This is a genomic window from Lacticaseibacillus suibinensis (assembly GCF_003946175.1).
Classification (GTDB): domain Bacteria; phylum Bacillota; class Bacilli; order Lactobacillales; family Lactobacillaceae; genus Lacticaseibacillus; species Lacticaseibacillus suibinensis.
Genome location: NZ_RHOK01000004.1, coordinates 1 through 55,589 on the forward strand (window position 1 = coordinate 1; position 55,589 = coordinate 55,589).

General features: G+C 54.0%; 62 protein-coding genes, 1 tRNA gene and 1 other annotated feature (1 of these 64 running past the window's edge). Of the genes, 53 read left to right on the forward strand and 10 right to left on the reverse strand.

Annotation, left to right across the window (positions count from 1 at the left end; all coding sequences use genetic code 11):
- Positions 1 to 195 precede the first annotated feature (195 nt).
- From EKM90_RS02700 to EKM90_RS02710, 3 genes are read right to left on the reverse strand one after another with little or no spacing between them, the layout of a single operon-like run.
- Positions 196 to 1,113, reverse strand: coding sequence for an NADP-dependent oxidoreductase (locus EKM90_RS02700; RefSeq protein ID WP_125579524.1), 918 nt, complete (start codon positions 1,111 to 1,113; stop codon positions 196 to 198).
- Positions 1,110 to 1,709 carry an alpha/beta hydrolase gene (locus tag EKM90_RS02705; RefSeq protein WP_125579525.1) on the reverse strand — a complete coding sequence of 200 codons (600 nt, stop codon included), beginning with the start codon at positions 1,707 to 1,709 and terminating at the stop codon, positions 1,110 to 1,112. Before EKM90_RS02705 ends, EKM90_RS02700 begins: the two co-directional genes overlap by 4 nt.
- Complete coding sequence (locus EKM90_RS02710) at positions 1,706 to 2,569, reverse strand: VOC family protein (protein ID WP_125579526.1); 864 nt, start codon at positions 2,567 to 2,569, stop codon at positions 1,706 to 1,708. Before EKM90_RS02710 ends, EKM90_RS02705 begins: the two co-directional genes overlap by 4 nt.
- A 775-nt stretch (positions 2,570 to 3,344) precedes the next feature.
- Between EKM90_RS02710 and EKM90_RS02715 the strand changes: the two genes are divergently transcribed.
- From EKM90_RS02715 to EKM90_RS02780, 14 genes are all read left to right on the forward strand, one after another.
- Positions 3,345 to 3,878, forward strand: coding sequence for a YqeG family HAD IIIA-type phosphatase (locus tag EKM90_RS02715; RefSeq protein WP_404819936.1), 534 nt, complete (start codon positions 3,345 to 3,347; stop codon positions 3,876 to 3,878).
- Positions 3,865 to 4,983: a ribosome biogenesis GTPase YqeH gene (yqeH, locus tag EKM90_RS02720; RefSeq protein WP_125579528.1), complete on the forward strand. Its 1,119-nt coding sequence runs from the start codon at positions 3,865 to 3,867 to the stop codon at positions 4,981 to 4,983. The genes EKM90_RS02715 and yqeH overlap by 14 nt, the downstream gene beginning before the upstream one ends.
- Before the next feature lie 9 nt (positions 4,984 to 4,992).
- The gene (gene yhbY / locus EKM90_RS02725) at positions 4,993 to 5,307 is read left to right on the forward strand and encodes a ribosome assembly RNA-binding protein YhbY (protein WP_125579529.1); all 315 of its coding nucleotides are present in this window, start codon (positions 4,993 to 4,995) and stop codon (positions 5,305 to 5,307) included.
- Positions 5,308 to 5,311: 4 nt separating this feature from the next.
- Entirely contained in the window at positions 5,312 to 5,965 is a 654-nt protein-coding gene (locus tag EKM90_RS02730) for a nicotinate-nucleotide adenylyltransferase (RefSeq protein ID WP_125579530.1), read from the forward strand.
- Positions 5,952 to 6,566, forward strand: coding sequence for a bis(5'-nucleosyl)-tetraphosphatase (symmetrical) YqeK (gene yqeK / locus EKM90_RS02735; protein WP_125579531.1), 615 nt, complete (start codon positions 5,952 to 5,954; stop codon positions 6,564 to 6,566). Before EKM90_RS02730 ends, yqeK begins: the two co-directional genes overlap by 14 nt.
- Positions 6,567 to 6,595: 29 nt before the next feature.
- Complete coding sequence (gene rsfS, locus EKM90_RS02740; protein WP_404819937.1) at positions 6,596 to 6,952, forward strand: ribosome silencing factor; 357 nt, start codon at positions 6,596 to 6,598, stop codon at positions 6,950 to 6,952.
- Positions 6,949 to 7,680 carry a class I SAM-dependent DNA methyltransferase gene (locus EKM90_RS02745; RefSeq protein WP_125579533.1) on the forward strand — a complete coding sequence of 244 codons (732 nt, stop codon included), beginning with the start codon at positions 6,949 to 6,951 and terminating at the stop codon, positions 7,678 to 7,680. Before rsfS ends, EKM90_RS02745 begins: the two co-directional genes overlap by 4 nt.
- A gap of 1 nt (position 7,681) precedes the next feature.
- Positions 7,682 to 8,818, forward strand: a complete 1,137-nt coding sequence (locus tag EKM90_RS02750; protein ID WP_125579534.1) for a nucleotidyltransferase — start codon at positions 7,682 to 7,684, stop codon at positions 8,816 to 8,818.
- Positions 8,819 to 8,827: 9 nt separating this feature from the next.
- Complete coding sequence (locus EKM90_RS02755) at positions 8,828 to 9,379, forward strand: YceD family protein (protein ID WP_125579535.1); 552 nt, start codon at positions 8,828 to 8,830, stop codon at positions 9,377 to 9,379.
- 112 nt (positions 9,380 to 9,491) lie between these two features.
- Entirely contained in the window at positions 9,492 to 10,916 is a 1,425-nt protein-coding gene (gene gndA / locus EKM90_RS02760; protein ID WP_125579536.1) for an NADP-dependent phosphogluconate dehydrogenase, read from the forward strand.
- A gap of 317 nt (positions 10,917 to 11,233) precedes the next feature.
- Positions 11,234 to 11,920, forward strand: coding sequence for a response regulator transcription factor (locus tag EKM90_RS02765; RefSeq protein ID WP_125579537.1), 687 nt, complete (start codon positions 11,234 to 11,236; stop codon positions 11,918 to 11,920).
- Entirely contained in the window at positions 11,920 to 13,494 is a 1,575-nt protein-coding gene (locus tag EKM90_RS02770; RefSeq protein ID WP_125579538.1) for a sensor histidine kinase, read from the forward strand. The genes EKM90_RS02765 and EKM90_RS02770 overlap by 1 nt, the downstream gene beginning before the upstream one ends.
- 179 nt (positions 13,495 to 13,673) lie before the next feature.
- Positions 13,674 to 16,013 (forward strand): YhgE/Pip domain-containing protein, encoded by a 2,340-nt coding sequence (locus tag EKM90_RS02775; protein ID WP_125579539.1) that lies wholly within the window; start codon positions 13,674 to 13,676, stop codon positions 16,011 to 16,013.
- 34 nt (positions 16,014 to 16,047) lie between these two features.
- The gene (locus EKM90_RS02780; RefSeq protein WP_125579540.1) at positions 16,048 to 16,506 is read left to right on the forward strand and encodes a MarR family winged helix-turn-helix transcriptional regulator; all 459 of its coding nucleotides are present in this window, start codon (positions 16,048 to 16,050) and stop codon (positions 16,504 to 16,506) included.
- A gap of 91 nt (positions 16,507 to 16,597) precedes the next feature.
- On the opposite strand, the gene yidC is transcribed toward EKM90_RS02780, so the two are convergent.
- Positions 16,598 to 17,575, reverse strand: coding sequence for a membrane protein insertase YidC (gene yidC / locus EKM90_RS02785; RefSeq protein ID WP_125579541.1), 978 nt, complete (start codon positions 17,573 to 17,575; stop codon positions 16,598 to 16,600).
- A gap of 67 nt (positions 17,576 to 17,642) precedes the next feature.
- A complete protein-coding gene (locus tag EKM90_RS02790; protein ID WP_125579542.1) occupies positions 17,643 to 17,924 on the reverse strand; it encodes an acylphosphatase in 282 nt (93 codons plus the stop codon).
- A gap of 114 nt (positions 17,925 to 18,038) precedes the next feature.
- Between EKM90_RS02790 and EKM90_RS02795 the strand changes: the two genes are divergently transcribed.
- The 15 genes from EKM90_RS02795 to EKM90_RS02865 all read left to right on the forward strand — a co-directional run bounded on the left by EKM90_RS02795 (position 18,039) and on the right by EKM90_RS02865 (position 31,216).
- The gene (locus EKM90_RS02795) at positions 18,039 to 18,797 is read left to right on the forward strand and encodes a TrmH family RNA methyltransferase (RefSeq protein WP_125579543.1); all 759 of its coding nucleotides are present in this window, start codon (positions 18,039 to 18,041) and stop codon (positions 18,795 to 18,797) included.
- Positions 18,798 to 18,912: 115 nt separating this feature from the next.
- Positions 18,913 to 19,419 carry an HD domain-containing protein gene (locus EKM90_RS02800; protein ID WP_125579544.1) on the forward strand — a complete coding sequence of 169 codons (507 nt, stop codon included), beginning with the start codon at positions 18,913 to 18,915 and terminating at the stop codon, positions 19,417 to 19,419.
- Positions 19,420 to 19,805: 386 nt separating this feature from the next.
- Positions 19,806 to 20,165 (forward strand): winged helix-turn-helix transcriptional regulator, encoded by a 360-nt coding sequence (locus tag EKM90_RS02805; protein WP_125579545.1) that lies wholly within the window; start codon positions 19,806 to 19,808, stop codon positions 20,163 to 20,165.
- A 317-nt stretch (positions 20,166 to 20,482) separates the two neighbouring features.
- Positions 20,483 to 21,529, forward strand: a complete 1,047-nt coding sequence (gene pheS / locus EKM90_RS02810; protein ID WP_125579670.1) for a phenylalanine--tRNA ligase subunit alpha — start codon at positions 20,483 to 20,485, stop codon at positions 21,527 to 21,529.
- Position 21,530: 1 nt separating this feature from the next.
- A complete protein-coding gene (pheT, locus tag EKM90_RS02815) occupies positions 21,531 to 23,939 on the forward strand; it encodes a phenylalanine--tRNA ligase subunit beta (protein ID WP_125579546.1) in 2,409 nt (802 codons plus the stop codon).
- 172 nt (positions 23,940 to 24,111) lie between these two features.
- Positions 24,112 to 25,203, forward strand: coding sequence for an endolytic transglycosylase MltG (gene mltG / locus EKM90_RS02820; RefSeq protein ID WP_125579672.1), 1,092 nt, complete (start codon positions 24,112 to 24,114; stop codon positions 25,201 to 25,203).
- 14 nt (positions 25,204 to 25,217) lie between these two features.
- The gene (udk, locus tag EKM90_RS02825; protein ID WP_125579547.1) at positions 25,218 to 25,856 is read left to right on the forward strand and encodes a uridine kinase; all 639 of its coding nucleotides are present in this window, start codon (positions 25,218 to 25,220) and stop codon (positions 25,854 to 25,856) included.
- 62 nt (positions 25,857 to 25,918) lie between these two features.
- Complete coding sequence (greA, locus tag EKM90_RS02830; protein WP_125579548.1) at positions 25,919 to 26,395, forward strand: transcription elongation factor GreA; 477 nt, start codon at positions 25,919 to 25,921, stop codon at positions 26,393 to 26,395.
- Positions 26,396 to 26,502: 107 nt separating this feature from the next.
- A complete protein-coding gene (liaF, locus tag EKM90_RS02835) occupies positions 26,503 to 27,213 on the forward strand; it encodes a cell wall-active antibiotics response protein LiaF (RefSeq protein ID WP_225422695.1) in 711 nt (236 codons plus the stop codon).
- Positions 27,210 to 28,274 carry a sensor histidine kinase gene (locus EKM90_RS02840; RefSeq protein ID WP_125579550.1) on the forward strand — a complete coding sequence of 355 codons (1,065 nt, stop codon included), beginning with the start codon at positions 27,210 to 27,212 and terminating at the stop codon, positions 28,272 to 28,274. The genes liaF and EKM90_RS02840 overlap by 4 nt, the downstream gene beginning before the upstream one ends.
- The gene (locus EKM90_RS02845) at positions 28,267 to 28,914 is read left to right on the forward strand and encodes a response regulator (RefSeq protein WP_125579551.1); all 648 of its coding nucleotides are present in this window, start codon (positions 28,267 to 28,269) and stop codon (positions 28,912 to 28,914) included. The genes EKM90_RS02840 and EKM90_RS02845 overlap by 8 nt, the downstream gene beginning before the upstream one ends.
- Positions 28,911 to 29,210, forward strand: a complete 300-nt coding sequence (locus EKM90_RS02850; RefSeq protein WP_125579552.1) for a HesB/YadR/YfhF family protein — start codon at positions 28,911 to 28,913, stop codon at positions 29,208 to 29,210. Before EKM90_RS02845 ends, EKM90_RS02850 begins: the two co-directional genes overlap by 4 nt.
- Before the next feature lie 126 nt (positions 29,211 to 29,336).
- The gene (locus EKM90_RS02855; protein ID WP_125579553.1) at positions 29,337 to 29,717 is read left to right on the forward strand and encodes a GntR family transcriptional regulator; all 381 of its coding nucleotides are present in this window, start codon (positions 29,337 to 29,339) and stop codon (positions 29,715 to 29,717) included.
- Positions 29,710 to 30,420 carry an ATP-binding cassette domain-containing protein gene (locus tag EKM90_RS02860; RefSeq protein ID WP_125579554.1) on the forward strand — a complete coding sequence of 237 codons (711 nt, stop codon included), beginning with the start codon at positions 29,710 to 29,712 and terminating at the stop codon, positions 30,418 to 30,420. The genes EKM90_RS02855 and EKM90_RS02860 overlap by 8 nt, the downstream gene beginning before the upstream one ends.
- Positions 30,413 to 31,216: a hypothetical protein gene (locus EKM90_RS02865; protein ID WP_125579555.1), complete on the forward strand. Its 804-nt coding sequence runs from the start codon at positions 30,413 to 30,415 to the stop codon at positions 31,214 to 31,216. The genes EKM90_RS02860 and EKM90_RS02865 overlap by 8 nt, the downstream gene beginning before the upstream one ends.
- A 43-nt stretch (positions 31,217 to 31,259) precedes the next feature.
- Here the strand turns inward: EKM90_RS02865 and EKM90_RS02870 are convergent, their stop codons facing one another.
- The gene (locus EKM90_RS02870) at positions 31,260 to 33,866 is read right to left on the reverse strand and encodes a YfhO family protein (protein ID WP_125579556.1); all 2,607 of its coding nucleotides are present in this window, start codon (positions 33,864 to 33,866) and stop codon (positions 31,260 to 31,262) included.
- Between the two features lie 173 nt (positions 33,867 to 34,039).
- On the opposite strand from EKM90_RS02870, the gene EKM90_RS02875 reads away from it, so the two are divergent.
- The 5 genes from EKM90_RS02875 (at position 34,040) to EKM90_RS02895 (ending at position 38,633) form a co-directional block, all read left to right on the forward strand.
- Positions 34,040 to 36,160: a peptidoglycan D,D-transpeptidase FtsI family protein gene (locus tag EKM90_RS02875; RefSeq protein WP_125579557.1), complete on the forward strand. Its 2,121-nt coding sequence runs from the start codon at positions 34,040 to 34,042 to the stop codon at positions 36,158 to 36,160.
- Positions 36,161 to 36,313: 153 nt separating this feature from the next.
- A complete protein-coding gene (locus EKM90_RS02880) occupies positions 36,314 to 36,991 on the forward strand; it encodes a rhomboid family intramembrane serine protease (protein ID WP_125579558.1) in 678 nt (225 codons plus the stop codon).
- On the forward strand, positions 36,991 to 37,245 hold the full coding sequence (locus EKM90_RS02885; RefSeq protein ID WP_125579559.1) for a YqgQ family protein: 255 nt from the start codon (positions 36,991 to 36,993) through the stop codon (positions 37,243 to 37,245). Before EKM90_RS02880 ends, EKM90_RS02885 begins: the two co-directional genes overlap by 1 nt.
- Positions 37,217 to 38,176 (forward strand): ROK family glucokinase, encoded by a 960-nt coding sequence (locus EKM90_RS02890; protein WP_125579560.1) that lies wholly within the window; start codon positions 37,217 to 37,219, stop codon positions 38,174 to 38,176. The genes EKM90_RS02885 and EKM90_RS02890 overlap by 29 nt, the downstream gene beginning before the upstream one ends.
- 124 nt (positions 38,177 to 38,300) lie before the next feature.
- A complete protein-coding gene (locus EKM90_RS02895; protein WP_373301005.1) occupies positions 38,301 to 38,633 on the forward strand; it encodes a rhodanese-like domain-containing protein in 333 nt (110 codons plus the stop codon).
- 90 nt (positions 38,634 to 38,723) lie between these two features.
- Here EKM90_RS02895 and EKM90_RS02900 read toward each other — a convergent pair whose 3' ends face one another.
- Positions 38,724 to 38,903: a DUF3042 family protein gene (locus EKM90_RS02900; RefSeq protein ID WP_125579562.1), complete on the reverse strand. Its 180-nt coding sequence runs from the start codon at positions 38,901 to 38,903 to the stop codon at positions 38,724 to 38,726.
- A 53-nt stretch (positions 38,904 to 38,956) separates the two neighbouring features.
- Between EKM90_RS02900 and miaA the strand changes: the two genes are divergently transcribed.
- The 4 genes from miaA (at position 38,957) to glnA (ending at position 43,028) form a co-directional block, all read left to right on the forward strand.
- Positions 38,957 to 39,925 carry a tRNA (adenosine(37)-N6)-dimethylallyltransferase MiaA gene (miaA, locus tag EKM90_RS02905; RefSeq protein WP_125579563.1) on the forward strand — a complete coding sequence of 323 codons (969 nt, stop codon included), beginning with the start codon at positions 38,957 to 38,959 and terminating at the stop codon, positions 39,923 to 39,925.
- On the forward strand, positions 39,909 to 41,174 hold the full coding sequence (locus tag EKM90_RS02910; protein WP_125579564.1) for a methionine gamma-lyase family protein: 1,266 nt from the start codon (positions 39,909 to 39,911) through the stop codon (positions 41,172 to 41,174). Before miaA ends, EKM90_RS02910 begins: the two co-directional genes overlap by 17 nt.
- A 123-nt stretch (positions 41,175 to 41,297) precedes the next feature.
- Entirely contained in the window at positions 41,298 to 41,663 is a 366-nt protein-coding gene (locus EKM90_RS02915) for a MerR family transcriptional regulator (protein ID WP_125579565.1), read from the forward strand.
- A gap of 24 nt (positions 41,664 to 41,687) precedes the next feature.
- Positions 41,688 to 43,028 carry a type I glutamate--ammonia ligase gene (gene glnA / locus EKM90_RS02920; protein ID WP_125579566.1) on the forward strand — a complete coding sequence of 447 codons (1,341 nt, stop codon included), beginning with the start codon at positions 41,688 to 41,690 and terminating at the stop codon, positions 43,026 to 43,028.
- Positions 43,029 to 43,085: 57 nt separating this feature from the next.
- Here the strand turns inward: glnA and EKM90_RS13110 are convergent, their stop codons facing one another.
- A complete protein-coding gene (locus tag EKM90_RS13110; protein WP_263852864.1) occupies positions 43,086 to 43,208 on the reverse strand; it encodes a hypothetical protein in 123 nt (40 codons plus the stop codon).
- 308 nt (positions 43,209 to 43,516) lie between these two features.
- Here EKM90_RS13110 and EKM90_RS02925 point away from each other — a divergent pair, with 308 nt between their 5' ends.
- Positions 43,517 to 44,092 (forward strand): hypothetical protein, encoded by a 576-nt coding sequence (locus tag EKM90_RS02925; protein ID WP_125579567.1) that lies wholly within the window; start codon positions 43,517 to 43,519, stop codon positions 44,090 to 44,092.
- Positions 44,093 to 44,947, forward strand: coding sequence for a patatin-like phospholipase family protein (locus tag EKM90_RS02930; RefSeq protein ID WP_125579568.1), 855 nt, complete (start codon positions 44,093 to 44,095; stop codon positions 44,945 to 44,947).
- A 51-nt stretch (positions 44,948 to 44,998) separates the two neighbouring features.
- Here the strand turns inward: EKM90_RS02930 and EKM90_RS02935 are convergent.
- Positions 44,999 to 45,072 (reverse strand) — tRNA-Arg (locus tag EKM90_RS02935).
- A gap of 114 nt (positions 45,073 to 45,186) precedes the next feature.
- On the opposite strand from EKM90_RS02935, the gene EKM90_RS02940 reads away from it, so the two are divergent.
- A complete protein-coding gene (locus EKM90_RS02940; protein WP_125579569.1) occupies positions 45,187 to 47,583 on the forward strand; it encodes a Xaa-Pro dipeptidyl-peptidase in 2,397 nt (798 codons plus the stop codon).
- 153 nt (positions 47,584 to 47,736) lie between these two features.
- Here the strand turns inward: EKM90_RS02940 and EKM90_RS02945 are convergent, their stop codons facing one another.
- Complete coding sequence (locus tag EKM90_RS02945) at positions 47,737 to 47,976, reverse strand: hypothetical protein (RefSeq protein WP_125579570.1); 240 nt, start codon at positions 47,974 to 47,976, stop codon at positions 47,737 to 47,739.
- 116 nt (positions 47,977 to 48,092) lie between these two features.
- Positions 48,093 to 48,162: a sequence feature (ribosomal protein L21 leader region), on the forward strand.
- 28 nt (positions 48,163 to 48,190) lie between these two features.
- Between EKM90_RS02945 and rplU the strand changes: the two genes are divergently transcribed.
- The 12 genes from rplU to EKM90_RS03005 form a co-directional block, all read left to right on the forward strand.
- Positions 48,191 to 48,502 carry a 50S ribosomal protein L21 gene (rplU, locus tag EKM90_RS02950; protein ID WP_054663477.1) on the forward strand — a complete coding sequence of 104 codons (312 nt, stop codon included), beginning with the start codon at positions 48,191 to 48,193 and terminating at the stop codon, positions 48,500 to 48,502.
- 12 nt (positions 48,503 to 48,514) lie between these two features.
- Positions 48,515 to 48,859 carry a ribosomal-processing cysteine protease Prp gene (locus EKM90_RS02955; RefSeq protein ID WP_125579571.1) on the forward strand — a complete coding sequence of 115 codons (345 nt, stop codon included), beginning with the start codon at positions 48,515 to 48,517 and terminating at the stop codon, positions 48,857 to 48,859.
- A 32-nt stretch (positions 48,860 to 48,891) separates the two neighbouring features.
- Positions 48,892 to 49,182, forward strand: coding sequence for a 50S ribosomal protein L27 (gene rpmA / locus EKM90_RS02960; protein WP_125579572.1), 291 nt, complete (start codon positions 48,892 to 48,894; stop codon positions 49,180 to 49,182).
- Between the two features lie 60 nt (positions 49,183 to 49,242).
- The gene (locus tag EKM90_RS02965; protein WP_125579573.1) at positions 49,243 to 50,322 is read left to right on the forward strand and encodes a M24 family metallopeptidase; all 1,080 of its coding nucleotides are present in this window, start codon (positions 49,243 to 49,245) and stop codon (positions 50,320 to 50,322) included.
- 298 nt (positions 50,323 to 50,620) lie between these two features.
- Entirely contained in the window at positions 50,621 to 51,178 is a 558-nt protein-coding gene (gene efp / locus EKM90_RS02970) for an elongation factor P (RefSeq protein ID WP_125579574.1), read from the forward strand.
- 85 nt (positions 51,179 to 51,263) lie between these two features.
- A complete protein-coding gene (locus tag EKM90_RS02975) occupies positions 51,264 to 51,701 on the forward strand; it encodes an Asp23/Gls24 family envelope stress response protein (protein ID WP_125579575.1) in 438 nt (145 codons plus the stop codon).
- Entirely contained in the window at positions 51,702 to 52,097 is a 396-nt protein-coding gene (nusB, locus tag EKM90_RS02980; RefSeq protein ID WP_125579576.1) for a transcription antitermination factor NusB, read from the forward strand.
- A gap of 117 nt (positions 52,098 to 52,214) precedes the next feature.
- A complete protein-coding gene (folD, locus tag EKM90_RS02985) occupies positions 52,215 to 53,066 on the forward strand; it encodes a bifunctional methylenetetrahydrofolate dehydrogenase/methenyltetrahydrofolate cyclohydrolase FolD (protein WP_125579577.1) in 852 nt (283 codons plus the stop codon).
- Positions 53,059 to 54,405, forward strand: a complete 1,347-nt coding sequence (gene xseA / locus EKM90_RS02990) for an exodeoxyribonuclease VII large subunit (protein ID WP_125579578.1) — start codon at positions 53,059 to 53,061, stop codon at positions 54,403 to 54,405. The genes folD and xseA overlap by 8 nt, the downstream gene beginning before the upstream one ends.
- Entirely contained in the window at positions 54,398 to 54,628 is a 231-nt protein-coding gene (locus tag EKM90_RS02995) for an exodeoxyribonuclease VII small subunit (RefSeq protein WP_125579579.1), read from the forward strand. The genes xseA and EKM90_RS02995 overlap by 8 nt, the downstream gene beginning before the upstream one ends.
- Entirely contained in the window at positions 54,621 to 55,484 is an 864-nt protein-coding gene (locus EKM90_RS03000) for a polyprenyl synthetase family protein (protein WP_125579580.1), read from the forward strand. Before EKM90_RS02995 ends, EKM90_RS03000 begins: the two co-directional genes overlap by 8 nt.
- Positions 55,485 to 55,487: 3 nt before the next feature.
- Positions 55,488 to 55,589, forward strand: the 5' portion of a protein-coding gene (locus tag EKM90_RS03005; protein ID WP_125579581.1) for a TlyA family RNA methyltransferase. The gene runs 720 nt beyond the window's last position; only the first 102 of its 822 coding nucleotides appear in the window; the start codon lies at positions 55,488 to 55,490; its stop codon lies off the right edge, out of view.

Here is a 55,589-nt window from a genome sequence, read left to right on the forward strand (position 1 = left end):
TCTCCTTTTCGATTAAGTAGTATGGCCTTGAACATCCATATTCTAATCGACAAGGAGAGTTTTTCGTATAACCAGTTTGACTCCACCCGCATAGCGGGTGGTTTTGAGCCTCGCGCGTCCCCGCGCGAGCCCGGCTAAAGCCTCTATAACAAAAAAATGCTCTCACTTCATGTGAGGGCATTTTGCGTGCGTCGCTTAACGTAACACCACCAGTTTACCTGGGGCATGATGGGTTTCCAGCAGTTCATGGCCTTGCACGACCCCGGCTACCGAAAATGGCAAGCGTTCGGTAATTTGAATTGAGAGGCTAGTGGTCGTTGCCAGCTCCGCTAAATAAGGCAGGACGACCTCAGCTTTGGCGGGGCGATCATCACCGAGTTGGATGAGCTTCAGGTTTTTACCCTGCAGATCAGGCGTGCGGTAGGCTGTGGTGAGCAAGGTGCCACCGACCTTAGTGATGACGCTGCCTAACCCGTGGTCATCGCCGCCGTTGATGGCATTCACTGTCGCATCAGCGGCTGCCAGGTTCGGCGCAGCGTCATAGGTGGCGACTTGATCAGCCCCGAGGCTTTCAAGATAAGGTTGACTGGCCGACCCAGCAATGGCGAGGACGCGCAGGCCTTCATGCTTGGCCATTTGCACCACCAGTGCGCCGACCCCGCCGCTGGCCCCAAGCACCGCTAGGGTTTGCCCAGAGGCTAGGTTGAGTTGTTGGAGAATGGAATAAGCGGCAATCCCCACTTGCCCCAAGCCTGCCGCCGCGGCGTCACCAAGCAGTGCTGGCTTTTTGATCACTTTACCCACGCTCGCCGTCACGTATTCACTATAACCGCCAATCGGGCGATAATTGATGACCACATCGCCCACGGCAAATTCAGTGACGCCTTCGCCGAGTTGCGTGACCGAGCCTAAAACATCGGTACCAGGGACAATGGGAAAACTCAGCTTGCGAAAAGGGGCCTGTTCACCGCGGCGCAGCGACGCATCATAAGGATTGAGGCCAAAGCCCAGCACTTTGAGCTGGACTTGCCCCGGTTTGGGTTGCGGCGGGTCGCTTTCCAGGGCTTGAAAAACCTGCGGCGCCCCATATTGATTAAAGCCAAAACGAATCATTGTGCCACCTCCATGAAGTGAGTGAGCCACGCCTTGGCCTGGCGCAGTTCAGTAATATTGAGATTATGGCGTTGATCATGGTGAAACACAGTTAACTGACCGCCACTGGCCTTGATTTGTTGAGTCAAAGCCCTAAAGATGGGGGCACTGACCTTCTCATCCTGCGCGCCATGTGAAGCCCAAAGTGCCTTGCCTGCCAGCTGTAGCTTTAACGGTAGCGGGCTGGTCGGGTGCAGCAGGACTGCGGCGGGGAATGGTAAAGCTGACCCTAGTGCTGCTAAGGCAAAATCGGCGCCATTGGAATAGCCAACTGGAATCATCGTCTGCGGGTCCAGTTGGTACTGCCGGCAGCGAGCTTGAACTGTTTCAGTGAGCCAAGCCACCTGGGTCTTGATGGCTGCCGCTTCAGCGCTGGCGGCGAAAAACTGGGTGCGGCCCTGAATGGTGACCTGGCCGCGGAGACTGAGAAGGCTGGCGTGCGGGGCCAAAAAATGGCCAATCGGCATTAAATCATTTTCCGTGCCGCCAATGCCGTGGAGTAACAGCAGGGTCGGCTGACCAGCGGCCCCGGCCTTGAACTGTTCATGGGGCCTCATGCGGGCACCACTTGGAGCGGCAGCTGCGGCACACCAGCCGCAATTTCGGCCCGATGCGGTTCCAGAAATGGGGGTAAGCCAAGCGTGGTGCCTAAAGTAGCCGCTCGCTCGTCCAAAGTGAAGCCAGGCGCGGTCGTAGCGAATTCGATACGATTGCCGCCCGGTTCTTTCACATATAAGCTTTCGAACCAGCCGCGGTCGGCTCGTTTTTCAATTTGACCACCGGCGGCTTCGGTGCGGTTGGCTAAAAGCGTGAGCTGCTCGGCATCGGCCACGGCTAGGGCAATATGGTCGATGCTACCGCGGCCAAAGCGATGTTTGGTTTGCGCCTGACTAGCGGCAATCGCGATGGTGTCTTGGCCTAGCTGCAGATCACCGCCAAACGCAGGGATGGTCAGTAGTTGCGCAAAGAACTGCCTCGTGGCCGTCGGGTCAGGGACCCGCAGCGCACTGCCAGCCAGGCCGCTAATTTGATTAACCGCTGGAATTTCATTTTGAACGGGCGCTTGGCTGTGCGCTGGGGTTTCCACTAAGGTGACGGTCACGCCATTAGGATCTTGCACTGTCAGGCCTCCCAGACGCTGCTGCCAAAATTTGGCACTGCCAGCGGGAATGGCCAACGACAGGGTGTCCATATAACTGGTGCCATCATAGCGCGGTCCAAGATGATTGATGACAAAGAACGTGATGACAGTGCCCGGCGTGCCCATCGCATCCCCGAAGAACAAATGCGGCATGCGCCAGTTCTCTTGATTCACGGTTTGCTTGACCAGCCGTAAACCAAGTTGCTGGGTATAAAAAGCGACCGTTGCCGCCGCATCACCGGTCAAAAGCGAAACGTGGTGTAAAGAATAGTTCATGCCCCATGCCCCCTCTAGTTACTTATTATTAATAAGTATATCGCAGCACTTGATTAAAGCCAAGGTCGTTACTCTTATGATAGCGCGGCAACAGTGGGCCTGCTAGCGATGTGCACCTCGCTCAGTCGCTTTGACCCATGTTTACCATGAACATAAATGAGACATGTTTTTTCTAGGCGAAATACGTACTTCTTTTAGCCTGGGTGTGATCCAACATAACCGACCATTTTCGAAGTAGGGCAGAACAGCCGGAGCCGGCATGGGCTCAGTGGTGAAATTGTTCTTAGCCAACGGTCTAAGTTGGCTTAGAACAAGCCGCGACTTTGAGACTCGCAGAGGCTCAAAGCGCTGGCCACCACGTTCCAGCCCATGCCGGCGGAGGCTGGTCTGCCCGGCAGCCGATGCCAAACCCGAGGCTACTCGTCGGAATAAGCCCGCCGACCTCCGCAGCCTAGTTGCGCTGCGTGAGGCCAACGCCGGCGTGATTAGCTACGCCTCAAGCATCGCCATCAAAAAACGATGGCAATACTTGAGGCTAGGCTACTCATCCGGCTAAGTGCAGCCTCACTACACAGCCGAGTTGCGCTCCGGTCAACAACGTCCGAGCGATTAGCTACGCCTGAAGCCTCGCCAGCAAAAAACGCTGGCAATGCTTCAGGCTAGGCTACTCGTCGGACTAAGCCCGCCGGCCTCCGCAGCCTGTTCAGCGTGCCGTGCATTTCGCGCTTAAATCGACTATACTATTAAGGACTATGGAACATATGAAGGAGGCGGCCTGGTGGCACTGTTTGAACCGACATGGGCAATCAAAGCGATTTATAATCTGACCCCAGCACAATTGAAACGAGAAGGGATTCGCGCGGTGTTGACGGATCTGGATAATACCTTGATCGCCTGGAACAATCCAGACGGTACCCCGCAGTTGCGGCAGTGGCTCAGCGAAATGAAAAACGCCGGCATTACCGTGATGGTGGTCTCCAATAACAATGCGGACCGCATCGCGCGGGCTTTGGCTAAGTTGGAATTACCCTTCGTTTCGCGGGCTTTGAAACCACTACCCACTGGCATCAACCGCGCCGTTCGCCAGCTTAGCTTGACGAAAGCCGAGGTGGTCATGGTCGGTGATCAGTTGATGACCGATATCGCTGGCGGCAACGCGGCTGGCGTGCGCACCATCTTGGTCCAGCCCCTGATTGAAACGGACGCCTGGAATACGCGCATTAACCGCTTTTTTGAGCGGCGCATCATGAAACGAATGAACAAACACCATCTCATTGATTATGCGGAGGAATTGAATGGCAAACACTGATGACGCGCTTTATTGCATTGGTTGCGGCGCCAAGCTGCAGACAACGGACCCCAAGGCTGCGGGCTACTTGCCGGCCAGTAGTTTAGCCAAGGCTGATGACGGCGAGGATATTTATTGCCAGCGCTGTTTCCGGCTGCGGCATTACAACGAAATCGCGCCAGTCGAGTTGACCGACGACGATTTTTTGCGCTTACTGAATAAAATCGGGGAAAGCGACGCCTTGATTGTCAATGTGGTTGATATTTTCGACTTCAATGGCAGCGTCATTCCCGGCCTTCATCGCTTTGTCGGCGACAATCCGGTGATTTTGGTCGGTAACAAAGCAGACGTTTTACCCAAATCCATTAATGAACGGCGGGTCACCAATTGGTTGACCCAGGCCGCTCATGCTCAAGGCTTGCGGCCAGTGGCGACGCTGTTAACCAGCGCGAAGAAAGGCCGCAATCTGGATGACCTCCTGGCGCTGATTGAGCAGTACCGTGAGCATCGTGATGTCTATGTGGTCGGGGTGACGAACACTGGGAAGTCGACTTTGATCAACCGTATCATCAAAGATGAAAATGGGATGGGCGACTTGATTACCACCTCACGCTTTCCCGGCACCACACTGGACCGCATTCAAATTCCGCTGGCGGATGGCCATTTCTTAATTGACACCCCAGGGATTATTCACCGCCACCAAATGGCGCATTACGTTAATCCCAAGGATCTCCAGCTGGTGGCGCCGACTAAGCCGATTCGCCCCACAGTGTTCCAACTTAACGCCGGCCAGACCTTGTTCTTTGCCGGGTTAGCGCGCTTTGATTACTTGCGCGGGCCAAAGTCAGGCTTTACGGTGTATGCCGATAATCAGCTGTTGCTTCACCGGACGAAGCTGGCCAATGCGGATGCCTTTTACGAAAAGCATCGCGGCGACTTGCTCAGCCCGCCGCGGGCCGAAGATTTGGCCACTTTCCCGCCACTGGCGCGCTTTGAGTTTACGCCGAAGGGAAAATCGGATCTTGTGATTGCCGGGCTCGGCTGGGTGGTGGTGCCAGCTGGAGCGACGGTTGCCGGCTATGCGCCGGAAGGGGTCGACGTCTTATTGCGCAAGGCTTTGATTTAGGAGGTCAGCATGTTAACAGGAAAACAAAAACGCTTTTTGCGCAGTCGCGCTAATACGATGCGCCCGTTAGTCTCACTAGGTAAAAATGGGCTTTCAGATCAGTTCGTCGATGGGGTGGCCAAAGCCTTGGAAGCCCGCGAATTAGTGAAAATTTCCCTGCTCCAAACCGCAGAGGAAACGCCGGCGCAGGTCGGGGCCTTTTTAGCCCGCACCATTCCAGGTGCCCAGGTCGCCCAAACCATTGGCCGGACGGTGCTAATGTACCGTAAGGCCACTAAAGAAGAGCATCAGAAACTCTCTGTTGAAGTGGCCAAATTGGGGTGAGACTGTGACCAACACGCTACAAACACATCTGCGCCAACCGGTGATTACCGAAGAGGTCAGTGAACAGATTCTGGGGCCGCGGCGCAAACAAGTCGGCCTGCTCGGTGGCACGTTTAATCCCGTTCACCTGGGGCATTTGATCATGGCGGAAACCGTGGGCACCCAGTTGGGCTTAAGCAAAGTCCTGTTTATGCCGGATAATTTGCCGCCGCATGTCGATCATAAAGAAGCCATCCCGGCGCCGCAGCGCGTTGAGATGCTGCAAGCGGCAATTCACGACAATCCCATGTTTGGGCTGGAATTGATTGAAGTGCAGCGCGGCGGGGTCAGCTATTCCATTGATACCATGCGCCAGCTCACCAAAACCCATCCGGATACCGATTACTTCTTCATCATCGGCGCCGATATGGTGAATTACTTGCCCAAATGGCGCGCCATTGATGAACTCCTGAAGCTGGTGCATTTCGTCGGCGTCAAGCGCCGCGGCTTTGCGCCCACTAGCCCGTATCCGATTACCTGGGTCGATGCCCCCACCATTGAGATTTCTTCCAGTCAGATTCGCACCAAAATCAGAACCGGACAAAGCATTCGTTACCTGGTGCCAGATTGTGTCCGGAATTATATCGAGAAAGAAGGGTTGTATCTTGACGAACATTGAATATCCGCAAAGTCTCACGCAAGGGTTGTCTCGCGCTGAGCTGCTCAATCATTTACAAAATCGGCTAGATGACGCCCGCTTTCAGCACTGTCTGCGCGTTGAAACCACGGCTCGGCAGCTGGCCCAGCGCTTCGATGCCGATGTGGATCGCGCTGGTTTAGCCGGTCTACTGCATGATTATGCCAAGCAGATTCCGGTGGAAGAATACCGGCGGGTGATTGTTGAAAATGGCTTTGATCCGGCCTTGCTGCAGTACAATCGCGGCGTCTGGCATGGCATTGTTGGCACTTGGTTCATCAAAACCGAAACTGGCATCATGGATCATGCGGTGCTCCAGGCCATTGAGCGCCATACCACTGGCGATCCCGACATGACCGTGCTGGACCAGATCATTTTCGTTGCGGACTTTATTGAACCAGCTCGCACCTTAGACGCGGAAGTTCAAGCGCGTCGGGCGGCAGAAACTAACCTCGAGCTGGCCAGCTTCATTGAAATGAAAAATACCTTGCAATACTTGATTAGCAGCGAGCTGACGGTTTATCCGAAAACGCTGCTGACCTACAATGCTTTTTTGAAGAAAACACAAGCAGCGCGGGCCTAACCTGCGCCTCACCTTAAGGAGGGTTTATTCTGGATACCAAAGCATTACTGCAAACTGCCGTTCACGCGGCTGATGAAAAACGGGCTGAGGACATTGTGGCCTTGGATATGACCAAGGTCTCCTTGTTGGCGGATTACTTTGTGATCATGAGTGCCGGCTCAACGCGCCAGGTGCAAGCCATTGTCGATGAAATTGAAACGCAGGTCAAAGCCGCTGGTGGCGTTGACCCGCGCATCGAAGGGAACAAAGAATCCAAGTGGATTTTGATGGACTTCGGGGATGTCGTGGTCAATGTCTTCACCCCAGAAGAACGGCAATTCTATAACTTGGAAAAGCTGTGGCAACAGGCGCCACTGGTTGACGTGTCAAACTGGGTCAACGCATGATTTACGCTACCTTTGCGCAGGTGTATGACACCTTGATGGACGAGTCGCTGTATCTGAAGTGGCGCGACTATGTGCAGGCGCGCGTGGCGCCGCAACCGGTGCTTGAGCTTGCCGGCGGCTCCGGCAGCTTGGCCGGGTTATTGGCGGCGGCCGGCTATCAGCCGACCGTCTTTGATTTGTCCAACGAAATGTTGGCCTTAGCCGATGCCAAGCTGGCTGCCAAAGGCGTGCAGCTGCCCCTAATTCAAGGCGATATGCGCGATTTAAGCGCGCTTGGCGAATACCCAGTGGTGACTTGCTTTGATGATTCGATTTGCTACATGCCGGATTTGGCTAGTGTGACGGCGGTGTTTAAGCAGGTGGCGGCCCATTTGCCGCAAGGCGGGGACTTCATGTTTGATGCGCATTCGCTACACCAGATGGATGATTTGTTCCCAGGTTACATGTACAATTACCAGACCGAAGATTATGCCTTTTTGTGGCATAGTTACGCCGGTGAGGTGCCACATTCTGCCTCCCATGATTTGACCTTCTTCGTTTACGATGAAGCCATCGATGCCTATCATCCGCTGATCGAAACCCATGAGGAGCGCACTTACCCGATTGCTGATTACGAAAAAGCGCTCAAGGCCGCGGGCTTTACAGACATTGAAGTGACAGCAGATTTTGGCACCGGTGCGGTGGCACCTGATAGCACTCGCTGGTTCTTTCACGCAAAGAAGGGATGATATGCGCGCGGTTGGAATGATTGCTGAATTCAACCCGCTCCACAATGGCCATGTCTATGCCTTAAAGCAAGCGCGGCAGCTGGGCCAAGCCGATGTGGTGGTGGTGGTGATGTCAGGCAACTATGTGCAGCGCGGCGAGCCCGCGCTGGTCGACAAATGGACCCGCGCCCAGGCGGCGCTGGTCAGCGGCGCGGATCTGGTGGTGGAACTGCCTACCACAGATGCGGTGCAGGCTGCCGATGGCTTTGCGACTGGCGCAGTGGCGCTACTGACAGCGCTAGGCGTGGAGCAGCTGGCCTTTGGCAGCGAGGCACCTGAGATAGATTATCTGGGGCTGGCCCAGGCCGTGGCCGCGGCGCCGCCAAGTAAAACCCTGTTCCAAGACTTCACCGAGACCTATGCCACGCAGCTGAATCATTATTATCAGCAAACGGCAGGCGTGAGCTTGACCGCGCCGAACTTACTGCTGGGGTTGAGTTATGCCCAAGCCGCGCTGGCGCAACCACAACCAATGAAGTTATTGCCTTTTGCGCGGCGAGGGGTAGGGCATGATACGACTCAAGCCCATGGCAATTTTGCTAGCGGCAGTGCGATTCGCCAGCGGGTAGCGGCAGGGGAGTCGGTTGCGGCTTTGGTGCCGCCGGCCATGGCCGCAGGGCTGGCAGAGCGGCTCCAGACTTGGGATGATTTGTTTCCACTGCTGCGCTATCGGCTTCAAACCGCCGATCTCGCGGCGCTGCGGCAGATATACACCATGAGTGAAGGCCTGGAGTATCGCCTGACGCAACAGTTGGCAGGCGCAAAGGATTTTGCCAGCTACATGGCGCAAATCAAATCCAAGCGCTACACCTTTGCCCGCATGCGGCGACTGTGTCTGTATGTCACGCTGAATCTGACTGCGGCCGTCGCGGCTGACGCTGCTGCTCACCGCTATTTGCACGTGCTGGGGTTTACCGCAGCCGGCCGCGCCTATCTGAATGCGGTCAAGAAAGAGGTTTCGCTCCCTCTGATCACCAAGGTGGCCGCTGACATGATTGCGCCAGGTGGCCTGATGTATGCGCAGCAGCGGGCGGATAATTTATATGAAACGCTGGTGGGAACGCGCCAAAATTATGGCCGCATCCCCCTGATGAAATAAGGAGACAATATGCTTAAATGGACATTAAGTGAGCTGGCCAAATACCGCCAGACGCCACTGCATTTCACCGAGACCCTGGATTTGAAGCAGGAGCTGATGGAACGCGATCCCGAAATTCTCGATGTCACCCCAGTTGAGGCTGACGGTTATGTCAGCTTCGACGACGGCGATATTTTGGTCAGCGTGACGTTAGGTGGTAAGCTGACGGTGCCGTCCACCCGGAGCTTGCAGCCGGTGGTTTTACCGCTAGATTTCACTTTTAGTGAAGTGTATCTGACCGATGAGACGCACAAAGATAAGTACGAAGATGGCCAGCTCGTGCTGGACCTTGACGGCGACACCCTGGATTTGCATCCGGCCATTGCCGACCATGTGTTGCTGAGTATTCCGATGCAGGTGTTGACCCCTGAAGAAGCAGCACAAGGCATTATGCCCAAAGGCGACAACTGGACGGTCATGGGTGAGGATGATTTTGCCAAAGAGCAGGAGCAAGACCGCCCGAATCCAGCGTTTGAAAAGCTTAAAGGCTTGTTTCCCGATGATGATGACAAGCAAAAGTAACTGGCCAGCGTCACTTTAAAACTGACGCCAACTTTGCTAACATAACCATGTAATGGCTTTTAAACGAATTCATAATAACGGCAGCTTCTACTACCGTTTAGGAGGCAATCTAATGGAAACACCAACTATTGGCGTTATCGGCATGGCGGTCATGGGTAAAAACCTGGCCCTGAACATTGAAAGCCGGGGCTATACGGTCGCAATCTACAACCGCACCGGCAGCAAAACCGAAAAAGTGGTGACGGATCACCCAGAAAAGCATTTGGTCCCAAGCTACACAGTTGAAGACTTTGTCAACTCACTGGAAAAGCCGCGGCGCATCGTGATGATGGTCAAAGCGGGTGCCGGTACCGATGCCGTGATTGCAGAATTGCTGCCACTGCTGGACAAAGGTGACGTGCTGATTGATGGTGGGAATACCTTCTTTGAAGACACCATGCGCCGCAGCAAGGAGCTGGACAAATCCGGCATTAACTTCATCGGCATGGGCGTTTCCGGTGGCGAATTAGGCGCCTTGCAAGGGCCTTCTTTGATGCCAGGCGGTCAAAAAGAGGCTTATGATTTGGTGGCCCCAATCCTGGAACAAATCGCCGCTAAAGCAGACGAAGATGGCAAGCCATGTGTCACCTACATCGGCCCGAATGGCGCCGGCCACTATGTCAAAATGGTGCACAACGGCATTGAATATGGCGATATGGAATTGATCGCTGAAAGCTATAATGTGATGCGCACCATGCTGGGGATGTCGGTTGACGAAATCGCTGACGTCTTCAAGGAATGGAGCGAAGGCGAACTGAGCTCTTACCTGATTGACATCACTGCCGACATTTTGACGCGTAAAGATGACCTGGGTTCCGGCAAGCCGATGGTCGATATGATTTTGGATGCCGCCGGCAATAAAGGGACTGGCAAGTGGTCTTCCCAGTCTGCCGCTGAACTCGGCGTGCCGCAAAGTGTCATCACCGAATCGCTGTATGCGCGCTACATTAGTGCCATGAAGGACGAACGGGTGGCGGCCAGCAAGGTCCTGCCAAAGCCAGTGGGCAATGTCACCTTTGAAGATAAAAAGGCGACGATTGAACTCATTCGTAAGGCTTTGTACTTCTCCAAGTTGATGAGCTATGCCCAAGGCTTCGAGCAGATGCGCGTGGCTTCCGAGCACTACGACTGGAACTTGCAATACGGCGAACTGGCTCAAATCTGGCGGGCTGGTTGCATCATTCGGGCGAAGTTCTTGCAAAACATCACGGATGCCTACACCAAGGCGCCTGATTTGAAGAACCTGCTGCTGGATGACTACTTCAAGGACATTGCTAAGAACTATCAAGAAAGTGTCCGCGATTTGGTTGGCTTCGCCGTTAAAGCCGGCGTACCAGTGCCAGGGTTTGCCGCTGCCATTTCGTACTACGATCAATATCGCAGTGCGGTGCTGCCAGCTAACCTGACCCAAGCACAGCGCGACTACTTCGGGGCCCACACGTATCAGCGCGTGGATCGTGACGGAATTTTCCACTATTCCTGGTACACGGAACAATAAACCGCTTTTAGAGACGTTACCGCCTGACCCATTGGTTGAGGTGGTAACGTCTTTTTCTTTTCGCTATTGGACTATACCTTTGTGTAACACACAATTATCAAAATGAAAATTCCTAATAAAGGTATATACCAATGCGGCATAATCCTAATTCTCATAGTTTCCTTAAGGATGATAAAGTTAAAAACTGATGTGATAGCATCTGCCCGTTAACTATGGTAGAATGACAAAGCAAATGTAAGAATGAGAAAAAGTTACCGTTGGGTCCATCCAGTATGAGAAGTGGCCCGGTGAGCACAACAGATTAAGGAGTACACGTTATGAGCCGAATTTTAATTATTGAAGATGAGAAAAACCTAGCGCGCTTCGTTGAACTTGAATTGAAGCACGAAGGGTATGAAACGGCCGTACACTTTAACGGCCGGACAGGCCTAGAGGCGGCCTTGTCTGAAGACTGGGATGCCATCTTGCTTGATTTGATGCTCCCAGAGCTGAACGGGCTGGAAGTTTGCCGGCGCGTGCGGCAGGTCAAAAACACCCCCATCATCATGATGACGGCGCGGGATTCCGTGATTGATCGCGTTTCCGGGTTGGATCATGGGGCCGATGACTATATCGTCAAGCCTTTTGCCATTGAAGAGCTCCTCGCTCGGCTCCGTGCGCTGCTGCGGCGCATCAGCATTGAAGGCGAACATAACGCTGCCAAGCAAACGACGATTACCTACCGTGATTTGACCATCGAAAAGGAAAATCGCGTGGTGCGGCGCGGGGATGACATCATCGAGCTGACCAAGCGTGAATATGAACTGCTTTTGACCTTGATGGAAAACATCAATGTCGTGCTGGCTCGCGACGTGTTGTTGTCTAAGGTCTGGGGTTATAACTCGGATGTTGAAACCAACGTCGTGGACGTCTACGTCCGTTATATCCGCAATAAGATCGATCGGCCAGGGGAACCTAGCTACATTCAGACGGTTCGGGGCACCGGCTACGTGATGCGCTCCTAATGGCAGACCAGCCTGAGCCTCATACCAAACGACGGCTGCCCCTTGCATTCAAGTGGACAGCCGTTGTTGCAGTGGGCATCTTTTTCACGTTTATTGTTTTTTCGGTGATGCTGGTCACCCTGATGCGTCAGATTTTGATCAATCAGGAGCAAGGCACCATCAAGGAGACGATTAGTGCCGTCGAGTTGCGGCTAGCCCCAGTCACGACAAACTTGACCCATGAAACGGTGCTCCCACGGATCGAATCAAGCAGTCAAACCCGTTTGCCAGATGGCTCCATCACCGGGCAAGCACAGGGAAGTGTGTTTGACGATTCCGTGATTCAAAAAGTGTCACGCGATGATATGTCGCTCGCGATTTATGATCGCGATGGCCACAAAATTTTCACCTCGCGGGAAAGTGACGAACCGCTGACCAAAGTGAAACATACCACCATCAAAATGGTGGATAACGGCCGCTTCCGGGGGATGTTGGCCCGGGCGCCGATTGTGTCCAGCGAAAATGGTAAAATGATTGGCTATCTGCAAGTGACCGACCACATGACGGCGTTTTATGCCACCATGAAGCAGATTTGGGAAATTATCGCCGCCTTGGCGGTCGTCGCGCTTCTGGTGTCCACCTTGGTCGGATTCTTCTTGGCCCGGCGGTTCTTGAAACCGATTAAGCTGATTACCAACACCATCGACGAGGTCAATGACGAGCCGCAAAGCAGTGTGCGGATTCCGCCGCTGCAACGCAATGACGAGTTGTCGGACCTGGTGGATGAATTTAACGGCATGCTGGATCGCATTCAGCGGTTCATTGATCAGCAAGGCGAATTCGTGCAGGATGTGTCGCATGAGCTGCGCACCCCGGTGGCCGTGCTGGAAGGGCACTTGCAGCTGCTGAACCGTTGGGGGAAAGACGATCCTGAAGTACTCGATGAATCGTTGACCGCGTCGCTGCAAGAAGTGAAGCGGATGAAGAGTCTGATTCAAGAAATGCTGGAGCTGACCCGTGCGGACCAAGTGGATGTTCAGTTCCCCAATGCAACGGCGGATCTCAATCAAACCGTTGAGCAGGTGGTCAATGATTTTCGCATGATTCATCCCGACTTTGTGTTCACCTTAGACAACGATTTGCCAGGGGAAGTGTACGTCCGGATGTATCGCAACCACTTGGAGCAGATCTTGATCATCTTGCTGGATAACGGGGTCAAGTACTCCCGTGACCGCAAGGAGCTGCATGTTTCGGCGGCACTGGATAGTGACGGCGTGGCCCTGGCGGTACAGGACTTTGGCGAAGGGATTACCCCGAAGGATCGCGAACGCGTCTTCAACCGCTTCTACCGGGTGGATAAGGCTCGCAGCCGCGAAAAAGGCGGTAACGGATTAGGCCTGTCGATTGCCCAGCAACTGATTGAAAGCTATCACGGGTCGATTTCAGTCGATTCCGTGGTGGGGTCCGGTTCGGTGTTCCGCATTCAGCTGCCGACCATCACGTATGACGAAGTATTGACTCTGCGCGCCGCCGAAGAAGCCAAGCAGAAAGAGGCTGAAGGCCCCGCTACTGATCAAATCAAAAGTAATTTATAACCACCACCGGCGTTGACAAAACCTGTCACGCCGGTTTTTATTTGACCTCACCCGCTGAAGAACACCGTTATTTTAAGCCTTGTGCGTTGACATCGGCTTGATTTTCAGTAAAATCGTCAATATGTCAATGGCATTGACAATATATACCATTGACAAAAACTTTTCAGGTGGTGTCAGACATGCAAGCTCTTAAATCTCGGGGTCGCTTTGCGTTATTACTCGCAATGATCGTGTTGATCCCGTTGCTAGTGCTCTACATTGCGCTTCAGTTTGTCGATTATGAGCAAACGAATTCGACGAAGCATATCAATGTGGCAGTAGTGAACAATGACCAGTCCGCGACATTCCAGGACACAACAGTCCACGCCGGACAAGACGTCCAAGCGAAGCTCAAGCACAACAAGGACGTGACGTGGCATTTTGTTTCTGCCGCGGTGGCCGATAAGAATCTGAAAAACGGCACTTACCTGATGAAGGTGACGCTGCCCAAGGACTTTTCCCGCAACGTGACGACAGCGTTGGCGAAGAATCCGCAGAAAAGCACGATTCAAGTCGCGCTCTCTGCGCATAACAATTTCGCCTCGCACATGATTACCGAAACCGTGGCCGAGAAGCTGCAGGCGCAGGTGGTTCAAAATGTGCAACAGGCTTATGATGCGACCGCTTTGGCGGCGATTAAGCAGCTGGCTGATGGGGTCGATCAGGCCCATGATGGCACCCAGCAGCTCAAAGCCGGTACCGATCAAATCAGTGATGGCTTTGATACCCTGACGGCCAACAATGACACATTGACCGGCGGCGCCGTGCAAATGGCTGACGGGGTCGAGCAAATCATTGATGGCAATAATCAATTGCTCGCCGGGAACCAGCAAGTCACCAGCGGCGCAACGACCTTGGCCGCCAGCTTGCGGCAAGCAGCTGCCCAAATTCAAGGGCAACTCAAGGCCGGCGCGCCAGACCTCGCCCGGCTGGACGAAGCGTTGACCACTTTGACTAACGGCACCGCGCAATTGGCCGCTGGGGTCAATGATCCCAAAATGACCAAGCTGGATGGCGATATTGCCGCCAACGTCCAAGGCTTAGGCGACAATGCCAAGGCATTGCAAGCTGGTCTACTAGGCTTAAACGCAGCGATTTTTGACCAAACTGCAGCTAACTCTGCAGCCTCCCAGCTCAAGGCGGCAGGCGATGACTTCACTTCAGTGGGGGCCGCGCTCACCGACCTGAAGAGTTCAATGATGAGTGATAGCGGCGTCATGAAGTTCTTCATCACGCATCCCGATAAGCTGAAAGAATTGCTGGGCGTGGAGACCTCGATGAAGTCAGGCGAAAAGGAAATGAACGCCGTTGCCGCCCAATTGATGGTCGGCGGCATTCACGCCATGAAGATGAAAGACGCCTTGACCAAAACTGGCGCGGCGCTGCCAGCGCTGGGCGAACTCCTGACCACGCTGCACAACAACATGAACACCCTAAAAGATGGGGTTAACCAGCTGAATGACAAGCAAAATGGTGCACCAGCTTTGGCTGCCGGGGTCCGGCAAGCGATTAACACCTTGACCGCCGGCCTGAATGAAGTGCAAGCGGGTTTGACCCGCACCGGCAATACCACCAGCACCATGGGCGCAGTGCAAGGGGCGACCAAGCTGGCTGATGGGTCTTCGCAGCTTGGCGGCGGCCTAGATCAATTGCACAGCGGCTTGGCCCAGCTCTACACTGGGCTCACCGGTACCAAGACTCAAGTGGGGTTGATTGATGGCTTAACCCAGTACACCGATGGCACCACCCAGCTGCAAGATGGCAGCAAGCAAGTGGCGGCTGGGGTGACGGAACTTAACGTCAAACTTGGCGAAGGGGCGAGTCAGGTCAAAGGGCTGAACACCGGGAGTGCGAATGTCGATCATTTCGTTTCTCCAGTCGCCAACCAAACCCAAGCTGATCCGCTGGCCAAGCCATTGCTCAGCGTGCTGGCGCCAGTGGTGATTTTGATGGTTTCCTTCATTGCGGCCCTGCTCACCGAACTGGGCTTTGGTCGCTACAGCAAGTCCTTTGCCAGCCAGCCGCTGCTGAAGCGCGCTGCGGTAGTGGCTTTGGCGGTGGCGCTGCAAGCCCTGGGCATTGCGCTGTTAACGGCAGCAATGGGCGTGGCGATTGCTAGTCCAGTGGTTTACTTCTTAGCCTTATTTGCCACTGGCGGCTTGTTCACCATGATTATCTTCGCCTTCGACCGCTGGTTCGGCACGCTCGGCGTCCTGGCGACGCTCGTGATTTTGTTCCTCCAACTCATTGCCTCTGGTGGCTTGCTGCCAAGTGCGATGCTGTCTGGCTTCTACCGGTTCGTGCGCTATCTGTTGCCAGGGACGTATGCCCTTGATCTGTTTAACAGTGCCATCAATGGTCTCCAAACCGCCTCGCTGCTGGATTGGATTGTACTGTTAGGCATTGCCGCTTTGGTCGGGGTCATCCTCTGGCTGCCGCGTCGCAGTCAAAGCGTCGACGGCGAAAATGTGGTAGGCTAAACTTATCTGACGGCAGGCAAAAGGAGGACGGCACATGGCAACGCAAACGTTATTGGATGAATACATTGAGGTGTATCTGACCAGTTTTAAGTATGTCAGTGAGCTGGTGTCCGTCCCCACGGTGAAGTTTCACCTGTCATTTGAACAATTTTTGATCATGCGTGATTTGCACGCTGGTCATCGGTTGGCTATCTCGGATGTGGCCAAGCATCGCGGGGTCACGCGCGCGGCGATTTCCCGCCAAATCAAAACGATGCTGGATCACCATTACATCGTGCAAACGCGCGATGAAGGAGACCGGCGCCGCTTGTATCTGAGTCTCACGCCGGAAGGCACTGAAATCACCGGCCAAATCAACGAAGCGATTCACAAGCGCTTCTATGGCTGGGTGGATATTATCGGTGAGCATGATGTCAAAGAACTCCTGCGTATCATGCGGCGCGTCAGCGTGGAGGTCATCCAAACCGATCAACGTGAACCAAAAGCTAAGTAGACGAACAGGGCGGAGACATGGTCTCCGCCCTGTTTTTGGCCAAAAGAAGATGCCACTTCAATGTGAAGTGACATCTTCTTTGCGTTTGACATTAACGGCGGTGCTGCTTGCCTGCGTTGCGGCCATGGTGCGAACGCGGTGTGGCATCATCGGCCGCGGCGGCGTCAGTGTCGTAAGTGGCTTCGACCGGAGTGGCAGCAGGCTGGGCATCGAATGTGTGTTCATCCACCACGATCACCGGTGGGTTCTCGGCGAGCTCTGCATCCATGCGCTTGCGAATACCAGGGGTGATGACGTAGGTGACGATGACTTGCTGCACGAGGACAATGACCCCGCCAGCCAGGAAGTAAAGCCCCAAACCGGCGTTATACATCATACAGAAGAAGAAGGTCATCAGTGGGCTCATCATCGACATCGTTTGCATTTGCTTGCGTTGTTCCGGTGGATACATCTGAAGCATGATGAAGGACTGGGCAACATACAGCAAGGTCGCGATGATGGTGATGACCATGCTTGACTGCCCCAAAGCAATGCCGAAGAATTTACTGCTGGAAATTTCTGGAGAGTAGGCGACGGCCTGATATAAGCCCGAGAAAATTGGCAGCTGGATCAGCATGGTCAAGCAGCCCATCGAAGGAATCATGCTGGTGCCATTTTTGCGGTAAACGTCTTGCATTAAGCCGTTTAACTTGACCTGTTCTTCCTGCGTGATACCAGGCTTCTTCATTTGCTTTTGAATCAGGTCAAGCTGCGGCTTCAGGACGCGCTGTTTTTCCTGGGAAGCGGTCATGTTCTTTTGCTGATTCAGCATTAACGGCAAAAGCACCAGCCGAACCACTAAGGTGATGAGCACAATGGCGATCCCGTAACCGCTGGCGGAGCCTTTGAGCAGGTCGTTGGCGATCCAGCCCATCAAGTTTTGCAGTGGCTTACCAATGAAGTCATAGAACATCCCGAAAAAGCCGGTCGGTGGCTTAAGTTGAGTGGTGGCTGCGCGTTTGCAGGCACTCAGTAGTACAGTCATGACGCCGATGCCGCCAAGCGTCAGCCCCCGTTTAAATTTAGACATTGAATTGATTCCCTTCATAAATATTCTATTAGTCTGTGGAACATGATACTTGATGGTGCGGCCGCTTTCAACCAGTAACGCGGAACCTGTCATATAAAGGCACCGGATCAAGCAGTTGTTCCTCATAATGCGTAACCTTGCCGCTCGGGGTCGGGCTGGCTTTCACCGCGGCGGTGAACTTGGCCATATTCTCTGGGGTCCCGACCGCTTCAATGTAAACGGATCCGTCTGCATTGTTTTCCACTTTACCGAAGATGTGCAATTGTTGGGCCACGAGCTGGGTCATCCAGCGAAAGCCAACGCCTTGCACGCGGCCGGTCACTGTAATTGCTTTGCCGATTTTTTCCATCTGCTGTGCCTCCTAACATGAGGGTGGGGCAGGCTTGAACCTGCGCAATATACTGTCTAGTTTAGCATAATTGCCCGAGGATATATGTTAGACTTAAGCCTGAGGAGGCGGAATATGGAATACATTTCTTCTGCAAAAAACGAGCATATCAAAGCGGCCAAGAAACTGACCGTCAAAAAATATCAAAAACAAGCAGGCGCCTACCTGCTGGAAGGGTGGCATTTGGTTGAAGAGGCCATCAATGCAGGCATCACGCCCAAGCGAATCTACGCCACCAACAAATACTTGGCAGAACGGTTGCTGAAGCCCCTTTACGAAATCACCACCGAAATCAGTGAAGATGTGGCCAAGCACCTGGCAGAGACTGAAACCCCGCAAGGTATCTTTGCTATTTTGCCGCTGGCAGCGGAGAAGCTAGACGCGCCGCTGGCTGGTCAATACCTGCTGCTGGACCAGGTTCAAGATCCCGGTAATGTCGGGACCTTGGTGCGGACCGCTGATGCGGCTGGCATCAAGACGGTTGTGTTTGGCGGCGGTACCGCCGATGCGCACAATCCGAAAGTGCTGCGCGCGATGCAAGGCAGCCAGTTCCACGTCAAAATCGTAGCGACGCCGCTGCCAACGCTGGTCAAAAAGCTGCAGCAGGCCGGCATTCCGGTCTATGGCTCTGAGCTCAATGCCGCTGCCAAACCTTATCGTGAGGTTGCGCCTAGCGACCAGTTCGCTTTGATTGTCGGCAATGAAGGCAATGGCATGGCCAAAGAGTTATTGAACGCAACCGATGCCAACTTGTACATTCCCATTAAGGGCAGAGCTGAATCCTTGAACGTCGCCATTGCAGGCGCTGTCATTATGTTTCATTTAACTGCTTAAGGATCCCTTAACGGCTGCACCAGCGCCTAGAAACCTGTTATACTAGAGGTGTGTTGGACAACCCGCGGCAGAAAACCTGGCCGCGAAACACAGCGTCACGAAAAGGGGCAGTTGAATGAGCGATAAGCTTAATTGGGCCGCTGATGCCGAATACATGAGTTACGTGGGTGATCTTTTAGCCCAACCAGCCGTGCAAAAACTGGCTGATTACACGCAACATCATCATTCGACCCGGCTGGACCACAGCTTGAGCGTTTCTTACCGGAGCTACTTGCTGGGTAAGAAATGGCATTTGAACACCCGCGCCTTAGCGCGAGCAGGTCTTTTGCATGACTTGTTCTATTACGACTGGCGGGTGACCAAGTTTAGCTTGGGCACGCACGCGTATGTGCATCCGCGCATTGCCTTGCGTAACGCTGAAAAAATCACCGACCTGTCCGATATGGAAAAGGACATCATCATCAAGCACATGTGGGGCGCAACCCTGGGTGTGCCAAAGTACCGCGAAACCTGGGTGGTGTCTTTGGTCGATGACTACGCAGCGGTGGATGAGTACTTCTTACCGATGCTGCACAAGTTGCGGCACCCGCATCGCCGCTTAGAACATGAGCATGTTGGATAGAAGCCTGGCCCAGTGCCAGGCTTTTTTGAGACTGCGAAGACCGCCGCACTTAGCCGGATGGGTTGCCTAGCATCAGGCATTGGCGCAGGGTTTTGCGCCGAGGCCTGATGCGTAGCAAACCACTCCGGCGTTGGCCGCCTGGAGCGTAACTCTGCTGAAATAGTGGTGATATTAGCCATTGCCGCTGGTTTTGGCGCCGAGGTCTGATGCGTAACGAACCACTCCGGCGTTGGCCACTCGGGAGCGAAACTTGCTGAAATCGTGGTGATCACACGGGCCAAAATCATTGCCAAGCCCGCTTTTAACTCGCCCCTTGTATTTCCGCGCTGATGGGGTATAATAACTACTATCAAATTGTAAGCGAATAATTCAATGAGGTGAAAAAGATGGAACAGGTCATCCTTAAGGAACGGACCGCAGATGCTTTGACCCTGTGTCCGAAGTTCACACAAACTTTTGTGATCCTTGGTAAGAAATGGAATGGCATGATTTTGGAGACACTGCTGCAAAACGGCCCTTCCCGGTTCAAAGATATTGCCGGTGCCGTTAGCAAGTGCTCTGACCGGGTGTTGGTTGAGCGCCTGAAAGAACTGGAAGCAGCGGGCTTGGTCGATCGGCTGACGCACGCCGAATCCAGCTTGATCGAATATGCTTTGACCGCTAAAGGGGCAGCCCTGCAGCCAGTCATGGCCGCAGCGCACACCTGGGGCGATACTTGGCTCAGCGATGCTGAGTGCGGTAAATAATTGACTTTGCGCGGCGTCACCTTGACGAATCGCGCTTTTTTGGTACACTAGGGTCATTGAGATATTCTGTAAATACAACGAAAAAAGCGCGAATCGGCGGCCCAGTACAGGGAAGGTGTTCGATGACTGGAAGACACCACGACGGTTTATGATTCGTTTTCACTTTTGGAGTAGACAGTCGAAAGACTGCTCCGGCCTTGCCGTTATGAAGTTGAGTGCACGTGTATTTGGCGTGAACAAGGGTGGCACCGCGACGCTTCGTCCCTTCTAGGACGAGGCGTTTTTGTATGGAAAAAAGGGAGGCAATTTGCATGAGCATGGATCTTAAAACGCGCTTGGAACAGCTGCGTGAAGAGAACCAAAAACGCATCAAGGAAACGACAGACCTTGATGCGCTGAACCAGATTCGCGTCAATTTGTTAGGGAAAAAGAGCCCCATTACTGAAGTGTTGCGCGGGCTGAAGAATCTTGATCAAGACGAGCGGCCAAAAGTCGGCGCGTTTGCCAATCAGATCAAGGCCGATTTACAAGCTAACCTGCAGACGCGGCGGGAGGCGCTAGAGCAAGCGGCCATCGATGCCAAGCTTGAATCCGAAACCATCGACGTGACGCTGCCTGGCGACCAGATGCAGGAAGGCACACCGCACATTCTGGATCAAATCATGGATGACATCGAAGAATTCTTTATCGGCCAGGGCTACCAAGTGGTGGACGGCCCAGAAGTCGAAGAAGATCACTATAACTTCGAGATGCTCAACATCCCTAAGAATCACCCAGCGCGCGACATGCAAGATACCTTCTACATTGACGATCAGCTGCTGATGCGGTCGCAAACCAGTCCGGTGCAAGCGCGGACGCTGGAAGTCCACGACTTCAGCAAAGGGCCGCTCAAAATGATTAGCCCTGGGCGCGTTTACCGCCGCGATACCGATGATGCTACCCACAGCCACCAGTTCCACCAGGTGGAAGGCTTGGTGATCGATAAGCACATCACCATGGCCGACCTGAAAGGGACGCTGCTGACGCTGGCGCAGCATGTTTTCGGCGCTGATCGCAAAATTCGGCTACGGCCAAGTTACTTCCCGTTCACCGAACCTAGTGTGGAAGTCGATGTGTCCTGCTTCCGTTGCAACGGCAAGGGCTGCGCGATTTGCAAGTATTCCGGTTGGATTGAAGTTTTAGGCGCCGGCATGGTTCACCCGAATGTGCTGACCAATGCTGGGGTGGATGCCGATGTCTACGGCGGCTTTGCCTTTGGGCTGGGGCCGGATCGTTTTGCCATGCTGAAGTATGGGATTGACGATATTCGCAGCTTCTACCAAGGCGACTTGCGCTTTTTGACGCAGTTCAAGGAGGAAGGTTAACATGGACGTTTCATACGATTGGTTAAAAGAATTAGTTGACGTGCCAGTTTCGCCTGAGGAACTGATGGACAAAGTGTCACGCACTGGGATTGAAGTCGATTCCGTCCATCGCCTCGGCGACGGGCTGAAAAAAATCGTGATTGGCCATGTTGAATCCGTTAAGCCGCATCCGGATGCGGATCACCTGCGCATCACCATGGTTGATACCGGTGAGGATGAATTACGCCAAATCGTCTGCGGTGCGCCGAATGTGGCCGCGGGCCAAACGGTCATTGTGGCCCTGCCTGGCGCCCGGATTGGCGATAATGTCAAAATCAAGCGCGGTAAAATGCGCGGGGTGGTCTCAGACGGCATGCTGTGTGCACTGCAAGAACTCGGCTTTAGCAACGACTTAGCACCGAAAGCTTATGACGATGGCATTTATGTCTTTGATGAAGCACTCAAACCCGGTAGCGATGCCTTGGCGGCGCTGGGCATGGAAGATGCCGTGCTCGATTTTGAAATCACCCCAAACCGCGCCGATGCCTTGGGCATGCGTGGGGTCGCCTGGGAGGTCGGGGCCACTTATGGCAACAAGCCGCACTTCAACGACCAACCCGTGGTGGAAACCGGCAAACCGATTGCCGACTATCTGAGCGCAAAGGTGGCAGACACCAATGATGCGCCGGCTTACCAAATGCGGGTGGTGGACAACATCACCATCAAAGACAGTCCGCTGTGGCTGCAGCGCCGGCTCTGGAATGCCGGGGTGCGGCCCATCAATAACATTGTCGATGTGACCAACTTGATCATGCTCGGCTACGGCCAGCCACTGCACGCCTTCGATTATGCGCAGCTTGGCAGCAAGGAAATCCTCGTGCGCCGTGCCCATGCCGGGGAACCGTTGACGACTTTGGATGGCAACGAGCATGAGTTGACCACCGAGGACATTGTCATCACCAACGGCGAAAAACCAGTCGCTTTAGCCGGGGTGATGGGCGGGCTTGATTCCGAAATCACCGCCAAGACCCAAACCGTGGTGATTGAATCCGCCATGTTTGCACCGACCCCGATTCGCAAAACCGCTTTGCGCTACAACTTGCGCTCCCAAGCCTCTGCCCGCTTTGAAAAAGGCGTGGATGTTGGCAGTATCAACCTCGCGCTTGATGAAGCCGCCCGGTTAATGGCGGAACTCGGCGACGGCGAGGTCGCGACTGGCACCCTTTCTGCCAGCCAAGTCCCAGCTGATCCGGAAGAAGTTGATATTTCTTTGGATCGCATCAACCATGTGCTCGGCACCCAGCTGGATGAAGCCACGGTGACGGCCTTGCTGGATCGGTTGGGCTTCGGAGTGACCGTCGCTGACGGGTTGTTCGCCGTTTCCGTGCCGACGCGGCGCTGGGACATCCACATTGAAGCCGATTTGATTGAAGAAATCGCCCGGCTGTATGGCTATGACAACCTGCCTAGCACCTTGCCGACCACCACGATGACGGTCGGGGAGTTCACCCCGATGCAGGCGCGCCGCAAGCGCAGCCGCAAGCTGTTAGAAGGCCTTGGGCTGACGCAGATCATCTCGTACAGTCTGACCACCGCCGCTAAAGCGAACGCCTTTCAGCTGGAGCCAAGTGAGGAAACCCATGTCGCTTGGGCGATGACGGCAGATCACGAAACGCTGCGTCGCAACTTAGTGTCCGGGTTGGTGGACGCGGTGGCCTACAATGTCGCGCGCAAGCAAACGGATCTTGCTTTGTATGAGCAAGGCCGAATCTTCCCGCGCAGCGCTGGCCACACGCAGCCTGCCGAAAAAGAATACATCGCCGGCGCTTTAACCGGCAATGTGATTCAAAAGAGCTGGCATCAAGCCGCCAAGCCCGTGGATTTCTACTATGTTAAAGGGATTGTCGAAACCCTGCTGGCAGACTTCCGCTTGGAGCAGCCGGTGCAGTACGTACCGACTAAGCGGCCAGACCTGCATCCAGGTCAAAGCGCGCAAATTATGCTCGGCGATGAAGTGGTCGGCTTGATTGGCCGCGTGCACCCACGGTATGAGCAGGACCAAAGCATTCCGGAAACCTACATTTTCGAATTGAATCTAGAAGCCTTGATGCTTGCCGATCGCTCTGAGATGACAGCGACGCCAGCGCCGAAGTTCCCAAGTGTCACGCGCGACATTGCGGTGCAAGTCGCAACGTCAGTGGCCAATGCCGAAATTGAAGCCATTATTGCGGCCAATGGTGGCAAGTTCTTGCGTGATACGCGGTTATTCGATGTCTATAGTGGCGTCAAAGTCGCCCCTGGGCAAAAGAGTTTAGCCTACACCTTGACGTATCGCCGGGATGATCAGACCCTGACCGAAGACGAGGTCAACAACGCTTTTGCCAAGATTGTGGCGGCCTTGGAAACGCAAGTCGGTGCGCAAATTCGTTAAGACTCGGTAACTGTTCCCCTAAACCTGTCGCAATTTGCGGCAGGCTTTTGTATAATCATGGCAGGATTTTGAGCGGGGTTTAGCCCGTAGTAAAAACGGCCAGTTGACTGGCCGTTTTTGAGGAGGAACGCAAGTGAAGCAGCCGAGTTCAAGCAGGCGCCGCCGCGATCAGATGGTCGAAGGCGCGTCCAAACATGTGGTGAAATGGGTGATGGGCATTGTTTTGGCCCTGTTGGTGATTGCCGGACTGATGGGCGGGTTATATGTGCATGATGCCTTGCAGCCAGTTGATGCCAATGCCAAAAAAAGCATCGCCGTTCATGTACCGCAAGGGGCCAGCACTGATCAAATCGGCCAGACCCTGGCGGCCAAGGGCTTGATCAAAAGCGCCTTAGTCTTCAAAGTCTACGTGAAATTCCAAAATGTCCCCAGCTATCAGGCGGGGGACTACCGCTTCACGAAAGCTGAAACCATGGCCAGCATGCTGACGAACCTTCGCGGGGGCGGCAGCGATACCGGCATTGGTACGGTTTTGGTCAAAGAAGGGGTGGATGCCGAAACCATCGCCACGGAAGTGCAAAAGCTGCACAAGAAAGATGCGAAACTCAGCCGTAAGCAGTTCCTGGCGGCGCTGAAGGATCAGGCCTTTTTCAAACGCTTGGCCAAGCAATACCCTCAGCTGCTGGGCAGTGCGGCGAAGGCGACGAATGTCCGCTACCGGCTGGAAGGCTACTTGTTCCCGGCGACGTATACCGTCACCGCGAACTCCTCGGCGGAACAGTTAATTGCTCAAATGGTGGCGAAAGCAAACGCCGTGATTGCGCCTTATCAAACTAACATTCAAAAGCAAGGCTTAACGGTGCAAGAAGTCCTGACGCTGGCCAGTTTGGTCGAGCGTGAAGGGGTAACGGACACGGACCGCGGCAAAATCGCTGGCGTCTTCTTCAACCGGTTGGCGGCGGGGATGCCGCTGCAATCTGATATTTCGGTGATGTACGCTTTGGATACGCACAAGACCCATCTGACCAACAAAGACACCAGTGTCGATTCGCCGTATAACCTGTATCGCAATACCGGTTATGGGCCAGGCCCATTCAATTCGCCAAGTGAAGCGGCCATTAAAGCGGTCCTGAATCCGATTGATCGCAGTGATGATTACCTGTACTTCGTGGCGAACTTGAAGACTGGCGAAATCCTCTATGCTCACACGCTGGCGCAACATAATATCAATACCGCGAAGTTTGCGGCTGACAATCAGCAATGAGGGAAGGCAAAACTGTGACGTTACCCAAACCAATCGTCATCGGCGTCACTGGCGGCTCCGCCAGCGGCAAAACGTCAGTGTCCCGCGCGATTTTCGATCAATTCTCCGGGCACTCGTTGCTCCTGCTGACTCAGGACGCTTATTATAAAAAAAGTGACCTGCCGTTTGAACAACGGCGGTTAATCAACTACGACCATCCGCTGGCCTTTGATACGCCGCTGCTCCACCGCCAGTTGAAGCAGTTGATTGCCCGTGAGGCGATTGACCGCCCGGTGTATGATTACAAAAATCATAACCGCTCCGATGAAGTGGTCCACATGACCCCCAAAGACGTGATCATTGTCGAAGGCATCCTGATTTTGGCGGATGAGGAACTGCGCAATTTGATGGATATCAAGATTTACGTGGATACCGATGATGATATCCGTGTCATTCGGCGAATTAAGCGGGATATGGTGGAGCGCGGGCGGTCGCTGGATGATATCATTCAGCAGTACCTCAAAACCGTGAAGCCGTCGTATCATCAGTTCATCGAGCCGACCAAGCGCTACGCGGATATCATTGTGCCCGAAGGTGGCCAAAACGAGGTGGCCATCGATCTCCTTACCACCAAGATTCGGTCGATTTTGGCGGCGCGCGGGTTGCAAGAGTAATTGACAAAGCTTCAGATTAAGGTAATATCTCCACTAGAGAATAAAGAATTGAGGAATGTAACATGGCAGACAAGACATATCCAATGACAGCAGAAGGTAAAGAAAAGTTGGAGGCCGAATTAGAACGGCTGAAGACGGTAGAACGGCCCAAGGTGATTGATCGCATCAAAGTTGCCCGTGGTTTTGGCGACTTATCGGAAAACTCCGAATACAGTGCCGCCAAGGATGAACAGGCAACGCTGGAAAGCCGCATTGTTCAGGTGCAAACCATGCTGCGGTTTGCGGACATCATCGACTCGAACGAAGTGCCGGCCGATGAAGTGTCGCTGGGCAAGAAAGTCAGCTTCGTTGAAGATGGCGATGACGAAGAAGAAACCTATGAAATCGTCGGCGCTGCAGAAGCGGATGCCTTCAATGGCAAGATTTCCAACGAAAGCCCAATTGCTACTGGCTTGATCGGCAAGAAAGTCGGCGACCATGTGACCATCAGCACCCCCGGTGGGGACATGCTGGTTAAAATCACTAAGGTTGAAGGCTAAGCAAAAAGCGCTGCGGCGCTTTTTTTTACGGAAATCCGTCTCGGGGCGGACAGTAAAGTCTACCTGCTGGCGTATACTGAAGAAAACAGGACTAAGGAGGGATGCAAGTGAAACGACGGTGGCAATTGTTCTGGGTGCTCGAAATCGCCTTGCTGATGGTGTTGGGTTACCAAATCGTTCAAAACACCGCGTCCCTCATTGGGGTGCTGACAGGGGCGTGTGCCTTGTTGCTGGGCATCAAGGGGCATTTCTGGCGCGCTTTTTGGTTAACCTTGGGGACGATTTTGATGGTGGTTGGGGTCTTCCTCATTCCCACCATTTGGATCATTCTGTTCGTGGCGCTGATTGGTGCCTTGTTTGCCATGTCAGGCAAGCAAGGCGGGCGCTTGCCTTGGCTCCAGAAGCAGTACTGGGCGGTGCGGACCAAGGCGCCAGCGCCCAAGGCTGGCTGCACGACGCATCACGCTTGGTTTGGCGATGAACATATTGGTGGTCAAACCTTCGAGTGGGACGATATCAACATGACCTTGATTGCCGGGGACACCATCATCGACCTGGGCAATACCTTGCTGCCGCCTGGTGATAGTACCATTGTCGTGCGCAAAGGGCTGGGTAAAACCCGGATTCTGATTCCGGTTGGCGTTGGCGTGATGGTTGATCATGCGACCTTGGCTGGCACTTTGACCATCAACGGCACCGAGCATAGCTTGCACAACCAGGCGGTTAAGCACTACAGCGATGATTACGACACCGCTGCGCGCCGCGTGCACATCCTGACCAACGTGATTGTTGGTGATTTGGAGGTGCTGTCGGTATGAAAAATCGCCAGATTATCTGGTTGTTTGCCATTACGCTGCTGGCCACCTTTGCGTTGGAGCTGGGGCTGGTGTTTCTACTCAGTACCGCTCAAGCCGTGACTTTTCTTGACGAGCTGATGGCGCCGGCGTATGCCATGCCCCTGCTTGCCTACTTACTCACCGGGGCGGTGCTTTTGGCGCTGATTGTGACCGGCTGGACCGCGGCCATGGTGCGCATGCAACACACCCAACTGTCACGCCGTTTGACGCAGCTGGTGGCGGGACAAACCGACGCACCAGTGTTGGCGCGCCAGCATCAGGCTCAAGCAGTGTTAGGCCAAGATGTGGCAGGGGCGCTTGAAGCCTTGCGCCAAAAAATGATACGCTTACAGCATGAAATTGAGCGCTACAGCAACACGCCGGTTTTGCTCGACGGTCAGTCCAAAGAGGATATTTTGACTGAAGAACGCCACCGGCTGGCGCGGGAGTTGCATGACTCGGTTTCGCAGCAGTTATTTGCCGCCATGATGATGTTATCAGCAGTGCGCAGTGTGGTGGCCCAAAATGGTAACAACGCCGCTGAGCTGAAACAAATCACCACGATTGAAAGTGTGATCAACGAGGCGCAGTCAGAGATGCGGGCGCTATTATTGCACCTGCGGCCGACGAATTTAGCCGGTAAGTCGCTTAAAGATGGTATCATCAGTTTGTTGCAGGAGTTGCAAACGAAAATCAAAATCGAGATTACTTGGAATCTGGAAGACATTCACTTGTCCCCAGCGATTGAAGATAATCTGTTTCGCATTGTGCAAGAACTGTTGTCAAACACGCTGCGTCACGCCAAAGCCAAGCATCTGGAAGTGTACCTGAAGCAGGTGGCCACCACGGTGGTGCTGCGCGTCGTGGATGATGGCGTTGGCTTTGATCCGAAAACCGAAAATACGACTGGCAGCTATGGCCTTTCCAACATTGCCGAACGCGCAAGCAGCATCGGCGGGGTCGCGAAGGTCATCAGTTTCCCTCATCAAGGCACAAGCGTTGAAATTCGCGTGCCGATTTCAAAGGAAGAGGCTCATGATTAAAGTATTGATTGTCGATGATCACGAAATGGTGCGCTTAGGCGTATCAACCTACCTTGGGGTGCAACCGGATATCGAAGTGGTCGGTGAGGCCGAAGATGGCCAGCAGGGATTGGATAAGGCGCTCTCCTTGCGGCCAGATGTCATTTTGATGGACCTGGTGATGCCGAACATGGATGGCATTGAATCCACCAAGCGGATTCTCAAAGCTTGGCCGGAAGCACGCATCATCATTTTGACCAGTTTCATTGATGATGAGAAGGTGTACCCCGCCATTGAAGCCGGTGCGGCTAGCTATATTTTGAAAACCGCTACGGCCGATGAAATCGCCGCTGCGATTCGCAAAACCGCGGCCGGTGATTCGGCCCTGGATCCCCAGGTGACCACCAAAATGATGAATCGCCTCACCCAAAAGCAAACGCCAGAGCTGGCTGATGAGCTCACGAACCGCGAACGCGAAGTGCTGATGCTGATTGCGCAAGGCAAGTCCAACCAGGAAATTGCCGATGAGCTCTTCATCACCCTGAAAACCGTGAAGACGCATGTGTCGAATATTCTGGCCAAGCTGGAAGTTGAAGACCGCACGCAGGCGGCGATTTATGCCTTCAAACACCACCTCGTGAGCAAGGAGGACCCGTCATGATTACCATTACTGATCAGGCCAGCGCCTGGTTCCGCCGGGAATTGGCACTACCGAAAGCCGGCGCGGGTGTCCGCTTTTTCGGCAAAGTCTATGGCAAAACCAATGTCCATGATGGTTTTTCGGTGGGGATGACCCGCGATGACCAAGCCGTCGCGCCAGTGCTGGCCACAAAAAAAGATGGCGTGTTGTATTACGTTGATGCCAACGATGACTGGTTTTTTGCCAATCTTGATCTCACCGTGGACTACGATGCCTGGCGCGACGAACCAAGCTATCACTTCACCCCGCAAGCCTGAGCGGGAGCCAACCCGCATGCGGGTTATTTTTTTTGCCTCCATACGCTTTTAGGGTTGCGCACGGGATGGGTTCGCAGTATAGTCATAGTGTAATAGATGTATAGTACACTAGTGAGGAGGGACAAAATGGAATTTGACGCCAAGACCCCGATTTATTACCAAATTGAGCAATACATCAATCGGGAAATCATCATTGGGCATTTGCGCCCAGGCGCTCAGGTCCCGGCAGTCAGACAGCTTGCCATCACGCTGACGGTGAATGTGAACACGATTCAGCGGGCGCTGGCGAATCTGATTCAGGCTGGCATTCTGGTGCCGGAACGCGGGAAAGGGAATTTTGTCACCACGGATCAGAAGGTGTTGGGGAAAATGAAACAAAGTATGATCGAAGGGGAATTTAAGGCCTTGTACGACCATTTGGCGGCCCTTGAACTCAGTCCCGAGGAAATGACCGCCGCCTTTGCGCAGTACGTGCAAACGCAGCAGGGAGGCGAAGCGCATGAGTAACGTTTTAACGATTGAAAATCTTACCTATCGCCGCAATTGGAAAACCATTCTGACCGACGTGTCACTGCAGCTGCCAGCGGGCCAAATCATTGGCCTGCTTGGGGCAAATGGCGCCGGTAAAACGACCTTGATGCGCCTGATTGCCGGTAGCGCCGTACAATTTAAAGGCCAGATTCAGGTCGACGGTCAAACCGCCATGGCCCGGCGCAAAGCGAGCGTCAGCTACACCGGCCAGCTGACGGATATTGAGCCCCGGTGGAAAGTTGGTCAAATTGCCGAATTAATGGCCCGATTGCATCCCGATTTTCGCATGGCGGATTTTTTGCAGTTGGCGGACCTGCTTGGCCTCCAGCAAAAGCAGCGCTTCAACCGGCTGTCCAAAGGTAATCAGCGCAAACTAGCGCTGGCAGTCACCATGGCCCGGCGCACGCAGTTGTACCTACTGGATGAACCCTTTGACGGCATCGATGTCATGACCCGTAAGGCGATGCTGAATAGTATCGTGCGCTGGTTGCCAAACGCGGCGACGATGGTGATTTCCGACCATCATGTCACCGATATCGACCAGCTGCTGGACGCCGTGGTGGTGATCAAAGACCAAACGATTGTGGCCCATGCCGCCGCCGATGAAATTCGCGAAGGTGGCCAAAGCATTGAATCTTACTTTGAACAATTCTACGAAGGCGGTGAAAACGATGACTAAAGCAAGCAAGGTGTTGGGGCAACTTCTGGGGCTGCGGCTCAAAGAAATTGCCGGTTGGCTGGGGCTCTACGTGCTCCTGATTCTCGGGCTCTCCGCCGCATATGCGCTGGGCTGGGTCGATGAAGGCAACTATTTCGGCCTGCCGCTGAGTGCCATGGTGTTTGGTCTATTCGCCGGCTTTGTTCGCTTGGCGATGTTGCAAGAGCAGCTTTGGACCAGTAACTGGTGGCGGCTCCTACCGCTGCCAAGCTGGCAGCTCATGGTGATAGGGACGCTCGCGACCTGGCTGACGCAGCTCATGCTGTGGTTAGGGGCTGGTCTGATTACCGCCGCCTGGTTGACGGTCGTGCCTGGGGGCCCAGATTTGGGGGCAGCGAATATTCAAGGAGGCCTCGTACTGGTCGCCTTAGCCCTGGTGGTAGAATTGTGGTTTGGGGCCATGATTTCGACCGTCCATTTGCTCACCGAAATGATCAGTGACTACTTACCAGATTTACGACAGAAAGTTGTGAAAGTGGTCTTATACGCCGTCTTGTTCGTCGGGCTGGAATGGTTGTTAAGCGGGCTGTTCGATTTGATGTGGCGGCTGGCTGCCCATGGGCGTCATCCTGAATTCAGTTTTTCCTTTGGCACCAGTACTGCTGACTGGGGCACCTCGGTTCAGATTCCCGCTGGCATCGGGCAGGCGTTTTTACCCATCTTCGTGCTCCTAGGCCTGGGCACGATAGCACTTATTTGCCTTAACGCGTACCTGTTAGATCACGTGGAAACCAAACAACCGCAACAAGTTGGGTAATCCAAAAAAGCTTCGCCATTTTTTCTGGCGAAGCTTTTTTGATTTACGCGTGATGCCGGCCCAGTGGCAGTAGCCACCACCAGACGCCGCAGAGCAAAAGCGCAATCAGACTCACCACCACGCCAGACCAGAAATAAGGTGGCGTATAGGTCATGGTGAGGTGATGCACACCTTTGGTCACCGGAATGGCGAGCATGAAGCCAAGTGCCTTTTGGGTTTTGACGGTTTGGCCATCAACCTTGACGTGCCAGCCGGCAGCATAAGGGATGCTGGTCATCACCACTTGTTTGGCCTTGGCATTGACTGTGGCGGCGAGAGACCGACTCCCACGGGCGGTGAGGTGCCAGTTGTTGGCCTTCAGGGTGTTGAGGCGAAGCAAGGTGTCAGCTAAATCCAACCGGAATAATTTGATATCGGCGAAATCCGCTGAGTCTTTGTTCAGCGTGAAGACGAGGGTTTGTTTGACCCCTGGCGCGCTCGGCGTGACATTGAGCAACTCGCGGTCGCGGAAGGTGTCGTAAATTGGGACGCTACGACCGTTTTGGGTCAGGCTGGTGAGGTTGTCGGTGAAGTTGGCGCCGATTTGAAGATAGTACGCATCGGTGGTCGCCGCGGTGAAGGTGTAGGTGACAGTGGTGGCTTCATTGCTGGTGAGGACAGTCTTAGACACGACACTGCCGCTTTGCGTGCCGTGCTTGACTTGCGGCGCGGACAGCGGCTCGACGCTGAACAGATCCGGTGTGCTGGTGCCGGTCAAGCCGCCCAAAATCCGCTCCTGGTTGACAGTGGGTGCTTGCGGCAGCAGCTTAGTGGTGAGAATTTTCTGGCTCGCGGTAAAGCCGAGGGCCAAGGCATAAGGATTGCGGTAGGCATTCAGGGCCTTGGTGTGGCCGACCTGGTCGTAGCGCTGCAGATCCGGCCGCGCCGCGATTTGCGGCATGAAGACGCTGGTCGGGGCACTCAGCCGCGGACTCAGGTAACCTTTGATGTTGAGCAACGCGTCCGTAATCACAGTGCCGTTGGTGTAGGCCACAAAATTGTCGCCGGCGCTTTGCCCGAGTTCGCCATAAAATTGCGGTTCCGCCGGTTCCAGCATCGAAGAAAATTGATCAGTGCCGAGATAGCCGATTTGCATCGAATCATTTTTGCTGCGGAGCACAGTTTTGCCAATGCGGCTGTTACTGCCGATTTTGGCTTGCAAGGTGTTGACGCCCGCACGAAGCGCTTCGGTGTACGTATGGTAATCCGAATGGCTGATATCACTTAGTTGATTTAAGGTCAAAACCGCATTACTCCCAGCATCCACCACCATTAACACGCCAATCGCAATGGTGAAGGCTCGGCGCTTCGGGCCATGCAGGCTCAGGAGCATCAGCGCCGCCACACTCATGCCGGCGGTGATGCCAATGGCGCCGGTGGTGAGATAGCTGTAATGGTCGCGCCGCAAGAACACGGTTAGCGTGAGCGCCGTCATCACGCCCAGTGCTATCAGCAACTGGGTGATGGTGATGCCTTTGGGCCGGCGCAGCAGGGCCCGCAGGCTGAGCATCAACAGCCAAAAACAAATGACGAACGAGAAGCGGTAAGGATACCAGACCGGAAACTGCATGCCATGCCACAGCAGGTCAAGCGGCGCCCAGGTGATGGAAAGCAGGAGGAAGCCACTATACAGCCCGGCGGCCAGTCGCTCTTGCCAGCGAATTTCCTTGGTGCAGAAATATAAGATGAAGCCAATCAGGCCAATGCTGCCGACAAAGATATTGGCCTCACCGCTCGGCATTTGGCCGAAAGAATAGGCGCCAGCAAAAAACTTGCCTAACAGCTTCAGCGGGCTAGACTCGAAATGGGTCCATTGAATTTGGTTTTCGGTATAGGTGCCTTTGCTTTGCGCCAGCTGAAAGGCCGTGGGCAACAAGAGCCAAGCCGCCAGCCCGGCCGCCAGCAGCCCACTGGCGGCGAACTGCCGGACGGCGCGCCAAGTCTGACGCCACGGCAGTCGAACTTCAAGCAGGCGAAAGCCGAAGTAGGCAATCAAAAACAGCACCAGCATGTAGGCCATGTAGTAGTTGCTGACCATGGCCAGCAGAAGCCAGCCGAGCATCATGAACGGCCGCCGTTGCTTAATCAGCCGATCACAGCCTAGGGCAATCAGTGGCAGGAACACGGCGGCATCCAACCACATGAGATTGAGCTGGTTGGCGACCATCCAGCCGCACAAGGCATAAGCCGTGCCAAAGCCCACCACCCAGCTGCCGCGGGCATGCTGCTTTTGCACATACCAACCCATGGCCAGACCAGCAGCGCCATATTTGAGCAGGGTCATCACTGTGATGGCCAGATCCAGCATCGTTTTCGGAAACACCAAAGTGACGAGGTTGAACGGACTCATTAAGTAGTAAGCCCAAATCCCTAGCGCATCACCGCCAAGATCTTTGTTGAAAGCATAAAAAAATTGGCCAGGATGGCCGAGCAGCGTTTGGCGATAGTAGCTGTAATAGTCGATGTATTGTTGGCCCATGTCGACAGTCATTACCGAGTTATTGCCAAAGGGCCACACTTTGACCGCAATGAAATAACCGGCCATGATGACGACTGGCACCAAAAAGGCGAAAATTAACGGCCGCCGTTTGCGCCATTTGCTCTCTTGCATAAAGGCCTCCTGAACCACGATTTGAACTGGCGGCAGGCAAGGTTAGGAATCGGTAAAATCTTGGGCTAAGCCCGTCAGTTCAACTGCTTTTACTATAACATGATTCGGTAAGGCATGGCGTTTAGCCCTAGATTTTGCTAAACTGCAGAGGATAGAAGAAGGAGTCGAGAAGTTTGAAATACATTCGCACGCCGAAGCCTAAGCGCGAGCGCTCGCACATTCCGTTTCGCCTGAACTTGTTATTTTTCTTCGTGTTTTTGCTGCTAGCGGCGCTGGTGGCGCAGTTAGCGTACCTGCAAATCATGAATGGCGCCAAGTTCCGCGCGGATGTTGACAGTACGGATCAGGCGACGGTCACCGGCAGTGTGCCGCGGGGGCAGATTTATGACAGTGAAGGCCGACTTTTGGTCGCTAACTCTGCCAACAATGCGATTGTGTACACCAAAAGTGTCGGTGTTTCGGCGCAAACCATGCGTGATACCGCTGACGAGCTGTCCAAGTACGTCACGATTTCCCTTGATGGCATGCGCAAACGCGATTATGCCGACTATTATCTCGCGGATAAAACCGCTTCTGATGCGGTGCTGAAAAAGCTGTCAGCGGAGATGCAAGCCACGACAGACACGAGCAAACAGTATCAAGCCCAATTGAGTTACGTGACGAAACACTTGCCTGATTACTCTGACCGAGAAAAAGACGCCGCCGCGATTTACAAAAAAATGAACGGCGCCACGCAACTCACGACGGTTTACATCAAGGACCAAAACGTCAGCGAGCAGGAAGTGGCAGAAGTCGGTGAACATCTCACCAAAATGCCTGGCATCAGTTTAGGCACCGACTGGGAACGTTCCTATCCGAACGGCAAATCGATGCTGAGCATCATCGGCACAGTGTCCTCGGAGAAAACGGGGCTGCCAGCCGAAACCTTGAATGAATACCTCGCCAACGGATACGCCCGCAATGACCGAGTCGGCACCAGCTATCTGGAAAAAGAATATGAAAGCATTCTCAAAGGCGCCAAGAGTCGCACCAAGGTTGAAATCGGGCGTGACAACAGCATTGTCAGCTCAACTACCGATTTTCAGGGCCAACAAGGCGCTAACTTGAATCTGACCATTGATTCCGCCTACCAGAAAATGGTGGATGACGATGTGACGAAGGTCTTCAACCAGGCCAAGTCTGCTGGCGAAACTGGGGTCTCCGATGGGGCCTATGCGGTGGCAATGAATCCCAAAACCGGTGCGATTTTGGCTATTTCTGGGTTGCATCAAAACGTCAAGACGCATGAAGTCACCAATGATTCTTTGGGCGTTTTGAACCGCGCGTTCGCCATGGGGTCGATTGCCAAGCCTGCCATGGTGCTAGGGGCGCTGCAAGATGGCGTCATTACCGTGAATAATAATACCCTTGGCGACTCCGCGATTTATCTGCCGAATACGCCAGTTAAAAAGTCTGACTACGGGATTGGCAAGTTCAGCAGTCTGACCGCGACGAAAGCCTTGGAAGTTTCCTCAAACACCTACATGATGCACTTGGCCATGCTGGAAGGCCACGCGGATTATGTTGCCAATTCACATTTGTATATGAATAAGGACATTTTCACCAAGATGCGTGGTTACTTTAACCAATTCGGGCTCGGCCAGAAAACTGGCATCGATTTGCCTGGTGAAATTGCCGGTTTGGAAGGGGCCGAATACACCGATGGCCGTTTCAACGTTGGCTCGGCGCTGGACTTGTCTTATGGTAACTTGGATACTTACACGTTGATTCAAGCTATTCAATATGTCAGCACCATCGCCAACAATGGCTACCGCATGAAACCTTATATTGTGAAGAGCGTGAGTCAAACCCTCAGTGATGGCAGTTCAGGGCCAATCATCAATACCACCACCCCAACGGTTTTGTCCAAAATCAAGAACAACCAGGACCAAATCAACTTGGTTAAGCAGGGGATGTGGCAAGTGGTTCATGGCACCAGCGGTTATGCCACTGGGACAGCGCTGCAAAGTCTCAATCCTGGCGTCGCTGGGAAAACTGGGACGGCGCAAACCTTTACACGCACCGATCCGGAAAATTCCAACTCGACGCAAGTGGAAGCCATCACCCAAAGTTTCATCGGTTATGCCCCAGCAAGCGATCCGCAAGTGGCAATCGCCATCGTGGTGCCTAACGTCAGCAAGATGTCTTCTTGGGCGTATGATATTGCAAAGTTAATGTTTCAGGATTATTACAAGCTCTATAAGGTGCCAACGCAGAAGAACTATTCGGTTCATCAAAAGACCGCCAATGGTTGAGCGGCTAGGCAATCAGCGGAAATAATGCTACACTGATTTGTGAAACTTGGACATGTTCTGTTGTTGTGCGCACCGGCCGCTCCCAAGTTGGTTGGGTAGCGGTTTTTTAATGCATGACGTTGACATGGTTTGATTCAGAAAGGAGCCACCCCTTTGCACAGTTCTGGCTACCGCAGACTTGCTAACCAGCCTTTTGTCACTTATGGCTTGCTTGGCATTACCGTGTTGGTTTATCTGCTTGAAACGCTGGCTGGTGGCAGTACTGATACCATGGTGCTGCTGCAGTTCGGCGCGCGCTACAACCTGCTGATTGAAGCAGGCCAGTGGTGGCGGTTGATTACCCCGATTTTTGTCCATATCGGCCTGATGCACATTGTCGTCAATGGCGTCACGCTGTACTACCTGGGCATGCTGACCGAGCGCATTTTTGGCCACTGGCGGTTTTTCGTGGTGTACCTGCTGTCAGGCATTACCGGCAACTTAGCGAGCGCAGTGTTTAATTCAACCGGGCTAGCGGCTGGGGCTTCGACCTCGCTGTTTGGGCTGATGGGGGCATTTCTGATGCTCTATGATACCTTCCGCGATGATCCGCAAATCACAGCACTGGCCAAGCAGTTCATTTTGCTGGCGGGCTTGAACCTGGTGATGGATCTGTTCATGAGCGGCGTTGATATTTGGGGTCACATTGGCGGGTTTGTTGGCGGCTTCTTGATTGCGACGGTGCTAGGTGTCCCGCGTTTTGCCAGCAGCCGGGTGCGCCAAGTTATCGCTGCCGCCGTGTTGGTCGTGGCCTCAGGCGCGATGGTGTGGGCCGCTTTCGGGGCATTCTGATGAAGACTTTTTATGACGTTTTGCAATTACTCAAGCGCTACGGCACCTACGTTCACGTCGGTGAGCGGCTGTGGGATATCGAATTAGCAGCGGTGGAAGTGGATCGCCTTCACAAAGCCCAGCTAATTGATGATAAAACTTATGCCTCAGCCAAAATCGTGCTCCGACACGAACATGCTCAAGAGGAGAAGCATCCTTTAATAAAAACACATGGAGGAAACAATCATGGCGGACAAGAAACTGATGGGCGTTGATTTAGGCGGTACGACCTGCAAGTTTGCAATTTTAACCGAAGACGGTGAAATTCAACAACGGTGGAGCATTGACACGAATATCTTGGATGAAGGTAGTCACATCATCCCTGATATCATTGCGTCCATCCAGGACCACTTGAAGCTCTACGACATGACGGCAGCTGATTTCCAAGGCATCGGCATGGGGACGCCAGGGACGGTTGATCCTGCCCAAGGCACGGTCATTGGCGCCTACAACCTGAACTGGAAGACGATGCAGTACCCAAAGCGCGACATTGAAGCGGCTACTGGCATTCCTTTTGCCATCGACAACGACGTTAACGTGGCAGCGATGGGTGAACAGTGGAAGGGTGCCGGCGACAAGTCTGACAACGTGACGCTGGTGGCTTTGGGCACCGGGATCGGCGCCGGTATCGTCTCTGACGGCATCTTGCTGCATGGCGCGGCTGGGTCTGCTGGGGAAGTCGGCCATGTGACCGTGCAACCAGGCGGCTACATGTGCACCTGCGGCAAGCGCGGCTGCCTGGAAACTGTTGCTTCCGCCACTGGGATTGTCCATGTGGCGCGCGATATGGCTGAAGAATTTGCCGGCGACTCGCGTTTGAAGCAGATTTTGGATGATGGTGAAGACATCTCCAGTAAAATCGTCTTCGACTGCGCCCAGGCCGGCGACAAGCTGGCTTTGATGATTGTCGATAAAGTCTGCTATTACCTTGGCCTCGGTTTGGGGAATATTGGGAACATGCTGAACCCTGAATTTCTGCTGATCGGCGGCGGCGTTTCTGCAGCCGGCGACTTCCTGCTGACTCGGGTCCAGAAGTACTTCAACGAATTTACCTTCCCGAATGTGCGCAACACCACGCACCTGCGTTTAGCCACCTTGGGCAATACCGCCGGTGTGGTGGGAGCCGCTAGCTTGGCTCGCGCATAAGGAGCATTAGCATTAAAAAATCAGGGCGAAGAGTCTGTTAAGGAGCGAATTTGTAATGGGGAACTTGTTGCTGGTTGTTGTTGGGATTGGGCTGGTCGTCTGGGCCGCCAACTATTTGTATCAAATGTGGCAGAAGTCACGGCTCAAAGCGGTCGGCGGCGAAATGACGCCGGAAGACTTTGAAGCGACGATGCGCAAGGCGCAGATTATCGATCTCCGGGAAAAAGGCGACTTTGACGCCGGCCATATCCTGGGCGCCCGCAATCTGCCATACACGCAGTTGAAGCAGCGCCAAGTGGAACTGCGTAAGGACTTACCGGTGTATCTGTATGATTTAACCGGTGCCATGTCCGTGCGTGCGGCGCGCAAGCTGCGCAAGGAAGGCTTCCAGCATCTGTACTTCCTCAAGGGCGGTTATGATAACTGGTCCGGCAAAACGAAGAAGCGCGAAGCATAATGAAAAAGACGTGGCTGTTTGCGAATTGCAAGCAGGCACGTCTTTTTGCGTTTTGAGTGAACATAACCCATCACTAGGAGCGAGGTAGGGTCAGCCTTGGTGAGCAGCGTGAGATTTGCGGTTGGCCTTGCGGCGGTTAGCATTGATCTCATCGACTTTTTCTTCAACGGGTTCGATGTAAGACTTTTTGAATGTCAACACCGCACCGGCCACGGCGCCGGCCGCAGTGGCAAGTCCGAGTAAGAACCCAGTCGCAAATTTGTGTTTCATAAAAATCCCTCCAATATATCGAACTTAAGTGCTAACTACATTATACTTGATATATGACATTGAGCGGGAATAATTCTAACCAAACGCAAGTATTAATGATCGGTGGCCCAACTGCTACCGGCAAAAGTGCTTTAGCCGTGGCTTTGGCCAAGCAATTTGATGGTGAGATCATCAATGGTGATGCCTATCAGATCTATCAGGGCATGGATATTGGCACAGCCAAAGTGACTGTGGCTGAGCAAGGCGGGGTCCCGCACCATTTGCTGGATATCGTGCCGCCAAGTGCTAGTTTTTCTGCGGCTGAATTTCAGCGTCGGGCCGAAGCGGCGATTGCTGACATTGCCGGGCGCAAGAAGCTACCGATTGTGGTGGGCGGGACTGGCTTTTACCTGAACGCGCTAAGGCTGGGCTTGCCGCTGGGCACCCAGGCCGCTTCACCAAGCCGCGCGCGGTGGCAAGCGGCGTTAGCGGCTCATGACACAGCCTGGCTATGGCAGCAACTGGCCGCCCAAGATCCGGCGGCGGCGGCCAAAATTCCGACCGGTAATTCGCGGCGGGTGATCAGAGCACTGGAAGTGATTGAGCAAACCGGTCAGCTATTTTCGGCGCAGCCACCGAGCACCCCGCAATACGATACTTTGGTTTTGGCCCTCACCACTGAGCGGGCGGCCTTGTATGACCGGATTAATGCGCGGGTGGAAGCGATGCTGAAAGCAGGTTTGGTGGCTGAAGTGCAAGCAGTGTTAGCGCAGGCGCCGCCGACTGCTCAGGCGCTGCAGGCCATCGGCTACAAGGAGCTGCTCCCATATTTGGCCAAAGAGCAGTCGTTAGCTGAGGCTACGGCGCTGATTCAGCAACATTCACGGCATTACGCCAAACGACAATTAACGTATTTTCGCCATCAGATGCCGGCCCACTGGCTGGATCTGATTGCTGATCCGAAGGCGCCGGCACAAGCGGCGGCCTTGGTTTCGGCGTGGCGCATTCAAGGAGGAGTTCATTTTGATGAAGTGGCAAGATAAGTTTGATCCGAAATTAATGGCAACCGTGGCCGAGGTTGATGCCCAAATCGCGCCGCGGCTGGCGGCGATTGATGACCAGGTGCTGACCAACGAAGCGAAAGTATTAGATAGCTTCCGGGCCCATGAAGTGGCGGAAAGCGATTTGATCAGTTCCACCGGCTATGGCGACAGTGATGTCGGCCGAGATAAGCTGGAAGCCATTTATGCCGACGTGCTCAGCGGTGGGGCGCCGTATGCAGACGCTTTGGTGCGGCCACAGTTCGTCTCTGGGACCCACACGATTGGGGTGGCGATGCTCGGGTTGGTGCGGCCCGGTGATGAAATCCTTTATATCACCGGCGCGCCTTATGACACCTTGCAGGAAGTGCTGGGGATGGCTGGCAATGGCATTGGCAGTCCCAAGGAATACGGGATCAAGGCGGATTATGTGCCGCTGAAGGCTGATGGCAGTGCCGATTTGCCTGCCATTCAAAAACGGATTCGGCCAGAAACCAAGGTCATCACCATTCAACGCTCCCGCGGCTATGCGACCCGCGAATCCTTTACGGTGGCCAAAATCGCCGAGATGATTAAAGCCGTGCGGGCCATCAAACCAGACGTCTGGGTGTTCATCGACAATGCGTATGGCGAATTTTCCGAACCAATCGAGCCGCTGCAAGTCGGCGCTGACTTGATGGCTGGTTCCTTGATCAAAAATGCTGGCGGCGGCATGGCCAAGTCTGGGGGTTACATTGTGGGCCGCAAAGATCTGGTCGAACGGGTGTCCTACCGTATGACGGTGCCTGGCATCGGCGGGGCAGAAGGCGCGACCTACGGCAATTTGGCCGATATGTACCAAGGCTTCTTCATCGCGCCGCAGGTCACCGGTGGCGCGATCAAAGGCGCCATCTTTGAGGCCGCACTGCTGGCGAAGCTAGGTCTGCAGGTCAGCCCAAGCTGGGATGCGCCGCGGACGGACCTCATTCAAACCGTCAACTTTGGTAACCCCAAAGACATGAGTGCCTTTGCTAAAGCCGTGCAGCAGAATTCACCGATTGATGCCTTCGTGACGCCAATTGCCGAGGAAATGACCGGCTATGAAGACAAGGTCATTATGGCTGCCGGCAACTTCGTCGAAGGCTCCACCATCGAGTACTCCGCCGATGGGCCAATGCGGCCGCCATACACCTTGTATATGCAAGGCGGGTTGACCTACGCCCATGCCAAGCTGGCCACGATTGGGGCAGCCCAGGCCACATTTTTCAATTAAGCGATTAAGATTCGGCAGTGGCCGAATCTTTTTTATTGCAAATGTCAGAAAAACTGACATCAGTCGTTGACGCCTGGTTTTGAAGTTGGTAGTCTGGTACACGTGATGAAGGGGGCCAGGCTGATGCCAGACATAGATGACATTCGCACCCGCCCAGTCTTGCCGATCGGGACAGTGATGGCGTTAACCGATTTGACTGCGCGTCAGATTCGGTACTACGAAGCACAGGGCTTGATCAAAACCGAGCGGACGGCGGGCAATCACCGATTGTATTCCTTAAACAATATCGACGCGTTGCTTGAAATTAGCACCCAGCTGAAAGATGGCTTCACGATTGCCGATATCAAACAGCAGCGCCATCCGCGCCATCGCCAGCCACTCAGCGACGAAGAGGTGCGGCGCATGTTGCGTGAGGAATTGCTCAGTCAGGGACGGCTGAATCCAAGCGGACCGGATCAGCCGACTCAAGGTTTCGGATTTCGTCCGTAGCGGTAAGGGAAAAGGAGCGACTTCATGGCTAAACAAGCGATTACTGCTGATATGATTCGGCAGAGCGTCAAAGAGCAAAACGTTGAATTTTTACGGTTGATGTTTACTGACATCAACGGCATCATCAAAAACGTCGAGGTGCCGGTTTCGCAATTAGAGAAAGTCCTAGCCAACAAAATGACCTTTGATGGCTCTTCCATCGATGGCTTTGTCCGCATCGAAGAAAGCGACATGCTGCTGTTCCCTGATTTGAACACCTGGCTGCTTTTCCCTTGGGAAAACGACGGCGGCAAAATTGCGCGGTTGATTTGCAGTGTGCATAAGCCTGATGGTGAACCGTTTGTCGGCGATCCCCGGAACAATCTGATTCGGGTCATGGAAGACGCCCACAAGGCTGGCTACACCGCCTTTAACATTGGCCCAGAACCTGAATTCTTCTTATTCAAGCTGGATGAAAATGGCGAACCTTCTTTGAAACTGAATGATAAGGGCTCCTATTTTGATTTTGCCCCACTTGATTTAGGGGAAAACTGCCGGCGCGATATCGTGCTGGAATTGGAAAAAATGGGCTTCGAAGTGGAAGCTTCTCATCATGAAGTGGCCCCAGGTCAGCATGAAATTGACTTTAAGTATGCCGACGCGGTTGATGCTGCGGATAATATTCAGACTTTCAAGCTGGTGGTCAAATCCATCGCCCGCAAACACGGCTTGTATGCCACCTTCATGCCCAAGCCTTTGCAAGGCATCAATGGTTCGGGGATGCACATCAACATGTCCTTGTTCAATGAGCAAGGCAATGCTTTTTATGATGCGGACGCAGATGAAAAACTGAGTCCAGTGGCCATGCATTTTCTCGCGGGTCTGCTGGCCCATGCGCGCGGCTTGACGGCTATCAACAACCCCACCGTTAACTCCTACAAGCGCTTGGTCCCTGGTTATGAAGCGCCTGTTTACATCGCGTGGTCTGGCACTAACCGCAGTCCGCTGATTCGGGTGCCACAATCCCGCGGCCTGGGTACGCGGCTGGAAATGCGGTCGGTCGATCCAACGGCTAACCCTTACCTGGCGATTGCGGCGATTCTGGAGGCGGGCCTCGATGGCGTGCGCAACCAGCTGGATCCGGAAGATGCGGTGGATCGTAACATCTACTCGATGCAAGATACTGAACGCAAAGCCAACCACATCCAAGATTTGCCTTCGACGTTGCACAACGCTTTGAAGGCCTTGGCTTCGGATCAAGTGGTCAAAAATGCGCTAGGCGAGCATCTGTTCCGCAGTTTCACGGATTCCAAAGATCTCGAGTGGGCCGCTTACCGGCAAAGTGTTTCCGAATGGGAACGCAGCCAGTACCTCGAACTCTACTAAGCCAAACCAAACCAAAAAAGCCGGAGGGAAAAATTTTCCCTCCGGCTTTTGCTGTGCTTAGCGTGAAAGCTGAGCTACGGCTTGTTCAATCGTCGCGCCGCGACCAATGTGAGTTTGGTTGGCTGGGTCGATTGCGATAAATTGTTGCGTATTGGTATCTAATTGAATTCTGTATTTCATGTGTATTACCTCCATTCGATCACGCATGAATGGTCGTTCAGTAGCGATGAAATAACTATACTATATTTTAGTAAGCAAGTCAAAAGAAAACCTTCTGGTGGCGTAAAATCAGTCGGAAGTCGTAGATCGCCTGAGCAGAGCAGAATGGGTTAAGGCCGCACTGCCGCAACCTGGTAGCTGCGCCAGGCTAGGGGAGTCGTCGACCCAAGCCCGCCGCCCTCCGCAGCCTGGCCGTCTTTTGAGAAAGGTTTTTTGCGCCAGCGGGCTGGGTGTGCGAAGATAGAACACAAAGAAACGGAGGCCATGACATGGAAGACGAAACCAAAGAGACGCGAGACTTGAAAGGCGCATTGATTACCGGAATCGTGGGGGTCATCCTCGCGGTGCTACTGATGGTGGCGCATCAGGTCATCTGGGGTGTGCTGACGCTGGTGTTGGCGGCGGCGATGGTCTGGCACATTCTACGCCAGCCCGCGGCCAAGTCAGGGCTGCCGACGGATCGCGCCACCATTACTGAACTCGAACAAAAGAACGGCCATCTGCCCTTGGATTGGGAGCCAATCACCAGCGCTGCTGCTGCAGAAAGCTTGCTAACGGAAAAAGTTGGCGATTTCGGCTGGCACACTGAAAGTGGCACCGTGGCGGTGTCTTCGCCGATTCAGTTCGTTGTGACCAGTCAGGAAGGTCAGCGCTATGTGGTGTTCGCCACTGGTGCGTACGAGGCTGTGACGGTTGAAGGCCAGACCGCTGCTGAAGCTGCAGAAGATCAAGAAGCGGATACAGTGAGCGAGAGCTCGGCAAGTGATGCCCCCGCGGATGCTGCGCCGGCCCCAAGTGACCCGGCAGAATCGACGCCGACCCAACGCGAATCAGAGGTGAAGTAAATGTATCGAGCAGCACTGATCTTAGAAGGTGGGGCTTTGCGCGGTCAGTACACCGCCGGAGTCTTGGATACGTTTTTGAAGCATGACATTCACTTTGAACTGGTGGTTGGCGTGTCAGCCGGGGCGCTTTGTGGGACAAACTACTTGTCCGAGCAGATTGGGCGGACCAATACCATCAACACCAAACACCGCCAAGATAAAAATTATATTTCCCTGCGCCGGGCTTTTAAACGCCAGGACATTATCAATCTTGATTATCTATTTGCTCCTCACAGCGGTGATTGGGAGAACTTTGATGAGCGGACCTACCGCAGCTCAACCAGCGAATTTGTCGTGGTCGCAACGGCGTTGGCTTCCGGCCAGGCTGTGTACTTTAGACATCCTCAAGGGCGCGACTTGGTGGCAGATTTGAAGGCCAGCTCCGCGATGCCGTTTATCTCGGCACTAGCAATGACGAACGCTGGCGTCTGCCTGGATGGCGGGATTGCCGATTCCATTCCGTTCGCTTATGCCCAAAAGCGCGGCTTTGATCAAATCGTGGTGGTCCGCACGAGAGAGCGCACCTACCGCAAGAACCCGACGAGCGCCGTGTTGCGCCGTGCTTATCAGCGCAGTTTTGCCGAATATCCGGCCTTTGCTAGCACCGCCAGCGCGCGGCCAGAGATGTATAACCAGCAGGCTGCTCAGCTGCAGCAACTCGAGCAGCAAGGACAGGTCTTTGTCATTGCGCCACAAGAGCCAGTCACCGTTGGCCGCCTGGAGCGTGATGTCAACAAATTAACCGCTTTGCATCAAACCGGGATGACAGAAGCCGAAGCGGCGCTACCAGCGATGACGACCTATTTAACCCACTAATCAGAAGATTAAAAAAACCCGCAAATTTGCGGGTTTTTCTTGGCTCAAAAGTGCGATAGCCGAGATTCGAACTCGGGACCGATGGTTTAGAAGACCATTGCTCTATCCAACTGAGCTACTATCGCAGCACGCTTTCCATTATACGAACGGGCAACGAGGCCTGTCAATCACTGCTTGGCTTGAAAGGCGGCGGTGAGTCGACTAGACTGAAAGAAATGAAGAAGAAATGAGGAATTGCTTTGAAACTCAATCAATTTGGCCGTGTCACCGTCAACTTTGACCAGCAATGCCAGGAACTGACTGCCATCGGCTTTGACGTGACGCTGGACCAACCTTTAGCGGCGGTCGCCAGCGCGGCCTATGCCAAACTTTTTCCAGAGGCGTTGTCGAATACTGCCAAGCAGCAAGCCTTTGCCGCAGTGGCCGCCACAGCCAAGCTCGACCTGGGGGAGTGGCTGGCCACTAAGCCAGCGACCATTAGCCGCGAAATCTTTTACGCGATTGCTTTGCAACTGCTGGGCTTTGAACCCCTGACGGAGTATCAACTGGATGATGCCCTTGGCTTTATGGCCAAAACCCAGCTGCCAGTCGTCGACGATGCGATTGAGTCCGCAGCGGATTTTTATGCGGCGTTGTATTTGCTGCTGTGCACGCGCACGAAGCACTTGGTCAACTATTTGGATGATTTGGCCAATCGCGGGTTCTTTAAGGACTTCCAAACCGGTAAGGCCAAACCGGAGTATCTCTTCTTCAATGGTAAGGCGCAGGCAGTGTTTGATGCGCGCCACTTGCACCGTGAAGTGGTGTGGGTGGAATCGGACCTGGACACTGATGAAGATGGCAAACGGGACATGCTGGAAGTGACGATTTTCCGGCCATCGGCCACGGATCAAGGCGTCAAAATGCCGGTACTGTTCACGGCCAATCCTTATTTTCATGGCACCAACGATGTCGACTGGATTACCCACAAGCCTGATCCGACGCTGGCGGTGAAGACCGAGTCGCACACGCGCGCTGAAGTCACAGCCAAAGTGCCGGCGCCGGCGGACTTGCCTCATCAACCCGTGAATGGCGAAAGCACGACCGCTGAAGTTTACGGCGATGAAAATGGCATCTACATGTTTAATGACTTTATGCTGCCGCGGGGCTTCGCGACGGTGTACTCTGGCGGGGTCGGCACCCGCGGCTCAGATGGTGTCCGCAGCACTGGGGGACAAAGTGAAACCGACTCCGCTGTGGCAGTGATTGAATGGTTGACCGGCCAGCGCAAGGCTTTCACCAACCGTACCGACGGCATCGAAATCAAAGCCTGGTGGAGCAATGGTAAAGTGGCCATGACAGGGAAGTCTTACCTGGGCACGTTGTCAATCGCCGCTGCCACCAGTGGCGTGGCGGGCCTGAAAACCGTGATTTCCGAATCTGCCATTTCCTCTTGGTACGATTATTACCGGGAAAACGGTTTAGTGGTGGCGCCTGGTGGGTTCCAAGGGGAAGACGCTGATGTACTGGCGGTGGATACCTTCTCCCGGCAGAAACAAACGGGCGATTATCTGAAAATAAAGCCCACTTGGGACCGTGTCTTGGCCCAAATCACCGCTGATCAAGATCGTCAAACTGGCGATTACAGTGCCTGGTGGGATGAGCGCAACTATCGCAACCACTTGCAAGACATTCGCTGCGATGTGGTGATTGAACACGGCCTCAACGACTGGAACGTCAAACCGGCCAATGCCATTCGCTTCTGGAATGGCTTGCGGGATTTGCCTATCAATAAGAAGTTATTTCTGCATCAAGGCCAACACACTTACCTCGACAACATTCGCTCGCTGGACTTCGCTGACCAATTGAATTTGTGGCTATCCTACGAATTGCTCGACGTTGAGAACGACGCACCTGCTACCTTGCCGAATGTCACGGTGCAAGATAACGTGACGCCGGAAACCTGGCACACTTACGCAGATTTTGGCGCGCCAGCCAGTGACCATGAGGTGAAGCCGCTGAACTTGGCCACAGACTTCAAAGCGCCGCGAGCTGGTTTTGCTGACAATGCCACAAGCATTTTCACAGCCGCCCATTCCAATTCTGATGAATTCGAAGCAGACATCATCAAGCCTGACTCACGCTACAATGACGCGCGCCTTTGGCTGGATTTGCCAGCGTTCAGCACAGCCGTCACCTTGGAAGGCGTCCCGCATCTGAAGCTGCGGCTATGGATTGACCAACCAACGGCCATTTTGTCGGTGCGGTTAGTCGATGTGGGGGATGCGTTGCGGTTCACGCCAGTGGCCAGTGCGGTTGATCCAGCCGGTTGGCAACTCGGCTATGATTTCAAAACCGCTTCGATTTTGGAGTTCAAACCGGAAAAACAGCCGTCTGCCAGCAAGCTGATCAGTTTCGGTCACGTCAACGTTCAAAACCAGCACAACGCGTATGAAAACGTGCCGGTGGTGCCGGGTCAACCGTTCACCGTCGAGTTCGATTTGCAGCCAACGCATTTGAACTTGCCGGCCAGTCGCCATCTGGCGCTGATCATTCATGGCGCGGATATGGCGCAGACCCAGCGGACCGAGACGGTGGTCAATTTCCACGTTGATCTGGCCCAAAGCGAATTGTTACTGCCGTTGCGGACGAAATAACATTAAAAATCGGCATCTCGCGAGGTAAGCGAGGTGCCGATTTGACTTTTCGTTTCAAAATGATGGTGGCGCTGGTCGCAGGTTCGCTACTGGTGGTATACTGAAGGTCCTTGGCAGGGGCAGGGTTCGATTGCAGTTTGATCGAGCCTTTTTCTATTTCGTCCGGTGGAAATAATACCGCAGGCCGTACAAGCCGCCAATCATGGCCAACATCCACAAGCCGTAAAGCAGGGTGAAACCGCCAAGCCTCCAGAATTTGAGACTGAGGCCGAATAGAATGACCCACAAGCAGCCGGCCACCACGAGATTCAACGGTTGATGCAAGCGTGCCGTGGTGATCAAGAGCAAACCTGCCGAAATCAGATAGATCAAAGCAATCAACAAAGCAACCAACGCCATCCACCTCCTGAAGGTAGTATACCGGCCAAGCGCGGCGGCGACAATACCTACCGCCAAGACTTGCGTTGACGGGTTTTCTTTGGTACAATCTGAACGTTGTATTTGTCACCCCTCAACTGCAACCGCACAACGTCAGGTTTTCAAGCGTAGCACCTGACTTGGCGAGTACTCAGGGGAAAAAGCCTACGGGCAACAGGAGGTGCACAAGATGTACGCAATTATCAAAACCGGTGGTAAGCAATACAAGGCTGAAGTCGGTGAAGCACTTTACGTCGAGAAGCTCGATGTTGAAGAAGGCAAGACAGTTACATTCGACCAAGTGATTTTGGTCGGCGGCGAAGGCGATGCCAAGATTGGCACACCAACAATCGACGGTGCAACGGTCACTGGTAAAGTTGAGAAGCAAGGGCGCGAAAAGAAGGTTGTTACCTACAAGTACAAGCCTAAGAAGCATCAACACCAGAAGAAGGGCCACCGTCAGCCATATACGAAAGTGGTTATCGACGCGATCAACGCCTAACAAGGAGTTCGCATGATCAAAGCGATTTTTACGCGGGACGCGCAAGGTGAAATCAGCCATTTTAGCTTAACCGGCCATGCCGATTCAGGTGATTACGGGCACGATTTGGTCTGTAGCGCGGTTTCAGCCGTCAGTATCGGCGCTGTCAATGGCATCGAAGCGTTAGCCGGCTTTCAGCCGGATGTTGACGCAGATGAGGTCAATGGCGGGCACTTGGTTTTGGCGCTGGAACAACCAGTGAATGGTGAACAGGAGCATATCGCGCAAATTCTCCTTGAGAATTTGCTGTTATCCCTGACCAGCATTGAAGAAAATTACGGCGATTATTTGCACGTCACAACCCAGCAACAAGCCTGATTCAATATTCGATACTCGGAGGTGTACAACTTATGTTAAAGATGAATTTGCAGTTCTTCTCTCACCACAAAGGTGGCGGTTCGACTTCAAACGGTCGTAACTCTGCCGGTCGCCGGCTTGGCAGCAAGCGTGCCGACGGTCAATTCGTTAAGGCTGGTAACATCTTGTACCGTCAGCGCGGTACCAAGATTCACCCAGGCGTTAACGTCGGCCGTGGCGGCGATGATACTTTGTTTGCAACCGCAGATGGCGTTGTGAAATTCGAACGCCTTGGCCGCGATAAGAAACAAGTATCTGTTTATCCAGCAGCAAAAGCTGAATAATCCTGAACGCTCCGGAGACGGAGCGTTTTTTGTATGTTATTGGAAAAATGGAGGGATCACATGACCCGTTTAACCAATTTACAAGCGCAACTCAAACCCCTGAAGCTTGATGCCTTGCTGGTGTCCGACCCAGTGAACGTCACGTATCTGACTGGCTTTACCGGCGATGAAAGTGCGCTCTTGGTCAGCGCTGAAAAGGCCTGGCTCATCACCGATTCACGCTTTACGGAACAGGTGAAACAAGAAGTAACCGAGGCCGAAATGGTGTTGCATGAACATGGCTTGTTTGCGGAAGCCGGCAGCTTGGCCCAAGCCCATGGGCTCAAGACCGTGGGCTTTGAAGCGGAAACGCTGACCTATGCCGACTTTGCGAAGTTGCCTGAGGGCCTGCACTGGCAACCTACCCAAAATGTTGTGGCGCAACTGCGCGAAGTCAAAGACGAGCATGAACTAGCGCTCATCAAACGTGCCATTGCGATTGCGGAAGCTGGTTATCAACACGTGTTGGCGACGATTAAGCCTGGAATGACCGAGCTGGAAGTGGCCACCGACCTGGACTTTTTCATGCGTCAGCAAGGCGCAAGCGGGACCTCGTTTGAGACCATTGTGGCCAGCGGCGCGCGCGCGGCGATGCCGCATGGCGCCGCCACAGCCAAAAAGATTGAAGTCGGTGATGTGGTGACCCTGGACTGGGGCTGCGTCTACCAAGGCTATGTCTCGGACATCACCCGGACCTTTGCTGTGGGTGAACCTGATCCTAAGCTCAAAGCCATTTACAAGATTGTGGCGGCATGCAACCAGGCCACGGCGAAGATGATGGCCCCAGGGGTGTTGGGCAAAACTATCAACGACTTTGCCCATGGGTTCATTGACCAAGCCGGCTATGGCCAGTACTTCGGCCATGGCACCGGGCATGGTATCGGCCTATCGATTCATGAAGGGCCAGGTGCCTGGGGGCCTTACCGGGATGTGCCGCAAGCCATTGGCAATGTGGAAACCGACGAACCTGGCATTTACGTCCCAGATTTAGGCGGCGTGCGGGTCGAAGACGACCTTTTGATCACGGCGGATGGGGCGCAGTACCTCACCACGCCGGCGCCAAGTGAGTTATTGATTGTGCCAGCGCAAGATCAGACCTGAGAGAAAAGTGGCTTGGTATCAGGCTGCGGAAGGTGGCCGCTCTTAGCCCAACGAATAGCCTAGCTCAAGGCATTGCCGGCGCACTTTGCCGGTGAGGCCTTGAGCGTAGCTATTCGCTTGGGCGTTGGCCACCTGGAGCGCAACTACAAATGGGGCGCTAAGCTCGCCGTCCTTCGCAGCCTGTAGTTGCGGCCCGCTCCGCAGCCTTTCGCCTTTTCTCTTTCGTCCTTCTGCTTGCATGGCCTTTGCCTGATTGATATAGTAAAGTGTAGCGATTTAGCAGTTATGGAGGAAATTTATGATTTCAGTAAACGATTTTAAAAATGGTTTGACGATCGAAGTCGATGGCGACTTGTGGCGGATTGTTGAATTCCAACACGTTAAGCCAGGGAAGGGTTCCGCGTTTGTGCGGTCCACTTTGAAGAACCTGCGGACCGGGGCCGTTCAAGAAAAGACCTTCCGTTCCACTGAAAAAGTTGAAAAGGCGCAGATTGATACCAAGACCATGCAGTATTTGTATGCTGATGGCGATAGCTATGTCTTCATGGATACCAGTACTTATGAACAGCTTTCTTTGCCAGGCGATGAATTGCAGGATGCGCTGAAGTACATGAAAGAAAACATGGAAGTCAAAATCATGATGCACGGGGCCGAAACGCTGGGCGTTGAAGTGCCGAACACTGTTGATTTGACGGTGACCGCCACCGAACCTGGCGTGCGGGGCAATACCAGTTCAGGCGGCTCCAAGCCGGCCACGATGGAGACAGGCCTGGTCGTTCAGGTGCCATTTTTCATCAACGAAGGCGATGTCTTGACCATCAATACGCAAGACGGCAGTTACATTTCTCGCGCATAAGTAAAAGCGCGGCAGTTGCTGCTGACGGTTTGATGCGTTAGACTTTTGAACGATAGCAGTGTGGCACGAGACAGGAGGAATTGGCATGGCAGAAGAATCGAATATCATTCTGGCAAATCGGACGGATGCGCAAGGCACGATTGAGATCGTTCCAGAAGTGCTGGAAGTGATTTTAGGCATCGCCGCGGTGTCCGTGGACGGGGTTTATCAAATGCGCGGCAGCATGGCCAGCACGATTAATTCATGGTTCGGTCGTGCCAATCATGGCAAAGGCGTCGATTTGAAAGTCGACGGCAAGCGGCTCACCGCCGATGTTTATGTTTATCTCGATTACGGCGTGTCCGTGCCAAAAGTGGCTTTGGCCATGCAATCGACTTTGCGTGAACAATTGCTGTACATGACCGATTTGACCCTCGATGAGGTCAATGTCCATGTGGTTGGCGTCGTGCCAGAAAAGGCGCCCAAGCTCGATGCCGAGGCCCTATTTGCCGATGACAATGGCGAAAACGAGGACGACAAGTAAATGCTAGACAGACATGATACACGGGAAGCCGCCTTCAAGGTGCTGTTTGCGCTGGCGACCAATCCTGATGCTGACCGCGAAACGGTTTACCAAGAGGTACTGCCTGAAGGCGCCGCCACGCCAGATTATCTGGTGACGCTGGTGGATGGCGTGCTGGCCAAGCAGCCGGAACTGGATGAACAGATTCAAGGTAAGCTTAAAGCAGGCTGGACTTTAGCGCGGCTTTCCAAAACCGATTTGATTTTGCTACGCCTTGGCCTATACGAAATCACCGCAGTGGCTGACGTGCCTAATCGCGTGGCCGTCAATGAAGCCATTGAACTGGCGAAGACGTACAGCGACGATCAAGCGGCAAAGTTCATCAACGGGATCTTAGGCCATTTTGTTGAGGCCTGACCACGAGCCGACTACTGCGTAAAGCGGAGCCGGCTTTTGCTTTATGGTCGTCAGCGCTGACGACGGCGAAATATCTAATGACCCAGTCGCACCGCACGGACTGCAAGGGGGAAGAACATGACGATTCGACTTGATGGCAAACAAACGGCTAACACCATGATGGCCGCACTTAAAACTGAAATCATGGCGCTTAAGGCCCAGGGCGTGACCCCGGGGCTGGCCGTCGTGCTGGTGGGCGATGACCCGGCCAGCGCCATTTATGTGCGCAATAAGCAACGGCGGGCGGAAGAATTGGGCATCAATTCCATCCGTCGCACTTTGCCCAAATCAGCCACTCAAGCAGAAGTCCTGGCGCAGGTGGTGGCGCTCAATCAAGATCCCAGTATCGATGGTATTTTGGTGCAACTGCCGCTGCCGCCGCAAATTGACGAAAACGCGGTGATCGAAGCCATTGATCCCGCCAAAGATGTGGACGGATTCCATCCTCTGAACGTCGGCAAGCTCTGGGAAAATATGCCCCAAATCATCGCGTCGACGCCTTTTGGCATCATGGCTTTGCTTGAGCATTACCACATTGACGTGGCCGGGAAACATGCCGTGGTGCTGGGGCGGTCTAATATCGTGGGTCGGCCCATGGCGGCGCTACTGCTTAACCATGACGCAACCGTGACGATTGCCCACAGCAAAACCCAAAATCTGTTTGCCATAACCAAGCAGGCGGATATTTTGGTGGTGGCTACTGGCCAAGCTGAATTCATCACAGCGGACGCAGTGAAGCCGGGCGCAGTGGTCATCGATGTCGGCATGGATCACAACGCCGCCGGGAAGCTGGTCGGCGATGTGGACTACGCCAGTGTGGCGCCGGTGGCCAGTGCCATTACGCCAGTGCCTGGCGGGGTGGGGCCAATGACGATTGCGGGGTTAATGACGCAAACTGTGGCGCTAGCAAAGAGGCGAGTGCATGAGTGAGCCTGATTTTTTGACCGTCAGTTTGCTGACGGAATACCTGCGGCGTAAGTTTGACCTGGATCCGTATTTGAAACAGGTCTTTTTAACCGGCGAAGTGTCCAACTTCCGCCAACGCCCGGGGCATCAGTATTTTTCCTTGAAGGATGATCACGCCAAAATTAGTGTGGTCATGTTTAAGTCGGCCTTTGCCAAGCTCAAATTTAAGCCTGAAGAAGGCATGAAGGTTCGGGTCGTTGGCCGCGTGACGCTATACCCGGCCAGTGGCCAATATCAAATCGTCATCGACAAAATGGAACCTGATGGCGTTGGTGACTTGTATCAAGCCTTAGCCCAGCTGAAAGAAAAGCTGGAAAAAGAAGGCTTATTCACCCGCAACCAGCGGCCTCTGCGGCCGTTTCCCAAGCGGGTGGCAGTAATTACCAGTCCCAGTGGCGCGGTGATTCAAGATATTATGACCACGGTGGCGCGGCGCTACCCAATTTTGCAGATTGTCTTGTTCCCGGCTCAGGTGCAAGGCGATACTGCAGCGGCCACCATTGTCACTCAGCTCGAGCGGGTCAAAGCCATGGGTGGGTTTGACGCCTTGATCATCGGCCGCGGCGGCGGCTCTATTGAAGATCTGTGGCCGTTCAATGAAGAAAAGGTGGCGCGGGCCTTGGTCGACATGCCGATGCCGATTGTCAGCTCGGTCGGTCACGAAACTGACACCACCATCACGGACTTCATCGCTGACCACCGTGCCGCCACCCCCACCGCGGCAGCGGAGCTAGTGACGCCGGTGCCGCTGGTGGATGCGCTAGACCGGCTTGCCCAAGACCGCTTGCGTTTGACCACGGCGATGAAAAATCGCATCGCGAATGCCCAAGAGCGCCTCGATCGCTCGCGGCGCAGCGTGGTGCTCACGCAACCAGAGCGCTTGTATGATCAGTATTTGCAGCAAGTCGACCAGCTGAAAAACCGCCTGCATGCTGCGACCAAAGCCCAATTGGACTTCTTGGCGCACCGGGTCCAGGTGGCGCAAACTGCGCTTAATCCCCGCCAACTCGGGGTGCGGGTGGCGACAGGGCAGCAAACTGTGCAAACAGCCACCCATCGCTTGCAAACGGCGATGCAAAGTCTGTTGCAGGCCAAGCGGCAAGCCTTTGCCCAAGCCAATGAAGGGCTGGAGCATTTGGGCCCGGCGCAAATTCTGGGGCGCGGCTATGCGTATGTGACCGATGAGCAGGGGCGGATGCTCAAGCATGTGGCTGATTTCAAGCCGCAAGCCGCTGCTGTGATTCATGTGACGGATGGGCTTGTCCCAGTCGTCGTTCAAGAAAGGACGAAGAAAAATGGCTGAACCAACCTTTGAAGCAAATCTGCAGAAACTTGAAACCATTGTCACGCAGCTGGAGCAAGGTCAAGTGCCGTTGGAAGAAGCGCTGGAACAATATAAAACCGGCATCAAGCTTTCCCAGCAGCTGGAAGCGACCTTGAAGAACGCGGAACAAACTGTGACGCAAATGGTCAAAGAAGATGGCACGGTGGCGCCATTTGACCCGAAAGCCGATCAGCATGCTTGAAGCCGAAACTGAGGCGTTACGGGCGCCTTTAAACGCGTTCTTGGATCAGCATCTGGCTACGGTTGAGAACGCCCATTTACAGGCCGCGATGCGCTATTCTGTCGACGCTGGCGGCAAGCGACTGCGGCCACTTTTGCTGCTGGCTACAGTGGCAACCTTTGGCGGCGAGGTCGCCGCGGCCATGCCAGCCGCCGCCGCCTTGGAGCTGGTGCATACTTATTCGCTGATTCATGATGACTTGCCTGAAATGGACAACGACGATTTGCGTCGCGGTCAACCCACCGCGCACAAAAAGTTTGATGTCGCCACGGCGGTTTTGGCCGGTGATGCCTTACAAAGCGAAGCGTTCACCTTGTTAGGTCAGCTCACCGCTCAGCCGCAGGTGCAAGTGGCGTTGCTGCAAACCCTGGCGACAGCGATTGGCGGCAATGGCATGGTGGGCGGTCAGGTGATGGATATGGTTTCACAAGGCCAAACCATCAGTTTAGCCGACTTGAAACAGTTGCAACGTTTGAAAACCGGGGCCTTGCTGGAAGCAGCCGTGGTGATGGGCGGTCAGCTGGCTGACGTCGACGCGGTCACCCTTGGCGCGTTGCGGGCGTTTGCGGCGCATTTTGGTCTGGCTTTCCAGATTCAAGATGATATCAATGATCTGACCAAAACCGCGGCGCAGCTCGGGAAAACGCCGAACAAAGACGTGGCCGAGCACAAAGCCACTTTCCCAGCCCTGCTGGGGTTGGCCGGCAGTCGTGAGGCTTTGCAGCAGGAAGTCGCCCAAGCGGCAGCAAGCTTGGCCACGCTGAACCAACCGGCACCGCAACTAAGCGCTTTTTTGACCTATTTTGAAACGAGGTAAACTGTGAAAAAAGAACGAGTCGATGTGCTATTGGTCGAGCAAGGGTTGTTCATGTCCCGGGAGCAGGCCAAGCGGGCTGTGATGGCCGGTGAAGTGTATGACCAA

Bases quoted from the DNA above. Each gene is read 5' to 3' on its own strand.
- EKM90_RS13110 (WP_263852864.1), bottom strand. From the start codon at position 43,208: ATGAAATACAGAATTCAATTAGATACCAATACGCAACAATTTATCGCA.
- EKM90_RS02765 (WP_125579537.1), top strand. From the start codon at position 11,234: ATGAGCCGAATTTTAATTATTGAAGATGAGAAAAACCTAGCGCGCTTC.
- EKM90_RS02705 (WP_125579525.1), bottom strand. From the start codon at position 1,709: ATGAGGCCCCATGAACAGTTCAAGGCCGGGGCCGCTGGTCAGCCGACC.
- EKM90_RS02895 (WP_373301005.1), top strand. From the start codon at position 38,301: ATGTGGCAGAAGTCACGGCTCAAAGCGGTCGGCGGCGAAATGACGCCG.
- EKM90_RS02860 (WP_125579554.1), top strand. From the start codon at position 29,710: ATGAGTAACGTTTTAACGATTGAAAATCTTACCTATCGCCGCAATTGG.
- EKM90_RS02855 (WP_125579553.1), top strand. From the start codon at position 29,337: ATGGAATTTGACGCCAAGACCCCGATTTATTACCAAATTGAGCAATAC.
- EKM90_RS02845 (WP_125579551.1), top strand. From the start codon at position 28,267: ATGATTAAAGTATTGATTGTCGATGATCACGAAATGGTGCGCTTAGGC.
- EKM90_RS02745 (WP_125579533.1), top strand. From the start codon at position 6,949: ATGATTTACGCTACCTTTGCGCAGGTGTATGACACCTTGATGGACGAG.
- EKM90_RS02800 (WP_125579544.1), top strand. From the start codon at position 18,913: ATGAGCGATAAGCTTAATTGGGCCGCTGATGCCGAATACATGAGTTAC.
- EKM90_RS02805 (WP_125579545.1), top strand. From the start codon at position 19,806: ATGGAACAGGTCATCCTTAAGGAACGGACCGCAGATGCTTTGACCCTG.
- EKM90_RS02775 (WP_125579539.1), top strand. From the start codon at position 13,674: ATGCAAGCTCTTAAATCTCGGGGTCGCTTTGCGTTATTACTCGCAATG.
- greA (WP_125579548.1), top strand. From the start codon at position 25,919: ATGGCAGACAAGACATATCCAATGACAGCAGAAGGTAAAGAAAAGTTG.
- EKM90_RS02890 (WP_125579560.1), top strand. From the start codon at position 37,217: ATGGCGGACAAGAAACTGATGGGCGTTGATTTAGGCGGTACGACCTGC.
- EKM90_RS02865 (WP_125579555.1), top strand. From the start codon at position 30,413: ATGACTAAAGCAAGCAAGGTGTTGGGGCAACTTCTGGGGCTGCGGCTC.
- EKM90_RS02850 (WP_125579552.1), top strand. From the start codon at position 28,911: ATGATTACCATTACTGATCAGGCCAGCGCCTGGTTCCGCCGGGAATTG.
- yqeH (WP_125579528.1), top strand. From the start codon at position 3,865: ATGGCAAACACTGATGACGCGCTTTATTGCATTGGTTGCGGCGCCAAG.
- EKM90_RS02910 (WP_125579564.1), top strand. From the start codon at position 39,909: ATGAAGTGGCAAGATAAGTTTGATCCGAAATTAATGGCAACCGTGGCC.
- gndA (WP_125579536.1), top strand. From the start codon at position 9,492: ATGGAAACACCAACTATTGGCGTTATCGGCATGGCGGTCATGGGTAAA.
- EKM90_RS02750 (WP_125579534.1), top strand. From the start codon at position 7,682: ATGCGCGCGGTTGGAATGATTGCTGAATTCAACCCGCTCCACAATGGC.
- EKM90_RS02710 (WP_125579526.1), bottom strand. From the start codon at position 2,569: ATGAACTATTCTTTACACCACGTTTCGCTTTTGACCGGTGATGCGGCG.
- efp (WP_125579574.1), top strand. From the start codon at position 50,621: ATGATTTCAGTAAACGATTTTAAAAATGGTTTGACGATCGAAGTCGAT.
- rplU (WP_054663477.1), top strand. From the start codon at position 48,191: ATGTACGCAATTATCAAAACCGGTGGTAAGCAATACAAGGCTGAAGTC.
- EKM90_RS02870 (WP_125579556.1), bottom strand. From the start codon at position 33,866: ATGCAAGAGAGCAAATGGCGCAAACGGCGGCCGTTAATTTTCGCCTTT.
- rpmA (WP_125579572.1), top strand. From the start codon at position 48,892: ATGTTAAAGATGAATTTGCAGTTCTTCTCTCACCACAAAGGTGGCGGT.
- pheT (WP_125579546.1), top strand. From the start codon at position 21,531: ATGGACGTTTCATACGATTGGTTAAAAGAATTAGTTGACGTGCCAGTT.
- EKM90_RS02885 (WP_125579559.1), top strand. From the start codon at position 36,991: ATGAAGACTTTTTATGACGTTTTGCAATTACTCAAGCGCTACGGCACC.
- EKM90_RS02900 (WP_125579562.1), bottom strand. From the start codon at position 38,903: ATGAAACACAAATTTGCGACTGGGTTCTTACTCGGACTTGCCACTGCG.
- folD (WP_125579577.1), top strand. From the start codon at position 52,215: ATGACGATTCGACTTGATGGCAAACAAACGGCTAACACCATGATGGCC.
- EKM90_RS02780 (WP_125579540.1), top strand. From the start codon at position 16,048: ATGGCAACGCAAACGTTATTGGATGAATACATTGAGGTGTATCTGACC.
- EKM90_RS02755 (WP_125579535.1), top strand. From the start codon at position 8,828: ATGCTTAAATGGACATTAAGTGAGCTGGCCAAATACCGCCAGACGCCA.
- EKM90_RS02840 (WP_125579550.1), top strand. From the start codon at position 27,210: ATGAAAAATCGCCAGATTATCTGGTTGTTTGCCATTACGCTGCTGGCC.
- mltG (WP_125579672.1), top strand. From the start codon at position 24,112: ATGGTCGAAGGCGCGTCCAAACATGTGGTGAAATGGGTGATGGGCATT.
- nusB (WP_125579576.1), top strand. From the start codon at position 51,702: ATGCTAGACAGACATGATACACGGGAAGCCGCCTTCAAGGTGCTGTTT.
- EKM90_RS02925 (WP_125579567.1), top strand. From the start codon at position 43,517: ATGGAAGACGAAACCAAAGAGACGCGAGACTTGAAAGGCGCATTGATT.
- EKM90_RS02915 (WP_125579565.1), top strand. From the start codon at position 41,298: ATGCCAGACATAGATGACATTCGCACCCGCCCAGTCTTGCCGATCGGG.
- pheS (WP_125579670.1), top strand. From the start codon at position 20,483: ATGGATCTTAAAACGCGCTTGGAACAGCTGCGTGAAGAGAACCAAAAA.
- EKM90_RS02770 (WP_125579538.1), top strand. From the start codon at position 11,920: ATGGCAGACCAGCCTGAGCCTCATACCAAACGACGGCTGCCCCTTGCA.
- yhbY (WP_125579529.1), top strand. From the start codon at position 4,993: ATGTTAACAGGAAAACAAAAACGCTTTTTGCGCAGTCGCGCTAATACG.
- EKM90_RS03000 (WP_125579580.1), top strand. From the start codon at position 54,621: ATGCTTGAAGCCGAAACTGAGGCGTTACGGGCGCCTTTAAACGCGTTC.
- EKM90_RS02955 (WP_125579571.1), top strand. From the start codon at position 48,515: ATGATCAAAGCGATTTTTACGCGGGACGCGCAAGGTGAAATCAGCCAT.
- EKM90_RS02965 (WP_125579573.1), top strand. From the start codon at position 49,243: ATGACCCGTTTAACCAATTTACAAGCGCAACTCAAACCCCTGAAGCTT.
- EKM90_RS02995 (WP_125579579.1), top strand. From the start codon at position 54,398: ATGGCTGAACCAACCTTTGAAGCAAATCTGCAGAAACTTGAAACCATT.
- EKM90_RS02930 (WP_125579568.1), top strand. From the start codon at position 44,093: ATGTATCGAGCAGCACTGATCTTAGAAGGTGGGGCTTTGCGCGGTCAG.
- EKM90_RS02700 (WP_125579524.1), bottom strand. From the start codon at position 1,113: ATGATTCGTTTTGGCTTTAATCAATATGGGGCGCCGCAGGTTTTTCAA.
- xseA (WP_125579578.1), top strand. From the start codon at position 53,059: ATGAGTGAGCCTGATTTTTTGACCGTCAGTTTGCTGACGGAATACCTG.
- EKM90_RS02790 (WP_125579542.1), bottom strand. From the start codon at position 17,924: ATGGAAAAAATCGGCAAAGCAATTACAGTGACCGGCCGCGTGCAAGGC.
- yidC (WP_125579541.1), bottom strand. From the start codon at position 17,575: ATGTCTAAATTTAAACGGGGGCTGACGCTTGGCGGCATCGGCGTCATG.
- miaA (WP_125579563.1), top strand. From the start codon at position 38,957: ATGACATTGAGCGGGAATAATTCTAACCAAACGCAAGTATTAATGATC.
- glnA (WP_125579566.1), top strand. From the start codon at position 41,688: ATGGCTAAACAAGCGATTACTGCTGATATGATTCGGCAGAGCGTCAAA.
- EKM90_RS02795 (WP_125579543.1), top strand. From the start codon at position 18,039: ATGGAATACATTTCTTCTGCAAAAAACGAGCATATCAAAGCGGCCAAG.
- EKM90_RS02975 (WP_125579575.1), top strand. From the start codon at position 51,264: ATGGCAGAAGAATCGAATATCATTCTGGCAAATCGGACGGATGCGCAA.